This window comes from Mycoavidus cysteinexigens, from assembly GCF_003966915.1.
GTDB lineage: Bacteria > Pseudomonadota > Gammaproteobacteria > Burkholderiales > Burkholderiaceae > Mycoavidus > Mycoavidus cysteinexigens.
Genome location: NZ_AP018150.1, coordinates 2,364,531 through 2,422,201, shown reverse-complemented (window position 1 = coordinate 2,422,201; position 57,671 = coordinate 2,364,531). Strand labels below are relative to the sequence as shown.

At 49.6% G+C, this 57,671-nt stretch carries 42 protein-coding genes and 1 pseudogene (1 of these 43 only partly in view); 24 read left to right on the top strand and 19 right to left on the bottom strand.

Going from position 1 to position 57,671, the window contains the following annotated elements:
* On the bottom strand, positions 1–856 hold the 5' portion of the coding sequence (locus tag MCB1EB_RS10230) for an amino acid permease (RefSeq protein ID WP_045366254.1). 554 nt of this gene lie to the left of the window's left edge; only the first 856 of its 1,410 coding nucleotides appear in the window; the start codon lies at positions 854–856; the stop codon falls past the left edge of the window.
* Between the two features lie 241 nt (positions 857–1,097).
* Between MCB1EB_RS10230 and MCB1EB_RS10225 the strand changes: the two genes are divergently transcribed.
* Positions 1,098–2,378 (top strand): THUMP domain-containing class I SAM-dependent RNA methyltransferase, encoded by a 1,281-nt coding sequence (locus tag MCB1EB_RS10225; RefSeq protein WP_045364586.1) that lies wholly within the window; start codon positions 1,098–1,100, stop codon positions 2,376–2,378.
* Positions 2,379–2,388: 10 nt separating this feature from the next.
* Here MCB1EB_RS10225 and MCB1EB_RS10220 read toward each other — a convergent pair whose 3' ends face one another.
* The 4 genes from MCB1EB_RS10220 to MCB1EB_RS10205 form a co-directional block, all read right to left on the bottom strand.
* Positions 2,389–3,813, bottom strand: a complete 1,425-nt coding sequence (locus tag MCB1EB_RS10220) for an NAD(P)(+) transhydrogenase (Re/Si-specific) subunit beta (protein ID WP_045364589.1) — start codon at positions 3,811–3,813, stop codon at positions 2,389–2,391.
* Positions 3,810–4,154 carry an NAD(P) transhydrogenase subunit alpha part 2 gene (locus MCB1EB_RS10215; RefSeq protein WP_045364592.1) on the bottom strand — a complete coding sequence of 115 codons (345 nt, stop codon included), beginning with the start codon at positions 4,152–4,154 and terminating at the stop codon, positions 3,810–3,812. The genes MCB1EB_RS10220 and MCB1EB_RS10215 overlap by 4 nt, the downstream gene beginning before the upstream one ends.
* A 105-nt stretch (positions 4,155–4,259) precedes the next feature.
* Positions 4,260–5,408, bottom strand: a complete 1,149-nt coding sequence (locus MCB1EB_RS10210) for a Re/Si-specific NAD(P)(+) transhydrogenase subunit alpha (RefSeq protein WP_045364595.1) — start codon at positions 5,406–5,408, stop codon at positions 4,260–4,262.
* 48 nt (positions 5,409–5,456) lie between these two features.
* Positions 5,457–6,617, bottom strand: coding sequence for an ATP-binding protein (locus tag MCB1EB_RS10205; RefSeq protein ID WP_045364599.1), 1,161 nt, complete (start codon positions 6,615–6,617; stop codon positions 5,457–5,459).
* Positions 6,618–6,711: 94 nt separating this feature from the next.
* On the opposite strand from MCB1EB_RS10205, the gene mnmA reads away from it, so the two are divergent.
* The 3 genes from mnmA (at position 6,712) to MCB1EB_RS10190 (ending at position 10,044) form a co-directional block, all read left to right on the top strand.
* A complete protein-coding gene (gene mnmA / locus MCB1EB_RS10200) occupies positions 6,712–7,803 on the top strand; it encodes a tRNA 2-thiouridine(34) synthase MnmA (protein ID WP_045364602.1) in 1,092 nt (363 codons plus the stop codon).
* A gap of 148 nt (positions 7,804–7,951) precedes the next feature.
* Positions 7,952–9,349: an adenylosuccinate lyase gene (purB, locus tag MCB1EB_RS10195; protein ID WP_026921450.1), complete on the top strand. Its 1,398-nt coding sequence runs from the start codon at positions 7,952–7,954 to the stop codon at positions 9,347–9,349.
* Between the two features lie 83 nt (positions 9,350–9,432).
* A complete protein-coding gene (locus MCB1EB_RS10190; RefSeq protein WP_081953552.1) occupies positions 9,433–10,044 on the top strand; it encodes a coiled-coil domain-containing protein in 612 nt (203 codons plus the stop codon).
* Here MCB1EB_RS10190 and MCB1EB_RS10185 read toward each other — a convergent pair.
* From MCB1EB_RS10185 to MCB1EB_RS10170, 4 genes are read right to left on the bottom strand one after another with little or no spacing between them, the layout of a single operon-like run.
* Positions 10,013–10,699, bottom strand: a complete 687-nt coding sequence (locus MCB1EB_RS10185) for a PqiC family protein (RefSeq protein WP_052393957.1) — start codon at positions 10,697–10,699, stop codon at positions 10,013–10,015. The genes MCB1EB_RS10190 and MCB1EB_RS10185 overlap by 32 nt on opposite strands.
* Entirely contained in the window at positions 10,696–12,333 is a 1,638-nt protein-coding gene (locus MCB1EB_RS10180; protein WP_045364605.1) for a PqiB family protein, read from the bottom strand. The genes MCB1EB_RS10185 and MCB1EB_RS10180 overlap by 4 nt, the downstream gene beginning before the upstream one ends.
* 5 nt (positions 12,334–12,338) lie before the next feature.
* Entirely contained in the window at positions 12,339–12,971 is a 633-nt protein-coding gene (locus MCB1EB_RS10175) for a paraquat-inducible protein A (protein WP_026921448.1), read from the bottom strand.
* Positions 12,968–13,660, bottom strand: a complete 693-nt coding sequence (locus tag MCB1EB_RS10170; RefSeq protein WP_052393959.1) for a paraquat-inducible protein A — start codon at positions 13,658–13,660, stop codon at positions 12,968–12,970. Before MCB1EB_RS10170 ends, MCB1EB_RS10175 begins: the two co-directional genes overlap by 4 nt.
* A gap of 53 nt (positions 13,661–13,713) precedes the next feature.
* On the opposite strand from MCB1EB_RS10170, the gene MCB1EB_RS10165 reads away from it, so the two are divergent.
* The 8 genes from MCB1EB_RS10165 (at position 13,714) to MCB1EB_RS10130 (ending at position 21,683) form a co-directional block, all read left to right on the top strand.
* The gene (locus MCB1EB_RS10165; protein WP_045364609.1) at positions 13,714–14,280 is read left to right on the top strand and encodes a cytochrome b; all 567 of its coding nucleotides are present in this window, start codon (positions 13,714–13,716) and stop codon (positions 14,278–14,280) included.
* Between the two features lie 122 nt (positions 14,281–14,402).
* Positions 14,403–15,467 (top strand): recombinase RecA, encoded by a 1,065-nt coding sequence (recA, locus tag MCB1EB_RS10160; protein ID WP_026921446.1) that lies wholly within the window; start codon positions 14,403–14,405, stop codon positions 15,465–15,467.
* A gap of 85 nt (positions 15,468–15,552) precedes the next feature.
* A complete protein-coding gene (recX, locus tag MCB1EB_RS10155) occupies positions 15,553–15,999 on the top strand; it encodes a recombination regulator RecX (protein WP_045364613.1) in 447 nt (148 codons plus the stop codon).
* A 51-nt stretch (positions 16,000–16,050) separates the two neighbouring features.
* Positions 16,051–17,211, top strand: a complete 1,161-nt coding sequence (gene sucC, locus MCB1EB_RS10150; protein WP_045364616.1) for an ADP-forming succinate--CoA ligase subunit beta — start codon at positions 16,051–16,053, stop codon at positions 17,209–17,211.
* A 111-nt stretch (positions 17,212–17,322) separates the two neighbouring features.
* Positions 17,323–18,204, top strand: a complete 882-nt coding sequence (gene sucD, locus MCB1EB_RS10145; protein WP_026921444.1) for a succinate--CoA ligase subunit alpha — start codon at positions 17,323–17,325, stop codon at positions 18,202–18,204.
* Between the two features lie 41 nt (positions 18,205–18,245).
* Positions 18,246–18,950 carry a TerC family protein gene (locus MCB1EB_RS10140; RefSeq protein ID WP_045366266.1) on the top strand — a complete coding sequence of 235 codons (705 nt, stop codon included), beginning with the start codon at positions 18,246–18,248 and terminating at the stop codon, positions 18,948–18,950.
* A gap of 155 nt (positions 18,951–19,105) precedes the next feature.
* The gene (locus MCB1EB_RS10135; RefSeq protein ID WP_052393961.1) at positions 19,106–19,696 is read left to right on the top strand and encodes a pilin; all 591 of its coding nucleotides are present in this window, start codon (positions 19,106–19,108) and stop codon (positions 19,694–19,696) included.
* Positions 19,697–20,210: 514 nt separating this feature from the next.
* Positions 20,211–21,683 (top strand): hypothetical protein, encoded by a 1,473-nt coding sequence (locus MCB1EB_RS10130; RefSeq protein WP_126354022.1) that lies wholly within the window; start codon positions 20,211–20,213, stop codon positions 21,681–21,683.
* 5,928 nt (positions 21,684–27,611) lie between these two features.
* Here the strand turns inward: MCB1EB_RS10130 and MCB1EB_RS12135 are convergent.
* From MCB1EB_RS12135 to MCB1EB_RS10095, 6 genes are all read right to left on the bottom strand, one after another.
* Positions 27,612–27,776, bottom strand: a complete 165-nt coding sequence (locus MCB1EB_RS12135) for a hypothetical protein (protein WP_161566221.1) — start codon at positions 27,774–27,776, stop codon at positions 27,612–27,614.
* A gap of 809 nt (positions 27,777–28,585) precedes the next feature.
* Positions 28,586–28,786: a CsbD family protein gene (locus MCB1EB_RS10115; protein WP_045364628.1), complete on the bottom strand. Its 201-nt coding sequence runs from the start codon at positions 28,784–28,786 to the stop codon at positions 28,586–28,588.
* Positions 28,787–29,138: 352 nt separating this feature from the next.
* Positions 29,139–29,588, bottom strand: coding sequence for a YybH family protein (locus MCB1EB_RS10110; protein WP_026921437.1), 450 nt, complete (start codon positions 29,586–29,588; stop codon positions 29,139–29,141).
* 14 nt (positions 29,589–29,602) lie between these two features.
* Positions 29,603–30,631, bottom strand: coding sequence for a lipopolysaccharide heptosyltransferase II (waaF, locus tag MCB1EB_RS10105; protein ID WP_045364631.1), 1,029 nt, complete (start codon positions 30,629–30,631; stop codon positions 29,603–29,605).
* A 90-nt stretch (positions 30,632–30,721) separates the two neighbouring features.
* The gene (locus MCB1EB_RS10100) at positions 30,722–30,919 is read right to left on the bottom strand and encodes a zinc-finger domain-containing protein (RefSeq protein ID WP_126354020.1); all 198 of its coding nucleotides are present in this window, start codon (positions 30,917–30,919) and stop codon (positions 30,722–30,724) included.
* Between the two features lie 11 nt (positions 30,920–30,930).
* Positions 30,931–31,851, bottom strand: coding sequence for a branched-chain amino acid transaminase (locus MCB1EB_RS10095; RefSeq protein ID WP_026921435.1), 921 nt, complete (start codon positions 31,849–31,851; stop codon positions 30,931–30,933).
* Between the two features lie 352 nt (positions 31,852–32,203).
* Here MCB1EB_RS10095 and MCB1EB_RS10090 point away from each other — a divergent pair, with 352 nt between their 5' ends.
* The 5 genes from MCB1EB_RS10090 (at position 32,204) to MCB1EB_RS10070 (ending at position 37,256) form a co-directional block, all read left to right on the top strand.
* Positions 32,204–33,409 (top strand): phosphoglycerate kinase, encoded by a 1,206-nt coding sequence (locus MCB1EB_RS10090; RefSeq protein WP_045364634.1) that lies wholly within the window; start codon positions 32,204–32,206, stop codon positions 33,407–33,409.
* A 117-nt stretch (positions 33,410–33,526) separates the two neighbouring features.
* A complete protein-coding gene (fba, locus tag MCB1EB_RS10085) occupies positions 33,527–34,591 on the top strand; it encodes a class II fructose-bisphosphate aldolase (protein WP_026921433.1) in 1,065 nt (354 codons plus the stop codon).
* A gap of 36 nt (positions 34,592–34,627) precedes the next feature.
* Positions 34,628–35,518 carry a phosphoribosylaminoimidazolesuccinocarboxamide synthase gene (locus MCB1EB_RS10080; protein WP_045364637.1) on the top strand — a complete coding sequence of 297 codons (891 nt, stop codon included), beginning with the start codon at positions 34,628–34,630 and terminating at the stop codon, positions 35,516–35,518.
* 23 nt (positions 35,519–35,541) lie between these two features.
* A complete protein-coding gene (purE, locus tag MCB1EB_RS10075; protein ID WP_045364640.1) occupies positions 35,542–36,048 on the top strand; it encodes a 5-(carboxyamino)imidazole ribonucleotide mutase in 507 nt (168 codons plus the stop codon).
* Positions 36,048–37,256 carry a 5-(carboxyamino)imidazole ribonucleotide synthase gene (locus MCB1EB_RS10070; protein WP_045364643.1) on the top strand — a complete coding sequence of 403 codons (1,209 nt, stop codon included), beginning with the start codon at positions 36,048–36,050 and terminating at the stop codon, positions 37,254–37,256. Before purE ends, MCB1EB_RS10070 begins: the two co-directional genes overlap by 1 nt.
* On the opposite strand, the gene MCB1EB_RS10065 is transcribed toward MCB1EB_RS10070, so the two are convergent.
* The gene (locus tag MCB1EB_RS10065) at positions 37,253–38,158 is read right to left on the bottom strand and encodes an Rpn family recombination-promoting nuclease/putative transposase (protein ID WP_269471776.1); all 906 of its coding nucleotides are present in this window, start codon (positions 38,156–38,158) and stop codon (positions 37,253–37,255) included. The genes MCB1EB_RS10070 and MCB1EB_RS10065 overlap by 4 nt on opposite strands.
* Before the next feature lie 147 nt (positions 38,159–38,305).
* On the opposite strand from MCB1EB_RS10065, the pseudogene MCB1EB_RS10060 reads away from it, so the two are divergent.
* A pseudogene (locus MCB1EB_RS10060) lies at positions 38,306–38,461 on the top strand (IS481 family transposase); the annotation flags it as partial.
* Between the two features lie 139 nt (positions 38,462–38,600).
* Entirely contained in the window at positions 38,601–42,284 is a 3,684-nt protein-coding gene (locus MCB1EB_RS10055) for an ATP-binding protein (RefSeq protein WP_045364649.1), read from the top strand.
* A 6,451-nt stretch (positions 42,285–48,735) separates the two neighbouring features.
* Here MCB1EB_RS10055 and MCB1EB_RS12555 read toward each other — a convergent pair.
* Positions 48,736–49,239, bottom strand: coding sequence for a methylated-DNA--[protein]-cysteine S-methyltransferase (locus tag MCB1EB_RS12555; protein ID WP_052393966.1), 504 nt, complete (start codon positions 49,237–49,239; stop codon positions 48,736–48,738).
* 11 nt (positions 49,240–49,250) lie between these two features.
* A complete protein-coding gene (locus MCB1EB_RS10040; protein ID WP_045364653.1) occupies positions 49,251–50,699 on the bottom strand; it encodes a DNA-3-methyladenine glycosylase 2 family protein in 1,449 nt (482 codons plus the stop codon).
* A 321-nt stretch (positions 50,700–51,020) separates the two neighbouring features.
* On the opposite strand from MCB1EB_RS10040, the gene MCB1EB_RS10035 reads away from it, so the two are divergent.
* Complete coding sequence (locus MCB1EB_RS10035) at positions 51,021–52,139, top strand: L-threonylcarbamoyladenylate synthase (RefSeq protein WP_045366283.1); 1,119 nt, start codon at positions 51,021–51,023, stop codon at positions 52,137–52,139.
* A 41-nt stretch (positions 52,140–52,180) separates the two neighbouring features.
* Here MCB1EB_RS10035 and MCB1EB_RS10030 read toward each other — a convergent pair whose 3' ends face one another.
* Entirely contained in the window at positions 52,181–52,651 is a 471-nt protein-coding gene (locus MCB1EB_RS10030) for a hypothetical protein (RefSeq protein WP_081953603.1), read from the bottom strand.
* Positions 52,652–52,845: 194 nt separating this feature from the next.
* Here MCB1EB_RS10030 and dacB point away from each other — a divergent pair, with 194 nt between their 5' ends.
* The 4 genes from dacB (at position 52,846) to elbB (ending at position 57,586) form a co-directional block, all read left to right on the top strand.
* A complete protein-coding gene (dacB, locus tag MCB1EB_RS10025; RefSeq protein WP_052393972.1) occupies positions 52,846–54,357 on the top strand; it encodes a D-alanyl-D-alanine carboxypeptidase/D-alanyl-D-alanine endopeptidase in 1,512 nt (503 codons plus the stop codon).
* Between the two features lie 364 nt (positions 54,358–54,721).
* On the top strand, positions 54,722–55,840 hold the full coding sequence (locus MCB1EB_RS10020; RefSeq protein WP_126354019.1) for an SGNH/GDSL hydrolase family protein: 1,119 nt from the start codon (positions 54,722–54,724) through the stop codon (positions 55,838–55,840).
* 343 nt (positions 55,841–56,183) lie between these two features.
* Complete coding sequence (locus tag MCB1EB_RS10015) at positions 56,184–56,819, top strand: DUF924 family protein (protein WP_045364656.1); 636 nt, start codon at positions 56,184–56,186, stop codon at positions 56,817–56,819.
* A 101-nt stretch (positions 56,820–56,920) separates the two neighbouring features.
* Positions 56,921–57,586: an isoprenoid biosynthesis glyoxalase ElbB gene (gene elbB, locus MCB1EB_RS10010; protein WP_045364659.1), complete on the top strand. Its 666-nt coding sequence runs from the start codon at positions 56,921–56,923 to the stop codon at positions 57,584–57,586.
* The last annotated feature ends 85 nt before the right edge of the window (positions 57,587–57,671 follow it).

Below are 57,671 nucleotides of genomic sequence, written 5' to 3'. Positions count from 1 at the left end.
GCACCCGCTGATACGCGCCGATTTCTGGCAAGAGAGGATCGTCCCATGGCACTAACGCGATCACGACAAAAAGGGATGCCAAATAGAAGATACTGATGCGCCAGATAACGGAATTAGTGGCTCGGGTAATTTGCCGGACGGGATTTTTGGATTCTACCGCCGCAATGGTCGAGACTTCTGCGCCGAATAAGCTAAACATGGCAATTACCATTGCTCCAAGCACTGCCTCGAAGCCGTTTGGCGCAAAGCCACCCACGACACTGGTGAGCGCATCTATGCCGCTGACACTGCTTGCTGGAAAAAAGCCCAGGATAGCGCCTAAGCCAATGCCGATGAAGGAAATAATCGCGGTTACTTTGATTAGCGCAAACCAGAATTCAAGTTCGCCATAATAGGCGACTTTTAATAAATTGCTTAGAGTCAAAATAGCAGTGATGGCTAAAGCGAAGATCCAAGTTGCAACGTCCGGGAACCATGAATGTAAAATAATGGCAGCGGCCGTCGCTTCTAGCGGAATGACCAAAACTTTGCGCCACCAATAAAGCCAGCCGATCGTAAAACCCGCCCACCGGCCAATTGCGTGATCAGCATAGGTTGAAAAAGAACCTGTATCGGGCAAAGCCACCGCCATTTCGCCCAACATCCGCATAACCAATAAAACCAGTGCTCCTGAAATCAGATATGCAATGATTACCGCGGGCCCGGCTGCAGCAATCGCATGCCCAGAACCAACAAATAAACCTGCGCCAATTACGCCCCCAATCGAAAGCATTGCAACGTGGCGTTCCTTGAGCCCAGTATCGAGAGTACCGCGAGCTGCTGATGTGGCTGCTTGGCCGCTCAGTGGTTTGGTCATGCCTTTCTTCAATTTCCACTCCAATATTTTGAACATCCCGCTAGAATAACCAAGGGTTTTCTAGCGCTAAATTAACCAGAGCCTTCCAAACCAGATAGATTTAGTTCTGGAATATGCAATTCTGTCGATATATATATTCACCCGAAAAAGAGAAAAAAAACAGTAGATTTACCTCTATTTCGATTAATAACCTACTAAAATAAGAACTTCGCGCAAAGAAGCGCGCAGTCTAACAAAATTTATGCCCTCACTCGAATTTTTTGCACCCTGTCCGCGTGGCTTGGAGGCAGTATTTGCCGACGAGCTACGAGAGATCGCACTACAGACACCTCTTACAGTAGGCGCTGTTGCGCCTGGCGGGGTATATTTTACCGGCGAACCTGCAACTGCTATGGCGGTGAACTTGCATTCGCGTATCGCCAGCCGCGTTCTATTAAAAATTGCACGGCAATCTTATCACAATGAAAATGATGTCTTTGCGTTTACGTTTGAGCAGCCTTGGGAAGATTGGTTCACTGCGCAACAAACATTACGCGTAGACCTTACTGCGCTTAAAACCGCGAACTTGCGTAATTCAAATTTTGCGGCTTTGCGTGTAAAAGATGCGATCTGCGACCGCCTGCGTAAAATGACAGGAGCGCGGCCCAATATTGATACCCTAACGCCTGATGTGCGCGTGTTTGCTTTTTTGGATGCGACTCATTGCACGCTCTATCTGGATACAACTGGCGAGGCCTTATTTAAGCGCGGCTGGCGCTTGGCGAAGGGCGCGGCACCGTTACGCGAAAACCTAGCCGCAGGCATCCTGCGCCTCAGCGGCTGGACGCCCGCAGTGCCGCTCTATGATCCGATGTGCGGCAGCGGCACTTTTGTTATAGAAGCCGCCCAAATCGCACTTGGTTTAGCGCCTGGAGGCGAACGTCATTTTGCGTTTGAAAAACTTCAATCCTATGATCGTAGCGCCTGGCCCGCGCTCAAGGCGGCAGCGTTTGAAGCACGAGATGCAGCGCGTCGCACGCGCAGAGAATTAAACATCTTTGGCAGCGATATTTCGGGGGACATGCTGGTTAAAGCACAAGCTAACCTAGAACGGGCAGGCTTGCATGATCTATGGTTAAAGCAAGTGGATGCGCGCGTTATGGCAGCGCCTACGGAAACGCCTGGCGTGATTATCGCCAATCCACCCTATGGCGAGCGGGTTGACGTGCGTGGCTCGGCGGCGCGAGCGCGCAGCCAAGACCGCGAGACGCACACAATGCGCCAGCAGCGCGATGAATTGTTTCACCGTGAGCAGACGGATGAAGCTCAAGAGGATTTTTTTCGCGCTTTGGGCGATACTTTGAAGCAAAAATTTACCGGTTGGCAAGCCTTCGTCTTAACCTCCGACCGTGGTTTGCCTGGTCAAATGCGTTTGTGCGCAGCAAAACGGACTCCACTTTTCAATGGCCCGATCGAATGCCGGCTGTTCCGCTTTGATCTTGTCAAGGGTTCGCTGCGTGAGTCGCGTTCAAATCAGAAATGAATCGAGGCGGTTAATCTAACGCTTTAACCATTGCCTCAATCACTTGCTTTGCATCGCCAAACACCATCATGGTTTTATGCATATAAAAGAGTTCATTATCGAGCCCGGCGTAACCCGCTGCCATTGAGCGTTTATTGACAATCACTGTGCGCGCCCGATGTGCATCAAGGATAGGCATGCCTGAAATGGGCGATAGAGGATCGTTTCTAGCCGCTGGGTTCACAATATCATTTGCCCCCAGTACAAGCGCGACATCGGTTTGGCTAAATGCAAGATTAATATCATCCATTTCAAACACCTGTTCATAAGGTATTTCAGCCTCTGCCAACAGTACATTCATATGGCCGGGCATCCGGCCCGCGACAGGATGAATTGCATAACGCACCTGGATGCCTTGGCTGGCGAGCTTGCTAGCTAATTCTTTGAGCGCATGCTGCGCGCGCGCTACGGCGAGTCCGTAACCTGGCACAATAACAACTGATTCAGCGTTAGCCAGCGCAAAAGCTGCGTCATCGGCACTCGCTGTGCGGACTGGCCGATTAATGTGCTCGGGGTGAGTTGCCGAGGGCGCATTTTGACCAAAGCCACCCAGCAATACATTTAAAAATGACCGATTCATCGCGCGGCACATAAGGTAAGACAGGATCGTACCGGATGCGCCAACGAGCGCGCCGGCGATAATCAGCATGGGATTATTCAGGGAGAAGCCAATCCCCGCTGCGGCCCAACCCGAATAGCCGTTAAGCATAGATACAATGACAGGCATATCTGCGCCGCCAATCGGAATAATCAGCAGTACGCCTAGGGCAAAAGCGAGCACGGTCATTAAAATAAAGGGCAGCCAATTTTGCGAGAGCAAAAAAAGCACCCCAAAACCGATCATCGTAAGTGCCAACATTAAATTTAATCGATGCTGTCCGGCATAAATAATTGGACTTTTTTGCAACAGTCGGCAGCGGTACTTGCCAGCCAGTTTGCCAAAGGCAATCACCGAGCCAGAGCAAGTTATGGAGCCCACACAAGCGCCAATAAGAAGTTCAGCGCGATTGCTGTACGGCAGAAGCCCCGTGGTTGAAATCAGAAAAGCCGCCGGCTCAGCCACGACTGCATAGGCGATGCAAACGGCAGCGAGCCCAATCAATGAATGCATAGCAGCCACAAGTTCAGGCATTTTTGTCATTTCAATGCGGGCGGCTGCCAGCGTACCCAACCCGCCCCCGACTATCAGCGCGCCCAGCAACCAAGCCGATCCCGCGCCGAGTACAGGCGCTTGTTTGGCGATAAGCGCATATGTCGTGACAAGCGCAAGCGCCATGCCAGCCATGCCGAAGAGATTGCCGCGCTGCGCGCTTCTGGGGTGAGATAAACCCTTTAGCGCCTGAATAAAACACACCGATGCAAGCAAATACAGCAGCGTAACAAGGTTCATATTCATTGCGCATCCTTGTCTGTGAGTGCACGATTTGTTTCGGGCGCATGGTTTTTAGATTTTTTCTTTTTAAACATGGCTAACATGCGATGCGTGACCCAAAAGCCGCCAAAAACATTCACGGCGGCAAGCAACACTGCGGTTGCGCCGAAGAGCCGGCTGGTATGGTGGGTCGTGAGTGCCGTGGCGAGCATCGCGCCGACGATTACAATCGCTGAAATAGCATTCGTTAAAGCCATTAATGGGGTATGCAGCGCCGGCGTGACATGCCAGACGACTTGGTAGCCGACATAAATGGCGAGCACAAAAATAATCAAATTAAGGGTTGTGTGATTGATCATATCCATTGTTGATCTCCATGACAAAACTGAGTCCCCAGCTTAAGCGCAAAACACATAAGCTGTATTGGATCGCGCATCATCAGCGTGCGCCTTAAACTGAAAAACAGTTGCTTACGGTTTATGAGCAGGTTTTAATTGTTGCCCAGCGCGGCACAGGAGCGTAGCGGCCACAATCTCGTCCTGCAGATTAATTGCCAATGCGCCGCTTGAATCAATAATCAGTTTTAGAAAAGCCAGTATATTGCGCGCATAAAGCGTTGACGCATCAGTCGCGGCGAGTGCTGGCAAATTGGTATAACCGGCAATTTGTACGCCATAGCGAGTCACGACCTTATCTGTCTCGGTCAAAGCACAATTGCCTGCACTCGGATTCGATAGGGCGCCGTGTCCGGCGGCTAGATCAACAATCACGGAACCTGGTTGCATGGTTTTGACGGTTTCTTCGCTGATCAATATAGGGGCAGGATGGCCTGGAATCAGTGCGGTCGCAATAATAATATCGGATTGCCGTATCCGTTCGCGTACTTGCGTTGCTTGGCGTTGCAACCAGCTTGCTGGCATGGGCCGTGCATAACCGCCGCTGCCTTCGCCGGCGGCACGCTCGTCGTCAGTTGCATACGGCACGCTAATGAATTTCGCGCCCAGCGATTCTATTTGCTCTTGCACCGCCGGACGTGCATCGGATGCTTCTACCACTGCACCGAGTCGTTTTGCGGTTGCAATCGCTTGCAGACCTGCTACTCCCGCGCCAAGGACCAAGACCCGCGCCGCTTTCACGCTGCCGGCTGCGGTCATCAGCATCGGCAAGAACCGAGGATACAGTGAGGCCGCCAAAAGCGCGGCGCGATAACCTGCGATATTCGCCTGTGATGATAAAACATCAAGGCTTTGGGCGCGTGTTGTGCGGGGGGCGGCTTCTAGCGCGAAAGCGGTCAGGCCGGCTTGGGCAAAAAGCCTCGCCTGCTCGGTATCTAATGGATTCAGCATGCCTACTAAGACTGAGCCAGGTTTACTTAAAGCCAGTTCAGTCGGATTGGGGGCACGGACTTTAAGTACGAGATCCGCTGCAAATGCGGTATGCACATCCCCGATCTCAGCGCCAGCCATGAGAAACGCTTGATCACTGAACCAAGCGCGCGCGCCGGCATCCTTTTGTACTGTGACGCGATGCCCTTGCGCCACGAGTTTGCTCACGGTCTCAGGCGTCGCCGCGATGCGCGTCTCACCTGGATAGGTCTCCAGCGGGATACCAATATGCATTTTATTTTTCCTTGGTATTCGAATTAAGTCCGTTGCGTTTTGCGCATTCTAACTTGATTGAACCGAATCCGATATTGGCTTACGGTTATGCCGAAACCATTCGGCAAAACTATCGTCTTCAAGTGCATAAGCGCCGCGTCCAGATTGCCAAATAAAGCCGCGCTCACGTAGGCTTTGAATTGCAGTTTGGACTGAAGCAATCGTCAGTGCAGGTTGTTTGCTTAACTGTCGATAGCTTGCCATCGAGGACTCGGAATAGGGTAGCCAAGCGCGGCCTTTATGCACCATGATTTCTAGAATAGCCTGCTGCAATGAAGTCAGCACGTTAAAATCGCTCTCGAATTCTTCCCAAATGCGTTCATGCCAGATTTCAGCATTTTGAGAGAGCAAATCAGCAAAACCGGCAGCATTTCCACTCAGCGCGATTTTGCCTGCAAGCTGGCGCAGAATTTCTGGCCGGTATCCGGCTAATTTAAAGGCTGCCCACATACCCTCTTGGGTAAATTGGTTATTTTGCGATAAACTTTGATTCACCCAATTCGTGAAAGCATCTGTAAATCCCTTATCTAATAAAGGAAACTGAATCACATCGCTACCAAAAAAAGGCTGCTCTTTTTTGAGTACGAGGTGGGCGAGCTTATCTTGATTGGAACCAGTAAAGACAAGCATCAAGGTGGGTATGCCATCGCCGCTATTCAGTTGGTCGCGTGCGGATTTGAGCGCAAACATAGCGTTTAATCCGGCTTCAGTAGTGAGTGCACATTGCGCTTCATCCACGATTAAAACAATCGGTTGTTTAGTAATATGGTGCAAAATGCGCAATGCGTCCGCCAAGGTGGTGTTTGGCGGCAAGCCGGATTGTTTAAAATCTAGGATGAGCGTACCCATCACCGTGACTTTATCGAGTTTCGCGGCTTTTGCTAAACGGGCAATGATGCCGTCAAAGGAGGCGATCTTAGTTTTAATCGCTTCAGCAATAAGTGTGGCTGGATTGGTGTTTTTGTCTGACCATAGATCAACGTAAATGGGGATCCATTGGCGCGCTTGAGCTTGCGGGATAAGATCTTCGTTAAGAAACGTGCTTTTGCCAACGCGTCGTGGCCCAGCCAAGAACAGGCCAGAACGCGAATTGGCAATCCCTACGCCCATCAGACTATCGCACAAGCTATGAGCTAATGCGGGCCGTTTATAGGTGAACTGAATGAGCATAAAAATAACCTTTTATGTAAGAATATTTTTAGCGCCATAAATTATGGCTAGAAAAATAATTTACCATAAAAGGCCATGATTGAAGTAACAAGTTATGACTAAGCAACGTATCGTAGTAGGCATGTCAGGCGGAGTCGATTCATCGGTAGCGGCCTGGCTACTTAAACAACAAGGCTATGAAGTGATCGGTCTTTTCATGAAAAATTGGGAAGATGACGATGACGATGAATATTGTTCAACTCGTCAGGACTGGCTGGATGTCGTATCAGTCGCAGATCTGATTGGCATTGATCTTGAGGCCGTTAATTTTTCCGCGGAATATAAAGATCGCGTATTCGCTGAATTTTTGCGCGAATACGCCGCGGGGCGCACGCCTAATCCAGATGTACTCTGCAATGCTGAAATCAAATTCAAAGCTTTTTTGGATCATGCATTTGCCTTAGGTGCGCAAAAAATCGCCACAGGGCATTATGCGCGCGTGCAGCAGGCTGCGCATGGCAGCTTTCAGTTGCTAAAAGCTCATGACCTTTCGAAGGACCAAAGCTATTTTCTACACCGGCTGACACAACCTCAACTGGCGCGGACCTGTTTTCCTTTAGGCGAATTGCCCAAAACCAAAGTGCGCGAGCTCGCCGCCCAAATTAGCTTGCCTAACGCGCAGAAAAAAGACTCAACCGGGATTTGTTTCATTGGCGAGCGGCCATTTAGAGAGTTTCTGAATCGCTATTTGCCGCATCAGCCAGGTCCAATGAAAACGCCAGACGGGCGCGTAGTCGGCGAGCATATTGGGCTAGCGTTTTACACGCTCGGGCAGAGAAAAGGCATTGGGCTAGGCGGTAGCCGAGGAGGCAATGGCGAACCATGGTTTGTAGCTATGAAAGATCTTGCGCAGAACACCCTTTATGTTGTGCAAGGGCACGATCATCCATGGTTAACGAGCTTAACATTACAGGCGACTGATGCGAGCTGGGTTGCAGGTGAAGCACCGCCGGATGGGTTCATCTGCAGCGCGAAAACGCGTTATCGGCAGATGGATATGCAATGCGCAATAGAAGGTAGTGGGGGAGATCGTTTTGCATTGCGTTTTAATGAAGCGCAATGGGCGGTGACGCCCGGGCAATCAGCGGTGTTATATGACGGTGATATTTGCCTGGGCGGAGGGGTGATTGATCGGGTTAATGTTTAGAGCGTGAAGTTGCTGAAATGCGTTTTTTTACGTATTTTAGGCGCATTGTAATTTTGCCGTTGCCGAGGTTAGCTACTTGCGAGGAGCTGCCTGCCTAAGTGCCCCCGCCAATGCTAAAATCGCATCTCTATAAAAAAGCGATTCCCCCATGGCTGATACTACTTTTACCTCTTCTGACCCGATTCATACACTCACCGCGCTGTCCCCGCTTGACGGCCGCTACGCAGCAAAGACTGAGGCGCTGCGCACATGGCTCTCAGAAGCTGCCTTCATGCGCCATCGCGTTAAGGTTGAAATTCATTGGCTGCTTGCGTTATCTGCCGCAGGCTTATCTGAAATACCGCGTTTTTCCCCGCAATCTGAAGCTTTTTTACTCCGGCTTATTGAGACATTCAGCGCAGAAGATGCACTGCGCATCAAGCAAATTGAGCAGGTCACTAACCATGATGTCAAAGCGGTTGAATATTGGCTGAAGGAATCCGTTAAAGGGCAAGTTGAGCTAGAGCGCGCAAGTGAATTTATTCATTTTGCGTGCACCTCAGAAGATATTAATAACACGGCTCATGGAATGATGCTTAAGGGCGCTCGCGAGTCCGTATTACTGCCGGCGTTAAAGGCGTTGCACGCGCGGCTCGTCGAATTAGCGCACGCTCATGCTAGACAACCCATGCTGTCGCGTACGCATGGCCAACCGGCTAGTCCTACTACACTTGGCAAAGAAATCGCCAACGTTGCGGCCCGCCTATCAAGCGCAATTGAGCGCATAGCCGCTGTGCAGGTATTGGGTAAGATGAATGGAGCGGTGGGTAATTACAATGCTCACTTGAGCGCCTACCCAGAGCTGGATTGGCCTGAGTTTTCGCGCGCGGTGATTGAGCAGCGGCTTGGATTAACCTTCAATCCGTATACGATTCAGATTGAACCACATGATTACATGGCTGAATTGTTTGATGCGATTGCCCGCGCAAATACTATCTTGCTTGATTTGAATCGTGATCTGTGGGGCTATATTTCGCTGGGTTATTTCAAACAAAAAACCAAAGCAGGCGAAGTGGGTTCTTCCACGATGCCGCATAAAGTGAATCCCATTGATTTTGAAAATTCAGAAGGCAATTTGGGACTAGCCAATGCGCTGCTGCGGCACTTAGCGGATAAACTGCCCGTTTCGCGTTGGCAGCGCGATCTGACGGATTCGACGGTGCTACGCAATATAGGCGTTGCTTTGGGTCATGCCTTGCTGGCCTATGACGCTTGCCTGCGCGGACTCGCTAAACTTGAGGTGAATCCGCAGCGGCTTAACGCTGATCTTGATGGGTGTTGGGAGGTGCTGGGCGAAGCCGTGCAAACGGTGATGCGCCGTTATGGTGTGCCTAACCCATATGAACAGCTCAAGGACTTAACCCGTGGCAAGAGCATGACCCGCGAAGTATTGCATACATTTATTAGTACACTGCCTATTCCGGCAGATGCAAAAACGTATTTGTTGGCTTTGACTCCAGCCTCATATATTGGTAAGGCTATTGAATTAGCGGCACATGTGAAATAGTTGAAATAATTGATAAAAATCCCTTGCAAAAGATAAATATTTGGATGATAATTTAACCAAATAGGTTAATTTGTGAGGGGAAAATGTTACGTGTGCCAGATTTGAGAGAATTGGGGAGGTTGGTTATGGCTATGGCGATATTTGATACATTAAAATTTTCTAAACGTATGCAGGAGGCGGGCGTTCCAACTGCGCAAGCAGAAGCTGAAGCAGAGGTTCTGTCTGAGATTTTTGCAATTAACTTGCAAGAATTGCCAACTAAAGGGGACTTACTAGCCGTCAAAGAAGAGTTACAGCATGAAATAAAAGATGTACGTAACGAAATAAGAGCGGTGCGTAATGATTTGAGTAAAGAAATAAAAGAGGTACGTAGTGAGCTGAGCAATGAAATAAAAGATGTGCGTAATGAATTGAGCAATGAAATAAAGGATGTACGTAATGAGCTGAGTAATGGGATAAACGGTGTGCGTAATGAGCTGAGTAATGAGATAAACGGTGTACGTAATGAGTTGAATAATAAGATAGACGGGGTACGTAACGAGTTGAATAATAAGATAGACGGCGTACGCAATGAACTAAGCCATGAAATCAAGGATTTGCGATTTGGCCTTCTCAAATGGATCATCGGGCTGGCAATTGCGCAAAGCGGTTTACTCAGTTTGTTTAAATTTTGGCCGGTCGGTTTGACTGCGTAGCGTTATTGTTTATTGTTCGAATGGCGTTTGCAATCTCCTTTGCTATTCGTTCAATTGCATGCCGGTGGCCTTCGACGATTGCATCGTAGCTGGGCGTGATTGTCTCTTTTGTCATTGAGCTTTCTGCAAGCGTTGTGAAAGTAGGTTGCTGAGGCAATCCAACGGCTTGTACGCTCCAGGTTGCAGCAATTAATGTATGACTACCTTCTTGTGCGTTGAGTGCTGATTCAAAACGCCGTACATTCAACATGACTCGATAGACAGGCCGATTGTCTGCATGTGGCGTTCGATAGACATCGACTGTGGAGAGTTGAGCGGCTAGCGAGGTCGATAGAACATAACGAATTTCTTCATTCAATGGCGCTAGCCAGCGTTGTTGCTCTTTGATATCCGCTTGACCTGGGCTAGTGGTTATGACGAGCTGAGGGCGCGCGACTTGGGCCGGGATCTCAACCGGCAGCACTTCAATATAAAATGCCGAATCAACAGGCAGCGTGACTGACGTTGCGGGCGGCGTGACGGCATCGCTCAAAGTATAAAAATATGTGCGTGGCGAAGACGTGCAGCCACTGCTTATCATTGCCGCGCAGAGAGTTAGGGTAGCCATCAGCGCTGCTGAAGGTTTTTTGCATAGGGCTTGCAGATAATAAGTCATTGATTGTCTCTCGGTTTGCCGTGAATCAGTGCCTCTGGATGTCGCTCTATATAATCAGCCAGTGCATTGAGCGATTGCAGGGTGCGAGTTAGAGCCGTCAGCGCTTGATGAATATCGGCCTGCAATGGGGAACCCTGTTGTAGGGTCGCATTGGCGGCATCAAAGGTTTTCTGCGCGGACAGTAGCAGATCCCTGGCTTGTGGCGCAAGTTGGGTCTCAAGTTGTTGGAGTAGATGGTTTGTGCGTTTAAGGGTGCTATTCAGATGCAAACCAATTTCATCGAAGGGGATTTTATCCAGTTTGCGCACTAATTCGGTCACTTGCAACTGTAATTGGTCAAGCGTATTAGGTAGCGTCGGCAGCTCGAAAGGTTGGCGCGTTGGATCAAATTTGACCGGTGCGGCTTTGGGGAACATATCGAGCGCAACATACAATTGACCAGTTAGCAGATTGCCTGTGCGTAATTGTGCGCGTAAACCACGCTTGCTCAGATTCGTCAATAATTGCGCCTTTTGTTCCTGCCCTTTGGGGTTGAATGCCTGAGCAAAGCTTTGACTTAGCCGGTCGGGGTAGAGGATAGCCGTGACCGGCATACGTAGAGTTTGAGTTTTCGGGTTGTAATCCACGCCAATCGATTCGACTTGGCCAAGCGTGATGCCGCGGAAATCAACCGGAGCGCCAACCGAAAGGCCGCGCAAAGATTGTGCAAAATTAAAGACAATGCGAATTGGCTGAGCGCTAGTCCCCCGCATTGCATCCGCTTCATCAGCAGCGAGCTGAAAGTGACTGTTGTTTGGGGCAGCTTGATTCGGCGTTTGGCCTGGCGGCGTTTGGAAAGCGATGCCGCCGATGAGTACTGCGACCAGTGATTGCGTATTGAGATTAAAGCCATTCGCATTCAAGTTTAAATTGATCCCGCTCGCATGCCAGAAACGGGTATTGGTACGCACATACTGATCATACGGCGCATGAATAAATATACTGAGCGTTACGCCACTGCCATCTTTATCGAGCTGCGACGCAACCACTCGTCCGACTGGCACGCGCCGGTAATAAACCGGTGAGCCAATATCGAGCGAGCCAAGAGTGTCGCTATGTAAAGTAAATTGCTGTCCCTTTTGATCGCCGGTAATCGCCGGAGGCGTTTCAAGACCTGTAAACTCTTTGCATACTTGGTTTGTTTGACCTGCATCAACGCCAATATAAGAACCCGATAACAATGTATTGAGCCCCGATACGCCACTTGCCGCAATGCGGGGCCGTACCACCCAAAAACGCGTGTCGGTGACGGCAAAGCTAGCGGCATTCCGAGTTAATTCAACCGCAACCAGTACTTGCGATAAATCTTCGCTTAATTTGATATTTTTCACTTCGCCAATATCGACATCTTTATATTTGACTTTAGTGATATTTGGCTCAAGCCCCTCAGCGGTTTTAAAGCTAATGACGATGGTTGGGCCAGATGCCAAGATGGCTTGTCCGGCTAGCGCAATGCCAATCAGCGCAGCGAGCAGGGGAATTAACCAAACTAACGAAGGGACCCAGCGTCCACGCGGCTCAACCACAGGGGCGGGAAGAGGTGCTGTCAACGTTTGCTGGGCTGAATCTGACTGATGTGTTTCGGGTTGAGTCATGGTTGTTAATCGATAGAATCGAGGTTGTCCCACATCAATCGCGGATCGAATTGGCGCGACGCAAGTAACGAAAGTATCACCACCGCGCCAAACGCAAGCGCGCCGGGACCTGCGGTAATAACCGTGAATGAACTAAATTTGACCAGGCCTACGGTCAGCATGATGACAAAAATATCCAACATTGACCAGCGACCTACGCGTTCAACGAGTCGATATAACGCAGTGCGTTGTCGGAGTTGCCAAGTTGCTTTGCATTGAGTGCTTAAGACAAGTAAGCTTAATACTGCCAATTTGAGTAATGGGACCAAGATGCTCGCGATAAACACCAGCGTCGCTAGCGCCCAGGAGCCGTTGGCCCAGAAAAGGGCGATCCCGCTCATAATTGTGTCATCTCGGATGCCAAAGGGGGATTGGGTGCGCATTACGGGTAATAAATTAGCCGGCAGATAGAGGATCGCAGCGGCGCTTAAGAATGCCCAGGTACGCGTTAGGCTATTCGGTTTGCGTAGATAAAGCCGGTGACCGCAGCGCATGCAATGCAAATGGTGGTGGGTGGAGAGAGCAGGCTCATAACGATGGACGTGTTGGCAGATAGGGCAAGCCACTAAGCCAGCCTGCTTAGCGCTCAGACGTTTCATTGCGAAAAGGCCTTGGCGGATGCGTTGGCCAGTTTGTGTTTACTCTCCAGCTGGCTATCGGTTGTCTTTGCTGCGGCATGAGCGAGTCGCCAAAAATGCTGGGGATTAAATGTACTCAGTGAGGTAAGCAGTAAAGTCAGCACACCAAAGGCAAACAGCGCCGCACCAGGAATCACGTGCGCTAGACTCGATAATTTAACTAGAGTAATAAGAATACCAAGCATAAATACTTCGAGCATAGCCCATGGCCGCACGCATTGAATTATGCGCGCTACGAGATTAAAGCCAGGCGCTATGCGGCCCGCTTGCAATGGAGCTAGCAAATAGATCAACGCAGCGAGTTCTGCCAGGGGGCACAAGATGGTTGCGCTAAAAATAAGTATCGCCACAATCGGCGAGCTTTCGCGCCAGAGTTGTTCAATCCCGCTAAGCAAAGTGGTTTGACTAGAGCTTCCTTGTATTTCGAGTGTAGCAATCGGAAAGCTGTTAGCAATGACGAACATAATCATGCTCGCTAGTGCCAAGGCGAGCAGGGTGTGGGTATGATGCACCACAGGCTGATCAAGTATGGCCCTGCATTGTGCACAGCGCGCAACCGATCGTTTGTCCAGCAGGACTTTACGATGTAGGGTGTCGCACTTGCTGCAAGCGAGTAGTTCATTAGTTTGCGTATTGTGTTGTAGTACCATAATCGCTTAATGATTTAGAACGCTAAGACGGAATATAAAAAGGAGATTCTTTCATGACTCAGACACCAGCTCTTACCACTTCATCTAAATATACCTCACCTGCCATTGCGTTGCACTGGTTGATTGCGCTTTTGATAATCTGCACCTTTGGCTTAGGGTGGGTGATGACGGATCTTCCGGCGGGTACGCCAAATAAAATGCAGTATTACGCATGGCATAAATGGCTGGGCGTCACTGTATTTATGTTTGCGGTCTTGCGCGTGCTATGGCGGGCTACGCATCGGCCGCCGGCGTTACCTTCTCAGTTACCTATTTGGCAGCGTTGGGCCGCGCATTTAGTGCATTTTCTACTTTATCTGGTGATGTTTGCCGTGCCTTTGTCAGGCTATTTATTGAGCTCGTCAGCAGGTGCGCCGGTGGTTTATTTAGGCCTGGTGCAGTTACCCGCACTGATAGATCCTGCTCCTGCACTGAAACCCATTTTTAGAACCGCGCATGTTTATTTAAACTATGCGCTCGCAACCTTGGTGCTTCTACATTTCTTAGCGGCGCTTAAACATCGGTTCATTGACCGCAATGGTGTGCTTGCGCGCATGTTGCCATGGTGTAAGTGTAAGTAATAAGGTATGCTTTTTGGCAATCAGGCTTGCTAAGTAACCTGTTTTTTTATACAGTATATGGTATGCTAATTTGCTAGGCGGTATTTAGACGGAGCGCCGCTTGTCTCTACAAAGGATGATTCATGGAAGGAAGTAAAAAAGGTCAAGCTCAAGCGAGTTTAACCGCTGAAAAAGGCAAAGCGCTTAGCGCCGCACTTGCGCAAATTGAGAAGCAATTTGGCAAAGGCTCAATTATGCGTTTGGGCGACGGTGAAGTGGTTGAAGATATTCAAGTCGTTTCTACGGGCTCGCTAGGACTTGATATTGCGCTTGGGGTAGGCGGCTTGCCGCGGGGTCGTGTGGTGGAAATTTACGGACCGGAATCTTCGGGGAAAACCACGTTGACTCTACAGGTGATCGCCGAGATGCAAAAAATTGGCGGCACCTGTGCCTTTATTGATGCGGAGCACGCTCTTGATGTTCAATATGCGGCAAAGCTTGGCGTCAAAGCGTCTGATCTTCTGATTGCACAACCTGATACAGGTGAGCAGGCGCTTGAAATTGCAGATGCGTTGGTGCGCTCTAGCTCGGTCGATTTAATTGTCATTGACTCGGTTGCCGCGCTTGTGCCCAAAGCTGAAATTGAAGGCGAAATGGGCGACTCTTTGCCTGGGCTGCAAGCACGTTTAATGTCACAAGCATTGCGTAAGCTCACCGGAACGATCAAACGGACAAATTGCTTAGTTATTTTTATCAATCAGATCCGAATGAAAATCGGCGTGATGTTCGGTAACCCGGAAACCACAACGGGCGGCAACGCGCTGAAGTTTTATGCTTCGGTACGGCTCGATATTCGTCGGATTGGCTCAATCAAAAAATCGGATGAGGTGATTGGGTCTGAAACCCGCGTGAAAGTGGTCAAGAATAAAGTCGCTCCGCCATTTCGTGAGGCCATTTTTGATATTTTGTATGGCGAAGGCATTTCTCGTGAGGGTGAAATCATCGACCTTGGCGTACAAGCTAAAGTTGTTGAAAAGGCGGGCGCTTGGTATAGCTACAATGGTGAGCGGGCAGGGCAAGGAAAAGATAATGCACGAGAGTACTTACGTGAAAACCCGGACATTGCACGTGAGATTGAAAACAAAGTACGGGCTTCATTTGGCGTGAATGCAGTGACAATCGCTGATGAAATTCAAGAAAAAGTTTAAACAACCGCGCACAGCGGAGGCCAGCATGATTTCTCGGTCGTCTGTTGGCCTTACCCTCTCTCAAAAAGCCTAATATGTTGCGACAATGTACGCTAAACCTAGTTTAAGGGCGCGCGCGTTGGGTTATCTGTCGCGGCGAGAACACAGCCGTGCTGAATTACATCGCAAATTAGCCTCTTATGCAGAACATGAAACAGACCTGAATGTTCTACTGAATGTTTTGCAAGAAGAAGGTTATTTATCCGATGCTCGCTTTGCTGAAAGTGTGGCGCATCGTCGCGCGGCGCGTTGCGGCGTGCGTCGGATTATTAACGAACTCAAGCAGCATGAGCTGGACGCTACGTTAATCGAACAGATTGGCGCAGATTTACAGTCATCTGAATTAACCCGTGCTAAAGCTATTTGGCGTAAAAAATACGGAAACTTACCCACTACTTCTATCGAGCGCGCGCGCCAAACGCGTTTTTTGGCGATGCGCGGGTTTGCTCACGCAACCATCGTAAGTCTGCTAAGCGGCTGCGATGAAGAGTGAGAGCTATGTTAAAATCAAGGGTTTCAAAGGCCTGTTTAAAGGAATCAGCGAATGAATATTCACGAGCACCAGGGTAAAGAAATCCTGCGCAAATTTGGGGTTGCCGTACCACGCGGCAAACCGGTATTTACAGTTGATGATGCGGTGCAAGTTGCGCAAGAGCTCGGTGGTCCGGTATGGGTTGTGAAAGCACAAATTCACGCCGGTGGCCGTGGCAAAGGCGGCGGCGTAAAAGTTGCAAAGTCGATTGATCAAGTGCGCGAATATGCAGGCCAAATTTTGGGCATGCAATTAAAAACGCACCAAACCGGCCCAGCAGGGCAAAAAGTGCGGCGTCTGCTGGTCGAAGAAGGCGCAGATATTAAAAAAGAGCTTTACATTGGCCTGGTCGTAGATCGGGGGACGCAGCGCGTGACGGTTATGGCGTCCAGCGAAGGCGGCATGGAAATTGAAGAAGTGGCTGAAAAAACGCCTGAGTTGATTCATAAAGTAACGGTTGAGCCAACCCAAGGGTTAACCGATGCGCAAGCCGACCATTTGGCGACAAGCATTGGCATCCCACAAACTTCATTGGCGCAAGCACGCACCGTATTACAAGGGTTATATCGAGCATTTTGGGAAACGGACGCCTCGCTTGCTGAAATTAATCCATTGATTCTAACGGGCGAAGGTCAAGTCATTGCGCTCGATGCTAAATTCAATTTTGATTCAAACGCGTTGTTCCGCCATCCTGAACTCGTTGAGTATCGCGATCTAAATGAAGAGGATCCGGCTGAAGTAGAGGCTTCAAAATTTGATTTGGCGTATATTTCATTGGATGGCGATATTGGCTGCTTAGTGAATGGCGCGGGCCTGGCGATGGCGACGATGGATTCGATTAAGCTTTTTGGCGGCGAGCCAGCTAATTTTCTGGATGTAGGCGGCGGTGCCACCACTGAGAAAGTGACTGAAGCCTTTAAAATCATGCTTAAGAACCCTGAGCTAAAAGCCATTTTAGTGAATATCTTCGGCGGCATTATGCGTTGTGATGTGATTGCTGAAGGCGTGATTGCCGCATCAAAGGCGGTGCAATTAAAAGTGCCGTTAGTCGTGCGCATGAAAGGAACTAACGAAGATCTCGGCAAAAAAATGCTGGCCGAGTCTGGCTTACCCATTATTTCGGCCGACAGCATGGAAGAAGCTGCGCAGAAAGTCGTGGCAGCGGCTAAATAATTTAGGGTCATTCTGACTTAACTCCCCCGGATACGGATCATCATATTGAGCTGTAACGTGTATTTTGAACACGCGCCAGCTCAAACGAAAAAGCTGCAAAGAGGCTGATATATGTCGATTTTGATTAACAAAGATACAAAAGTTATCACCCAAGGGATCACTGGTAAAACCGGGCAGTTTCACACCCGTACTTGCCGTGATTATGCAAATGGCCGCGCCGCTTATGTCGCTGGCGTGAATCCCAAAAGAGCCGGCGAAGATTTTGAGGGTATTCCAATTTTTGGCAGTGTAAAAGAAGCCAAAGCGAATACAGGCGCTACCGTATCGGTGATTTATGTGCCGCCAGCGGGCGCTGCGGCAGCCATTTGGGAAGCGGTGGAAGCTGAGCTTGAGCTTGCGATTTGCATCACCGAAGGGATTCCAGTACGCGATATGATTGAGCTCAAAGATCGCATGCGTCGCGAAAATCGTAAAACCCTATTGTTGGGGCCAAATTGCCCTGGCGTGATTACCCCTGATGAGCTCAAAATCGGCATTATGCCAGGCCATATTCATAAAAAAGGCCGCATCGGCGTGGTTTCGCGTTCAGGCACGCTGACTTATGAAGCGGTAGGTCAATTGACGGCGCTAGGTCTAGGGCAGTCTTCGGCAGTAGGCATCGGCGGGGATCCCGTGAACGGTTTGAAGCATATCGATGTATTGCGCCTTTTCAATGATGACCCTGAGACTGACGCGGTTGTGATGATTGGTGAAATTGGTGGTTCGGATGAAGAAGAGGCTGCTGTATGGGTCAAAGAACATATGAAAAAACCAGTGGTTGGTTTTATCGCGGGCGTGACTGCGCCACCAGGCAAACGGATGGGCCATGCCGGTGCAATTATCTCTGGCGGTAAAGGCACGGCCGATGAAAAACTGCAAGTTATGCAGGCATCTGGCATTAAAGTTACAAAAAATCCATCTGAAATGGGCCGCTTGTTGAAATCAGTGTTGTAAGATCGACATAAATCGCACTGGGCTTTAAGGGAGAGATGCTCATGCTAGAACTGCTGACAGAACTTCATTGGGGCGCAGTTGCGCAAATCGTAGCGATTGATATTTTGCTGGGTGGCGATAATGCGGTGGTGATCGCGCTGGCTTGCCGCAATTTACCTGCCCAGCAGCGTATGCGCGGAGTGCTATGGGGCACGGCGGGCGCAATTCTGCTGCGTGTGCTGTTAGTTGGCTTCGCGGTCACCTTGCTGCATATCCCATTGCTCAAATTGCTCGGCGGTTTAATGCTGCTTTGGATTGGCGTCAAGCTGATGCTCCCTGAAGCTGATGAGCATGACATTCGACCTGCTGATCGGCTGCTGGGGGCCATCAAAACCATTATCATCGCGGATTTCGTCATGAGCCTTGATAATGTGATTGCGATTGCCGGCGCGGCGGAAGCAGCGCAGCCTGAACAGCGTATTTTCCTTGTCATATTTGGTTTGTTGCTCAGTATCCCAATCATTATTTGGGGGAGCCAGTTAGTGCTCAAGTTGTTGACTCGCTTTCCAGCGATCATTGCAGCGGGCGCTGCGTTACTGGGCTGGATTGCGGGTGGCCTTATCATTAGCGACCCATTTACACAGAAAATAAAAATACGTGCTACACCGCTGGCGGGCTATATTGCGAGCGTTATAGGCGCTGTGCTGGTGGTAGTGCTCGGTATGGCAATTAAAAGGCGGCACAGTGCGCGGCGAGGCAAATCCTAGCGCTATCTTTTTAGTCGAACGGACGACTATCCGCCTATTTCTCTATTCATTATTCTCCCGATTATAGGGCGTGCGGGCGTGATGGCCATTGAATCATTCAGTTGTGTTCACTAGCAACAAGGCGTCTCCACCTCTTATTTTCGGAGGTTTGTGCGATGGTGAAGTGGCTATATAACAGCATAGTTTATTTTTGGGGTTTTGCGCAGCGCGTGCATTTGCGTTCAAACCTCCGCTGGTTTGGTTTTACGCTAATCGAATTGATGATTGTGCTGGCGATTGTCGGCATTGTCGCCTCCTATGCAATTCCTGCATATCAAGATTATTTAGCCCGTAGTCGCGTGGGAGAGGGTTTGTCGCTCGCGGTGTCAGCGCGGCTTGCCGTGGCGGAAAACGCGGCAAGTGGAGCGCCGTTCGCAAGCGGGTTTAACCCGCCTGGCGCAACGCGCAATGTTGAGTCAATCCATATTCTTCCGCATAATGGGCAAATTGTTATTGCATATACGCCACGCGTAGCGCCTGCTGGCTCAAACGTACTTGTGTTGGTTCCTTCAACGCTGAACGATCCGGTTTCACCGAATGCTCGGATTAGTCTGGCGGTAGATACTGCGCAGCCAGGCTCGCTTAGTTGGGAATGTTTTACTGCGGGTAAGACGGCTTCATCTTTACCTGCGCCTGGTGCTGGGCCGTTACCTGCTGAGCCAGCTACGTTGCCGAGTCGGCTTGCTCCGACAGAATGTCGGACTTAAAATAGAGTGCATGCGCGTCAAAGTACGCAAAATGGTAGTTCCCGCACAAGTTAATAGAATCTACGAGCGCTTTCATAAAATCGTCCTGTGGAAATTTTCAGGCTGCACTCCTATAAAAAATTGGTGGCTCGATTGAGAGCTGCAAAATGATCTCGATGATTGCCTAACTTATTACGACAATTATCGCGCTCACCAACGAAAATCTGATGTGGTCGAATACCATTTCTACCCTCAAGATCTTTCTCTCAAATTTGAATAAATTTCTACTCTGAACGTCGATTTTTTCTGCTGATTGAGCTTCATCTTGATTCAAATCATGAAGCTACCTCCAAAACAATTTGAACAGCAGTCGAAATAGTTTTTTGAACTATCAAATGCTTCGTTTTGCAGGCAAAGTTTGCGCCAATCAAGTCTCCTACCCGCTCTAGATATTTTGTAATAGCAGGTTAGAAAAAACTCCTCAAAAAGTAGGAGTTTTATTTAAATAATAAAATAAATTTTGGAGTTCAGTATTATGAGTCCCCCAAAGACTTTTCGGCAATCAGCACAAAGCGCTTACGTACCTTACTCTAATTCAATGCAAGAAACCGCTTCGCCTTCTATATCTGCTCGAAGTAACATAAATTCAAGCCATCTGTCGAGTCATTTAATCACTGACTTCCCCCCTACGTCACTCCCACTTTCCCAGCCCCGCCAGAGTAATATTCGCGCTGACAATTATGCTAGGCTCAATTTTGCTCCTGATGGTGCGGGGAATAATGTCTCAAGCAGCGCATATATTTCGCATAATCACCTCGCACCGTACTCTAGTTCCTTTCCTGTCTCTAGCGAACCAGTCCCCCCTCTTATCCCTCAATCTTATATGGACCAATATTCTGCGCATAGCGCAATTCCTATGGATTTAGGACAAAGCAATGTTGCACCGCAGGATCCAGAAAAAGAATTGGAGTTTTTATTATCCTCTGAGCCACCGAAATGGGATGTGGCGCCTAAAGATGTTGAATCACTCATCACAACCCCTACGGATGTTGAGTCACTCTATTCTAAAACACTGCTACAGGCTCAATTTTCCTTTGATGGCCTTAATGATGATTCGATAAGACATGCTCTTGGTGAGTTATTAAGTAGCATCAAAGACTTTACGTCTCTATTGCCGACAAAAAATAATGAATCCGCGCCAGTTTCGTTTGAAAAATGGAATTTGACTGGCAAGAAATTGAAAAAAAGAACTGAAAGTTATAATAGAATGATAAAAATTAAAAATCAACAAAATTTATTAATATCTTTGTATCAAAATAAATTGATTAATTTAAATTATATTCCATGTGATAAAAAATCTCTTAATTCGTTTGTTGAGAAATGTGAAAATAATGAGGAAAAAATGCATATAATAACATTGACTTATATAAAAACATTTGTAAGTGAGCGTACATTTCATGCAAAATTTCTAGATCAATTTAATAATAATAAATCTGTGGCTAGATATGCAGTGGGTTTATTTTTAAAAGGCATGTTCTCTAAAATGAAAGAAAAATTAAATTTAGTAGAAAAAACAAAAAAACGTAAATTGAGTGAGGGCGTAAAATTAATAAATAATAAACGTTTAAAAGAATTTAGGGCTGGTATTAATGAATTGCAAAAGTCATTAATAGATTTATATATTAATATGAAAAATATTTCGCAAGAAGAAATGAATGAGGTAACAGAAGAAGAAAGAGAATTTTTGATTTTAAAGAAACAAGTGGGTAATTTAAAAGGCGTGCCCGCATTGAAGGATTATTTAAGTAAATTGCAGGGCGGGAGTTTGGTTAAATCGAAAATAGCAATTTTATATTTTATTGCTAATTGGAATGGAGATAAAAGTGTTTACGTAAATTTTCTAAATCAATTTGATTCAACTGATTTGGTTGCTAGGAACTCTATAGATTCATATTTATGTGGAATTGTTGGAAAATTAGAGGGTCGTCGGTCTGAGTTATTGGATTAAATAGCAACCCAGATGACTAATTTTTTATCTATTTAATATTTTTTAAAAAATTGGCGCATAAGTGTAGCGGCCCGATAACATCCGAGCTTGGGCCCGATAGCATAGATCGTTTTGGGACCAGATTAATTGAGGCTATCCGCTTGCGCCGAATCACATTAAATGAGAACTGGCCCACATTATTTGCAAACAGCCCGATTACCTCGTCCAGGAATCACATTTACTGAGAATGACTTATATGGGAGGCGCCCGGTTTGCAAGGTGATTGTGCAATTCTTGGACTTGGTTAACCACCTTCGCCCTTACTGACACACGCGTAGCCGATGTTCATATCCATCCACCGTTGCTTGTTTCGTTCACTATAGTCAATGGTACGAAATAAATCGAACGCAGATTTGCAAAACGAGTATTTTGCACAGGAAGTAGCCCGCGGCGTGGCGCACCGTGGCTATGTACCGATTCTCCAGATGGCGTTCGCCAAAGCGAACGTTTTATCGAACCGATTTTTCGTGATACAAATGCAAGCCCCACAATACGAAATATCAGAATTTTCTTACCCAAATTAGACCTTCCCCCCTACAATTCAGCCTATGTATTCCCGAGGACGGCGCTGTTTTTTAGCGCCCTTCATCGCCTTCTAAATAGTCCCAGAATGGGTAGGGGGAAAAATTGTTTAATTTCAGCACCGGAGTGCGTTCGTCATCGCCAGCTATACCCTCACAGCATCTAGCTATATCTTCACAGCATTTGTTAGGCCAGGCGCGCGCGTATCAAGCGATGGGAAATCTAGAAGAAGCCAAAAAATCGTATTCAGAGGCGGTGAATAAGGCTAAAACTGAACATGAAAAAAAGCCTAGTGATCGGCAAGCAAAAATAGCTTTTGATGCGATACGCAACGAGTTTTTCACTTTTCTAAGTGGGCTTCAAGAGCCCGCTGCAGCGACTAACGTTAGGGAACATAATCCTACTTCTCCTACCCCAAATCAATTGCTTCCGATCAACCGGAATGATGCAGACACACATAGGCCGCTATCGGCACAAAGAGCGCAGGATGCCTCTATCGCTTTATCTAAAGGGATCAAGCCTAATTTTGTTGAGGGGCGGTCCTCACTGAGTGAATTAGTTTTAGTTCAGACGATCACGCCTACTGAGGAAAAAAGCGGGCTGGTGGATTATCTGTTTGAAAAGGCGCTCTCCACGTTGAGCTCCTTAAAAGTATCGAATAAACCCAGCCTATTTCTGGTGTACGCTCACGACAATCCCGCTTACGGACAGGCCGAGGCCAGTACGTCTAAATATTTAATCGGGAAATTATCTAACATTCGAGGCGTCAACCTCTATTCGGATCAAACCCCGATGGGGCAAACGTATTCAAGCTCCGCGGAAGAATCGAAAGAGGACGGTAAGTTAGAAGACATCTTAACCAATCAGCTCTGTTTGTTGCCCGCTCGCTTAAGAAATGATGTGAAACCGGTTAATAAGGTCGTGGTGTGTTGTTCAGAGGTATTAGGACGCTACCTAGAGTGGTCGCACTATGAAGATTTTTATCAGGAACTTCGAGCAGCCTACCTCAAAGACTGTGAACAACAGGGCAGTTCGGCCCTTCGTGAGGTGGTCAAGAAATTTTCACAAGAGAAGCCATATAAAGCAGGGTTCCATCATGTATTGACGGAAATGGCTTTTTTGCAAATCCGGGCCGAGCACTGGCAAGACCAGCACGGCATTATCCCGGTTTCGTTAACACCCAATAGCTATGAGCCCTGCTTGGCGCATTTTATTCCAGCGACGACAGTTCGGATGGAAGATATGCCCAGATTGGATGCGCAAACCAAAGCCGGGGAAGTGTATCCGAATCAAAGTCGGCACGGGGTATTGTTTAAGCTGATCGAGCGGCTGTTAGTGAGCAGCGATGAAGCCCAAACGTTTCTGAACAAGTTTTGGCACGGATACAGCGAGTGTATTTCTCGTTTAAAAGATCAGTCTTCAACGCTAGGCGGGCTTGAGTTTGTCAAGCTCGTCGATCGCATCTTTGGCGAGATAGAGAAAGCGCTGCACAGCGAGCTCGCCCTTACTGTACAGCAACAACACCAACAGCTTAAACATCAGCAAGAAATAGAACTCAGAACAAAGAAAGAGCCGTTAGCGATCTTAGGCGAAAATATCGAAGAAGAATATTTTGCGGCTTGGGAAGAGTCGGGAGAAATTCAAGATGGCCTGGCGATGTATGTTGCCCTGCAGGCGACGACTCCCGCGGATAAAAAGACCGCTTTTAATTTAGACGAAGCCGTGACGGCTTTTTTGACCCAAAAGAATGATGCTGGGCAAAAAAATCAGGTCCTGCTGCTGCGAGGCGAAGCGGGTTCAGGCAAATCGACTTTTAACCGACAGTTGGCCCGTCGCTTGTGGCGAGAATACGGTGCCGCGACGGCTTCGGATGAGACACCGATCGCTCTTTATATCTCGTTGCCGACCATAGATCAGCCGAACAAAAATCTACTTGGCCAGTATTTGTCGGATAAATGTGGTTTTTCGCCGGAGCAGATCGAAGCGTTGCGCCAAAGCCAGCGCTTTATATTGATTTTAGATGGCTATGATGAAATTCCCGCTGAACACCGCAACTTATATGCGGATGGAAAACTAGGCAAATGGCAAGCCAAGATCATTATCAGCAGCCGACCTGAGTATTTAACGCAAGGCTATCAAAACAATTTTCAGCCGCGAGGCTATTCACGCTCTTTGCTGGAATATGAGATTGCGCCGTTTTCAGAACAGGCGATTGAGACCTATATTGATCAGTATGTTAAGCATGCTTGCCCCCCATGGACGGTGCCAGACTATCAAGACGCGTTAAGCCATGTTCCGAATGTCAAAGAGTTATTAGGCACCCCCTTCTTGCTCAAAATGGCTTTGATCGTTCTGCCTACCCTGAGGGATGCAACGCTGGGCCTGACTCGAATTAAGTTATATGAGCAGTTTTTGCAGACTTGGTTTGAGCGTTCCCTCGCTCGTCTAGATGGGATTAGCTTGACGGAGGCACAGAAAATAGCGTTTTACCGCTTAAAAGAAGAAGGCTTTATAGAACATAGCCAAACATTTAACACCGACTTTGCGTTAGCCATGTCAAAGGCTAAAACCACGGTAGCAGCCTATTCCCCGATCGCTAGCCGTGGAATACTGCAGGATAAACGATATGAAGCCTTTCTGAGCAACCAGGATGAAGGAAAAAAGCTCCTGCGTTTTAGCGCTTTGTTGACTCGCCAGCAACAGCAATATCGGTTTATTCATAAATCAATCCAGGATTATTTAGTGGCGCGTGCGGTGTGGGAAGAACTGGAAAACTTTCCAGAATTAGGGCCATCGAATCGTTCCGTGCCGTTAAGCTGGATAGAACAGGTGCGGGTGTTATGGGAAGCGCTCAGCCCTTCAGTTCAAATGGATGCTGTCACCTTATTGAATACCTTTAATGTTGTGGAGGATTTAGCGATCCAGCAGTTTTTGGTCGAGCGAGTTCAGCAAAATGGAGGGCTGCTGAAACCGCTGTTGGCGTGGATCAAAGCGTCAACGAGCCAGGATAGCGTGAGCATTGCTGCGGCGAACGCAATCACGATCCTGATTAAAGCTGGGGTGCAGTTCAATGAAGCGGATTTAAAAGGAGTCCAGATACCCGGGGCAGATCTGAGCTTTGGGGTATTCGATTCAGCGCAGTTGCAAGGGGCGGATTTAAGCCAGGTCAATTTTCGTAATAGTTGGCTTCGCCATGCGGATTTAAGCGCAGCCAAGATGGCTGGGGTGCGGTTTGGCGAATGGGCATATCTCCAAGAAGGTAGCTCAGTGTATTCCTGCGCGTATTCACCGAATGGGAAAAATTGTGCGGTAGGCCTTGATAACGGTAAGATCCGTGTGTATACGACCTCGAATTGGGAAAAAACCTACACCTTAGAAGGACATACCTCCTCTGTTTTGAGCGTGGTGTATTCACCGAGCGGGTCGCAGATCGCCTCAGGGAGTTCTGACAATACGGTGCGGCTGTGGGACGCGCAAAGCGGAGCGGCTGGGCACACCTTAGAAGGACATACCTCCTCTGTTATTAGCGTGGTGTATTCGCCGAGCGGGTCGCAGATCGCCTCGGGCAGTCATGACCGTACGGTTCGGCTGTGGGACGCGCACAGCGGAGCGGCTGGGCACACCTTAGAAGGACATACCTCCTCTGTTAATAGCGTGGTGTATTCGCCGAACGGGTCGCAGATCGCCTCGGGCAGTCATGACCGTACGGTTCGGCTGTGGGACGCGCACAGCGGAGCGGCTGGGCACACCTTAGAAGGACATACCTCCTCTGTTAATAGCGTGGTGTATTCGCCGAACGGGTCGCAGATCGCCTCGGGCAGTCATGACCGTACGGTTCGGCTGTGGGACGCGCACAGCGGAGCGGCTGGGCACACCTTAGAAGGACATACCTTGTCTGTTATTAGCGTAGTGTATTCGCCGAGCGGGTCGCAGATCGCATCGGGGAGTTCTGACGAGACGGTTCGGCTGTGGGACGCGCAAAGCGGAGCGGCTGGGCACACCTTAAAAGGACATACCGGCGATGTTAGGAGCGTAGTGTATTCGCCGAGCGGGTCGCAGATCGCATCGGGAAGTGATGACAAGACGGTGCGTCTGTGGGACGCGCACAGCGGAGCGGCTGGGCACACCTCAGAAGGACATACCGGCGATGTTAATAGCGTGGTGTATTCGCCGAGCGGGTCGCAGATCGCATCGGGGAGTTCTGACACTACGGTGCGTCTGTGGGACGCGCACAGCGGCGCGGCTGGGCACACCTTAGAAGGACATATCCCCTCTGTTAATAGGGTGGTGTATTCGCCGAGCGGTTCGCAGATCGCATCGGGGAGTTCTGACAATACGGTGCGGCTGTGGGACGCGCACAGCGGCGCGGCTGGGCGCACCTTAGAAGGGCATACCGGCACTGTTTGGAGCGTGGTGTATTCGCCGAGCGGTTCGCAGATCGCATCGGGCAGTAGGGATAAGACGGTGCGGCTGTGGGACGCGCACAGCGGCGCGGCTGGGCACACCTTAGAAGGGCATACCGGCACTGTTTGGAGCGTGGTGTATTCGCCGAGCGGTTCGCAGATCGCATCGGGGAGTTCTGACAATACGGTGCGGCTGTGGGACGCGCACAGCGGCGCGGCTGGGCACACCTTAGAAGGACATACCTCCTCTGTTAATAGCGTGGTGTATTCGCCGAGCGGTTCGCAGATCGCATCGGGAAGTGATGACAAGACGGCGCGTCTGTGGGACGCGCACAGCGGAGCGGCTGGGCACACCTTAGAAGGACATACCTCCTCTGTTAATAGCGTGGTGTATTCGCCGAGCGGTTCGCAGATCGCATCGGGCAGTTGGGACAAGACGGTACGTCTGTGGGAGGTTGCTTCGGGTGAGTGTCTAAGAGTGATTCAAGATTTTACCGGGACGGTCTATAGCATAGCCTGGAAAGCGATGCCGGAGGGTTCCTATCTGTTGACTGGCGGTAGCGATAAGTTGGTTCGGCAGTGGGAGGTGATAGAAGAGGTGGATGGAGTTCATGCGCACCTGCGTTGGATGTCACCACCGGATAATAAGCTGATGGTGAAGGATACGTTATTGGAAGGGGTGGTTGGGTTAAGCGATATGAATCGGGCACTGTTGAAACAACGGGGCGCAAATGATGGGTTTGTCTTATCGGATTTAGCGTGAGCTGAAAGTAAGGTATTGACCGTGCGTAGCGCAAGGCCCTTGGAGCGTCTTGCGCTACGGAATGAGTGTTCGATTTAACATAAGGCTTCACTCTAGACAGTTTGTCTAAAATAAGTGATATTTATCTCATTGAGTGTTGCAAATGGCTCCACAGGAGTCACGAAAAACTCGGTGGAATATGACTCATTGACGTCATCATCCTTAAGGTCCCCCAAAGAAGTCTGCGCTTTTCTGGGCGGACAATTGCCGCCCGAGCGTACCCAAGAATTGCACAGCCGCCTGCGTGCCATTGTAGTCATTCTCAACGAATGTGATTTCTGCCCGATGTAATGGGGCTGTTTGCAAACAATGCGGACCCGTTGTCATTTAATACGGGCCGGCGCAAGCGGATAGTCTCAATTAATTCGATCCAAAACGACCTATGTTATCGGGCCAGAGCACGAATGTAATCGGGTTGCTATACATAAGCAATTTATTTTATCACATAAAACGCATAGATTATATTTTAATTTTTTCACTCAATCTTTACACGAGAGTTGTTTTGTTTTAATTTATCCTAGTTTTGATTCGCTGCAATAATCATAATCTCTAATAGATATGGGTAATTGATTGCGGCGGGTCAGGAGCTTCAATTCAATGCAACGGCCCTTGATTTTGCTGTAACCCGTAAGCGGTACGCTCAAGAATTGCGCTAGCATGAGTATGCGCGATTCTCCATTTGCCACATTTTTGCACTAGCACATAGGTTGCTAATATCAATTTAGGCTGTTCGTCCTGATTAATCGGGTATGCGCCTCAGTCACGATATAGATTGCTGTACTCGGGCTTTCATAACAGAAATAGCTATTGGGCTAAAAATTTCTGTATTAACGCAAAGATTTATTTTGAAATGTCTCGATGATCTGAGCATTGTGGAAAGGAACCATTTGGCAGAGGTGTAACGGGGAGAGTTTACTGGAAGGGCTTTTTCTGCAATCCTTAGATATAAATTGATTCAAGATAATTTAATCGTAAATGAGGATAATTACCCCATTCTAGATGGATCTGCTGGATCGCAAAAAAAAGCCCTGTTCGCCTATCTTACCTCTGGCGCAGGGCTATTGGTGGCTACTTACTGATGGGAAGCCGTGCTTAATAACAACAAATTAAGCACGGCCATTCCCACCACTCTAAATCTAGCGATTGTCGTCGAGGAAATGCTTCACTTCTTTTTGGGCTTGTTCACGTGTCTTGCCATATTTTTCTTGAATCAACCCAGCTAGCTTTTCAGCGTTGCCTTCGACTTTTTCTAAATCATTATCTGTCAGGTCGCCCCAAAGTACTTTTGCTTTACCGACGATTTGCTTCCATTTACCTAAGGCTATGTCTTGGTTCATGATGTAGTCTCCTTTAGAAATTGTATTGCGATTTAAATCTGAAACAATTGCTTAAGGCCGGCACATTCGCTTTCGTTAAACCAATAGTGCAGCATGTTTGCCATTTTGTCAATGAAGCCAGATTCCCATATTAGTGATCAGTAATTTCCCCTATGCGCATGAAAAAGCGCATAGATTATATCTAGATTGTCTTAAAGATTTCGTTAGAGAGCATCTGCATTGCTGCCATTTTGGCATTCGATTTTTACACGAGATTTATTTTATTTCAATTTATCCCGGCTCTGACCGATTGCAATATTCATATCGTTCAATAGGCACGTGTAATTGAGTCCAGCTGATCAGAGGTTTGAAATTAATGCAAAGGTCCTTGATTTTGCTGTAACCCGCCATTCGCAAAAGATTCAGCGGTACGCTCAGGAATTGCGCTAGCATGAATATGCGCAATTCTCCATTTGCCGCATTCTTGCACCAGCACATAGGTTGCTAATACCAATTTAGGCTGTTCGTCCTGGCTAAGCGGGTTATGCGCCTCAGTCACGATATAGATTGCGGTGCTCGGACTTTCATAAGAGCGCGTATCAAGCACTTGGATCTTGGGCGCGCCATATTCAAATTGCTGGGCTAAATTAGAGCGGATCGTATCTAATCCATTAAAAAGAATCCCGTTAGCGGTAATCAGACTGGTAGCGTCCTCGTCGACCCAAAGAGCCATAATGTCTTCAAGTCTGCTTTCAGCGAGTGCATGGTAGTACGCGCGTAATGTGTCAATAGCCGTATCGAATGGGCGAGTGAAGGAAGGCATGGCGTATTCTCGTTTTAACTTTCTGTCAGCAGCATCTCACGTAATTGCTCGAATACATGTTCTGGTTTGAGTTGACGCAAGCAATTCAAATGGCCTAATGGACATTCGCGCGCGAAACACGGACTGCATTCAAGTTGTAACCATTGTACTCGGGCGCGGTCAGTTAGGGGAGGGGTATGGCGTGGGTCGCTTGAACCATAAAGCGCCAGCAGTGGCCGGCGTAATGCAGCCGCAATGTGCATCAGCCCGGAATCATTGCTCACGACAACGCTGGCGCTGGCAATTAAGGCGCACGCTTCATTGAGGGTGGTTTGTCCGCACAAATTACGCACTTGGGGCGCTTGTTCAGTGATGCGCGCGCCAAGTAGAGCATCTTGCGCTGCGCCAAGCGTAATAATTTGTGCGTAAGGGAAAGCAGGGGCAATCAGTTGGGCCAGCGTTGCAAAATGTTCAACTGGCCAGCGCTTGGCCGCACCATATTCTGCGCCTGGGCAGAATGCGATGAGGGGTGCTTGCACAGTAAGCCTAAAGCGTTGCAAAGCCTGTGCGGCTTTAGGCTGATCGAGCGTAATGCGCGGCACAGGCAGCTCAGCGGGCAATCCCGCGTGCGGTGCGTAGGCCAGTGCTGCGTAATGGCGTACCATTGGCGGCCGCTGTGCGTTTTTACGCGGATTGGGGTGGCGCACATTGATGAGTCCATACCGGTGCTCGCCATGATAGCCAATGCGTAGCCGAATTTGCGCCAGCCATGGGATTAACGCGGATTTTGCTGAATTTGGCAGGATAAAAGCGGCATCGTAATCGGCTGCGCGTAGTGTTTGTGCAAGCTGCCAGCGCTGCCGTAATTGAAGCTTTTTGTGCGCGAGCTGGGTCGGGTAGACGTGGTTGATTTCCGGCATCTGCTCCAGTATCGGTGCTACCCAGTTTGGTGCGATTGCATCAAGGATAATCCGCGGATGTAGCTTTTTGAGCAGAATGAAAAGGGGCTGCGCCATAAGCGCATCGCCAATCCAGTTGGGAGCGATGATAAGTGCGCGTTGCATGAGGAAGACTGGCTAAAAGATGAGCGGCTAAGCCAGAGGCTAGGGCTGCGCCACTCAAACAAACTTAAAAAAACAAAAACGTTGTTAGCGTTAAACGGAAGTTGTATCGCTTGTCACGGTTGCGTGATGGTCCAGCGCATAGCGCGTGCCGCAATACGGGCAACTTGCTTCGCCGTGACTCACATCAATAAAAACACGTGGATGTGAACTCCAGTGGGGCATTTGAGGATTTGGGCAGAAGACGGGTAGAGCGTCCATGCCAACTTTGAGCAGTGGGGTTTGCATCATCTATCTTCTCTTTAAATGGAGGTGAGCCAGTGGGTATATTCAGGGTTTTTACCGGCCACAATTTCGAAGAACGCACGTTGCAGTTTTTCTGTTAGCGGACCACGCTGCCCGGTGCCGATGCAACGGTTATCGAGCTCTCGAATCGGCGTAATTTCGGCGGCGGTGCCAGTAAAAAAAGCCTCATCGGCGCAATACATCTCATCGCGGGTGATGCGTTTTTCAATCACTTCAATTTGATGGGCGCGCGCTATCGTCATCACCGCATCGCGCGTAATGCCATCTAGGCAAGAGGCAAGGTCAGGAGTGTAAAGTCGGCCTTTGCTAACTATAAATACATTCTCGCCTGAGCCTTCTGAGACGTAACCATCGGTATCAAGCAAAAGTGCTTCATCGTAGCCGTCGACGCTGACTTCTTGGTGAGCGAGAATTGAATTCGCATACCAGCCGCTGGCTTTTGCGCGAACTAGTGAAACGTTGACATGGTGCCGTTGCAGAGATGAAGTTTTAACCCGAATGCCGCTGCTTAACGCTTGTTCGCCGAGATAAGGTCCCCAGGGCCAGGCAGCAATTGCCACGTGAATGGTGTTGCCCTTGGCTGAGAGCCCGAGTTTTTCGGAGCCAAGCCAAGCAATCGGTCGGATGTAGCATGATTCAAGCTGGTTAGCGCGGACGACTTCGCACTGAGCATTGAAGATGGTTTGTTGATCAAACGGCAAAGTCATTTGGAAGATTTTTGCCGAATTAAAGAGGCGCTGTGTGTGTTCGTGGAGACGGAAGATCGCGGTGCCAGTCGTCGTTTGATAAGCACGAACCCCTTCAAACACAGCCATGCCATAGTGCAACGAATGGGTGAGGACATGGATATTGGCTGCGCGCCAATCAATCAACTGACCATCCATCCAGATTTTGCCGTCGCGGTCTGCCATTGACATAATGAGGTTCCTAAGTGCAGCGGTTGAAGATTGAGGCCTGTTATTATAAATCAGACGTTATTGCATTCATCTAGCGTAGCGCGAAAAATGGTTAAAAGTTTTCCTTCGCTTGCCGATCGACTCTTCGCGAACGCTGACTACTTTTCGTCGTTTATCGAAAATCACCCCATCCTTTGCATGCGGGGTGATATATCAGTTTTCTGCAAAGTAGATGTTCTTACATAATACAGGTAAAATATCGTCTTTTTTCAGTGAAACAATGATGTTTTGCCAAGCGCATTTGGCAAACATTGGGTTTAACGTTTAATGATTTTTTCAATCTTTTGCAGCTTTGATCTGCACTACGCTTCTAATGCCTGAAATTCTGCGCCTTACTGATTTGATTGCTGCTGGCAAACTGGCCGGCAAGCGAGTGTTTATCCGTGCCGATCTAAATGTGCCACGTGATGAAACTGGCCGCATTACTGACGATACACGCATCCGTGCTTCTTTACCTGCGATCACTACAGCTCTTGCTGCTGGGGCCGCGGTAATGGTGACCTCTCACCTGGGCCGGCCCGTTGAAGGCCAGCTTAAACCAGAAGATTCTTTAACTGCCGTTGCTCAGCGCTTAAGCGAGTTACTCGGTCGTACTGTGCCATTGATAAGGGATTGGGTTGAAACAGGCGTTAAGCTTGCGCCTGGGCAACTCGTGCTGCTTGAGAACTGCCGGGCCAATCCAGGAGAAAAAGCTAATGCGGATGCTCTCGCCCAGAAAATGGCGGCGCTATGCGATATATATATTAATGATGCATTTGGCACCGCGCATCGCGCCGAAGCATCTACCCATGGTATCGCAAAATATGCGCCAATCGCGGCGGCAGGGCCTTTGCTTGCGGGTGAATTAAGCGCATTGAAACGCGCGCTGGAGCAACCTAAGCGGCCGCTTGTGGCCATTGTTGGTGGTTCAAAAGTATCGACCAAACTCACCATTTTGAAGTCGCTGGCGCATAAAGTCGATCAGTTGATTGTGGGGGGTGGGATTGCGAATACATTTATGTTAGCAGCGGGTTTGCCAATTGGTAAATCACTGGCTGAAGCAAGTTTAGTCAGCGAAGCTAAGGCAATCATTGAATTGATGCAACAACGTGGCGCAGCGGTACCTATTCCACTTGATGTGGTGACGGCAAAAACGCTGAACGCCACAGCCCAACCTGAAATCAAGTCGGCCCATACAGTAGCGGAAGATGACTTAATCCTCGATCTGGGTCCCGCTAGCATGGGCCAGTTGACAGCGCTACTGGCTAAGGCTGGCACGATCATCTGGAATGGCCCGGTGGGGGTGTTTGAGTTAGATGCCTTTGGTCATGGGACTCAAGCGCTGGCGCAAGCCATTGCTGACTCTGCTGGATTTTCCATCGCAGGGGGCGGCGATACATTGGCGGCTATTGCAAAATATGGCGTGTCTGAACAAATAGGTTATATTTCAACCGGTGGCGGCGCTTTTCTTGAATTCCTTGAGGGCAAAACGCTGCCTGCCGTAGAGGCGCTTAAGACTTGCTTAGAATCGGTAGATTGATTTTTACCGATGGGTTGCGCCACTCAGGATTGCCATGGCGATTGGGCACGCTTGGTTGCGCGCCGGTGAGTGGATGCATAAACGTAATTTTATAGATTTGAATTAAGGAGAAAGCACGTGCCTCTCGTATCCATGCGCCAATTGCTTGACCATGCGGCTGAAGAAGGTTATGGGCTGCCAGCCTATAACGTAAATAACTTAGAGCAAGTACAAGCGATTATGGCAGCGGCTGATGAAGTCAATGCACCCGTGATTATGCAAGCGTCAGCCGGTGCTCGCAAATATGCTGGCGAAGCCTTTTTGCGTCACTTAATTGAAGCCGCGGTTGAGGCTTACCCCCATCTACCGGTGGTTATGCATCAAGATCATGGTCAATCGCCAGCAGTTTGTTTAAGCGCGATTCGCAGTGGTTTTACGAGCGTGATGATGGACGGCTCGCTGCAGGAAGATGGCAAAACGATTGCTTCTTATGAATACAATGTAGCGGTTTCAAGAAAAGTGGTGGATTTTGCGCATGCCATTGGGGTGACAGTCGAGGCTGAATTAGGTTGTTTAGGTTCGCTCGAGACGATGCGTGGCGATAAAGAAGATGGTCATGGCGCTGAAGGCGCAATGAGCCGTGAGCAACTCTTAACCAATCCAGAGCAAGCGGCTGATTTTGTCCGGCAGACCCAATGTGATGCACTGGCGATTGCGATCGGTACATCGCATGGCGCTTATAAATTCACTAAAAAGCCAACCGGCGATATTCTGGCGATTGAGCTCATCAAAGAAATTCACCAGCGTTTGCCAAACACGCATTTAGTGATGCATGGCTCGTCTTCGGTGCCCCAAGAATTATTGGCTGAAATCCGAGAGTTTGGCGGTGACATGCAACAAACTTATGGCGTACCGGTTGAAGAAATTCAAGAAGGCATTCGCCACGGTGTGCGTAAAATCAATATTGATACTGATTTGCGGCTGGCTATGACAGGGGCGGTGCGCCGCTTCTTAGCTGAGAACCCCAGCAAATTTGATCCGCGCGAATATTTAAAACCTGCTCGCGCTGCTGCGCAAGCGATCTGCAAAGCCCGCTATTTGGCTTTTGGCTGTGAAGGGCAGGCGAGCAAAATTAAATCCATGCCGCTTGAAAAAATGGCGCAACGTTATCAAAAAGGCGAGCTTGCGCAACAGGTGCGGTAAGACTTAGCGCACTTGCACATAGGCAAAATATTTTTTATGTCGTCCTCTACGCTTTATCAGTCAGCACTGTCTTCGCTCAGTTTATTAGGCAGCGGCAAAGTCCGCGACAATTACGCGCTAGGCAAAGATAAACTACTGATTATTACGACCGATCGCATCTCAGCGTTTGATGTGATACTGAGTGAACCCATTCCTGGTAAAGGCTGGGTTCTTAATCAGATGTCAAATTTCTGGTTTGCGCGGTTTGCGCATCATGTCCCCAACCATTTAACCGGGATTGCGCCTGAAACAGTTGTCGCTCCTGACGAACTTGAACAAGTTAAAGGTCGCGCGGTGGTGGTTAAGCGGCTAACGCCCATTTTGGTTGAAGCGGTGGTGCGTGGTTACCTAGCAGGTAGTGGTTGGAAAGACTACCAAGCAACCGGGGCGGTATGTGGAATTGCTCTACCCGCTGGCCTGAAAAATGCCCAACAATTGCCGCAGCCGATTTTTACGCCAGCGGCCAAAGCCAATCTCGGTGAGCATGACGAAAATATTTCTTTTGCTGCGGTTGAAGCATTAATTGGACCGGCATTGGCGGCGCAAATCCGCGATCTTAGCTTACTGCTTTACCGTGAAGCTGCGGAATATGCGGCAACCCGCGGGATTATTATTGCGGATACTAAATTTGAATTTGGCCTAGATGAAAACGGGGTTTTGCACCTGATGGACGAGGTTCTAACGGCGGATTCATCGCGCTTCTGGCCGGCTGACCAATACCAGATTGGTGGAAATCCCCCTTCGTTTGATAAGCAGTTCGTGCGCGATTGGCTCGAGACGCAGTCTTGGTCAAAAACTCCACCGGCTCCTACATTGCCGGCTGCTGTGATCGAAAAAACAGCCGCAAAATATCACGAAGCGCTTGAGCGCTTAACGGGCGCAATTTAACCAGCTAATGCAAGGCTAAGCAGATGGAAAATGACCGGCGACAGCAGCCGTTGATAGGCGTGGTAATGGGTTCAGTCTCGGACTGGGAAGTCATGCGGCATGCGGTGCAAATTCTAAAAGAGTTTGATGTGCAGTATGAGGCCCAAGTTCTTTCCGCCCACCGTATGCCGGACGAGATGCTGGCTTATGCACAGAATGCGCGTGCGCGCTCAATGGTGGCGATTATTGCCGGAGCTGGAGGCGCTGCGCATTTGCCAGGTATGCTCGCCGCAAAAACCACAGTACCGGTACTGGGTGTGCCTGTGCCCAGTCAATATCTAAGAGGCGTTGATTCGCTCCATTCAATTGTGCAAATGCCAAAGGGCGTGCCGGTGGCGACTTTCTCGATTGGCGAAGCAGGTGCTGCCAATGCAGCTTTATTCGCCATCGCGCTATTGGCTAATGTTTCTGCTGAATACGCCCATAAACTCGAGCTGTTCCGCCAGCAACAACACGATGCTGCGTGCGCTGCAACCCTGCCTAATCTCTAATGTTTACTCCTAGCTTTCCAATTTTGCCTGGTGCGTGGCTTGGCATACTGGGCGGCGGCCAGCTTGGCCGTATGTTTTGTTTTGCGGCCCAAACCATGGGTTACCGAGTAGCCGTGCTGGACCCTAATCCAGCCAGTCCAGCAGGCGTAGTAGCGGATCGTCATTTCTGTGCTGCCTACGAGGACGAGGCTGTGTTAGCTGAATTTGCTCAGCTATGCACGGCGATTTCAACTGAGTTTGAAAACGTGCCAGCGGCAAGTCTTGAGTACCTAGCGCGCACAACCTATGTTAGCCCGGCGAGTCACTGCGTGGCGATTGCGCAAGATCGGATTGCAGAAAAGCGTTTTATGGAGAGCTGCGGAATCGCGGTTGCGCCTCATCTCATCATAGAATCGACAGAGAGGCTAGCGCAGTTTAATCATGAACAGCTCAATTCAGTTCTGCCGGGTATTTTAAAAACCGCCCGCCTTGGCTATGATGGCAAAGGCCAAATTAAGGTGGCAAGCGCAGTTGAACTACAGCATGCTTATGCTGAGCTTGGCGGTGTGGCCTGCGTGCTTGAAAAACAAGTGCCGATTGCGTATGAAGTCTCGACGTTGATTGCGCGCAGCGTAAAGGGTGGAACCGCTATTTACCCCCTGGTGCGCAATGCGCATCGGCATGGCATTTTAATGCAAACGGTTGCACCGGCGCCAAATGTGCCGCCAGCGCAAGTTGACGTTGCAACACACACGGCTTTGGCGCTGGCTGAGCAGTTGCGCTATGTGGGGGTTCTATGTGTTGAATTCTTTGTGCTGGAAGATGGCTCGTTATTAGCCAATGAAATGGCTCCGCGCCCACACAACTCTGGGCATTACACGGTGGATGCTTGCGCTACCAGCCAATTTGAGCAGCAAGTACGCGCAATGACGGGGCTGCCATTGGGCGACACACGGCAACATTCGGCTGCGGTTATGCTGAATTTGTTGGGAGACCTTTGGTTTGCTGGAGAGGCGCATCAACAAACGCCACTCTGGCATGAGGTGCTTGGATTGCCAGCGGCGCGGCTCCATCTCTATGCAAAAGAAGAAGCCCGCCCAGCCCGTAAAATGGGGCATTTAACGCTTGCTGCGGCAACCTTGGACGAGGCCTCTGTCGCTGCGTGCGAAAGCGCGCGGCTGCTACAGATGATGCCTGCTAAAGCGAGCGGGCAATATCCGTTTGATTAGCATCTGCGGCATGTTTCATTTTCTGGCCTAAGCGCGGTGATTGTATCGTCAGAAAGTTTTGTGACTTGTTTGATAAAATCAAATGCGATACCTCCGGCTAACATATTTTTAGCTGTTTCGAGCATAGCGTCTTGCCAGCCTTCCTGTAGGCCTTTTTGCCGGCCTTCTTCAATTAAATATTGCGCAGCAGACATAATGTCCTCTCGATAATGTGGTGCGACGTTAAGCATGAATTGGACAAACTGCTGATCCATTCCATACCCTTCTTTTGCTAGATAATATAGTAATCCTTTTCTCTTTTCAATGGCTAGCGGATAGCGATCAAAAAGCTCAAAAATCTTAGGTGCAAGTTGTTTTAAATCTAAGCTATAAATGTGTTTTTGTGCCAGTTCTAATGCTGCGCAACGTTTATGTGTTGTTAAGATATCGTCTGGTATTGTGGATAAAGAAATTAATTGAATAGGCTTTGTTATTGCAAATATTTCTTGCGCTAAAACCTTGTCCCTAAAACACTCTAGCAGGCTGAGCGGACCTCGATAAGGCCCCGCACCTCGATAAAAAATGATCGGCAGCACGACAGGCAATAACGTATCACCTTGATTAAGGTGTTGTTTCATGAGCGCGCTTTGGTAGCGCCATAGTTTAAAGGGGGTGAGCTTACCCACGGCGCTTTCATGTTCAAGCAAAATATATGCTGAGCTTTGCTTTTTTCTTAGGCGGATTGAATAAACGATATCGCAGTAGTGCTGACTTAAATCATCTTCAACAAATGCGCCTGGAGCAAGCTTTAGCGTATCAAAATCAAATTGTTGTTGCACATCATGAGATAAATAAATTTGCAAAAACTCTTTGGCGATGTCTACATCCATCAAGAAGAGCTTAAACAATCCATCATGTGGCATCGATAAGTGACTCATCTAACGATTGTCTGGTTGGTTGGCTTGCCGCCAAGGGGTGGAGAATGCTAAGCATTCTGTCATCGTCAGACAATGATGCCTACTAGACCGGATGGCTAATATTTAAGGTCAATGTGGGATCAGCGGATTTGAATAGAACTGCTGCAAAATGATCTCGATGATTGGCTGGCGTATTACAACAACAATCGCAACCATCAAGGCAAAATGTGCTGTGGTCGAACACCGATTCAAACATTAATTGACGGAAAGGCGGCTTGGCAAGATAAAATCTCAATAATGAACAACTGAATTTGACCTGACAACTGCTCTCGTCAAACCGGATAGCTGCCAGATCAAGTTCTGGCTAGGACACTCGGACATTATTTATACATTTCCTTGCAGTTGATCAATACAAACCATTAACTACAAGCGCAATAAGGTTAACCCCATGTTAAACATTTCCACGCATTATCCGAAGACCCCGTTATTTCCTTTTGCCTTAGATAGGCTTGCGCCGGATTTGGAGCAAGCGCGCGCGCACAATGAAGCGCGGCCCGAGCAGGCCAATCTTTTATATGAGCAGGTGGCCGTGTCCCTGCTCGAGTTGGCCAAGCAGCAGGGCTTGACGCCGTCAGACCCAGACGCCCAAATAACCGAGCGCGATCAATCTGAGACGCCGGAGCAAACAGCCTTAAGGCAGTGCATTGCTGTTACCTATTTTGAGCATGCGGAAGTATTCGAAAAGCTCAAACAGGTTGACCAAGCGCAAGCATATTACCAAAAAGCAATAGGCTGGGGCCATGCTAACGCGTTGGAGCAGTTGACCCGCTTGCTGGCGTCATCCGGTCCCCGATTTTCCCTTGGTAAGCTACCGATTCGTCCAGAACCTTACGCTCTTCGAGAAGAATCAGCCCAATTACTCGAGCTGCTAAAGGATCAGCCCAAAGCCCTAATTGAAGTTATCGGCCTGCCTGGTGTGGGTAAAACCACGCTGCTTCAGCGCTTGATTCAGCCGCGCCCTGATGCGTTTTTTGCGTCTTACGATTTGCTGGCCTGGATTGACTGCAGCAGTGTGAACCGTGCTCATGCAGATATCCAAGCCATTGGTTACGCGCTCGGTTACGGCAATCTACGGCCGCAAACAGCCCTACGGCAAGTGGCAAACTATGTGCAGCAACATCCTCGTTCATTATTGATTTTGGACGGACTTACGCCGAGTAATGTCGATCTTGCCTTGACTTGGCTGAAGCCGTCTTTTTGGTCCGGTCAATTGATTTATACAACAGCCGAACCATTGACCGATAAGCTCAAACAACGCTTAGAGCGAGACGTTGACTCTCTGCCCCTAAGCCTTTTTACCTCGGAGCAAGCGAAGGATTTAGTGCAACAGTGCCTGCCGCAAGAGCCGCTCGACACGTGTGATTTTGCTCAGGTGATTCGGATGACAGAGGGATTTCCAGCGGTCATTCAGGCGTTGTGCCGACATTACCAAGCTACGATATTGGGTTTTAAGAATTTTGCCGACTTTTTGGCGCAATCTGAGCAACACCAAGCGGTGCGAGATATCTTATTGCGTGAGATCGCGCAGACGACTCTAGGGCCACTAGAAGCCGAAGCGGTAACGAATCCGATTACAGCGCGGGCGCTGACTATTATTAAACAGGCGGCCTGGCTGGGAGAACCCCGCATCCCCTTTGCCTTTTTTAGCCATGAACAGGTTGCTCAAGACGCCATTCAGATGTTGTCTCAGAAGCAGCTCGAGATGATGGATATCGATCAGGCGACTAACAGTCTCAAGCTTAATCCGGCCTTCCTAAACGTGGTGCAAAAACGATATCTGTCAGAACAACTTCCGCTGATTGGAAAAAACATCCAGCGACTGTTTAAGGTTTTCAATTATTTGACGGACAACGAAAGCTCAGATGGTCGTCATAACAAGCCAGAGGACTTAAAGCCCTATACTGATCTGGTCCATACGCTGGTTTTTGAGACCTGTGCTAAATTTTCCTTTGCTAAGGATTCGCCCTTACTGCACCAAGTGCTGACGTTGGGTAGCAGCCTAGCCAGACTCTATTACCTACATCACGGTGAGCTACAGCTAGCCTATGATTGTCTGCAAGCGGCCCAGCGCCTCTTTAAGCAGGGTTTGCCCAAGGAACAACTCGCGCACTTTGAACAGCGGCCAGAGGACTTTGCCTTGTCTATCGCTCAGCAAGAGACCAGTCAGGAAGAGGCCTTATTACTCAAACTGTATGCGGAAGAATATCTGTATCAAGAGGGGACCCTTGCTTCGCAGCTGGTTCCACGCGGCCAGGTTGCCGTGGAAGTGATTCAGAATTTTGAGAAGAGTTACGCCATTCAAGTCAATTTGGGTCCAGTGGGTAATCCAGAGGCGGTTGCATATACGCTACGCAATCTGACGCGAGCGTTGCGCAAGCAGGGACGTTTAGTTGATGCGCTTGAAAGGTTTGATGAATTAACGAGATGGTTTGATCGATATCCAGCGGTATTCAACGAACGTGTGCGCGCGGAGATTTTGATTGATCAGGGGATTATCCAGAAAGAATTAGAAGATGCTCGGCCGGAGGCTGAGCGGAATTATCAACCTGCGATCGATGCGCTGTATGAGACTCACCGTATTTTCTTAAGACACGAGACGGCAAACCAGCACCAAGCATTGGGAATGCTGTCTATTTACCTTGGCGAGGCTTATCTGGCGGGAGGGAATTTTGAAGCCGGTATGACCCATACCTGCCAGATTCTCCTTTACGACGGCAAGCGTCGAGAAAGACAAGGCCGTGCTTACTTCAATCTAGCGCGAGCGTTTTACGAAGCGGAGTATTGGGCTTTGGCTAAACTCTTCGTTGACCAAGCCTTACCCATACAGATAGGAGCCTTTCAGCCGGTGACAAAAGTCTTGGGCCTCAAAATAGAACAAAAACTGCTACAACACCAGCAGACGGTCACACAGGACCCAATTGATGTCCAAACGGCCAGCTGGGAGACCCAGGCAAGCCTGACAGCGTATTGTGAGGCCCAGTTGATCGCCTGCAGTGTGCCGCCGAAACTCATTTCCCGCGATCAGATTAAGGTCGTCGAGGCGACGGCCTATGCCTGGTTATGGCAGCAGCATGCAAAAGCAGTCCTCGAAACAGAGCAAGCCGTCCTAGAAGCACAGCAAGCCGAACTCACACAGAAAATTGCGGCGCTCGAAGTTCAGGAAAAAACTCAGGAAGAAAAACGGACGCTGCAGCTTCAGCAAGAGGCGCTGTGGTACCACACCTTGGCGCAGCGGATTAATTTGGACGCGCCAGAGAACAAGCATGCTCTCCTCTTTGCCAAACAATTCCAAGAAGAGCAGCTGTATCAAATGATTCAGCTGCTGCAACGAGCAAATGGAGAAAAGCTGCTCAAAAATAAAGTCGCGTTGGCAGAAAGGCTGATCGAGGCAGTATCACGTGCATTACCCAGAATCGAATTCAATGCCACGCTCGGAGCCTCCGACACGGTTGATCTGCCAGCTATCGTGCAGGCGGTGACGAAACTGCTCAGCGAACCGCACAGTGATCAAAAGGCGAGTGCCCAACGCATTGCAGATCCTGAGCAGAAGTCAAGAAGTCTGCGCGTGTGTGCCGGCATCCAGCAGCAGGTAGAAGAAATGGCCTACTATGCGGCCCGTTGCTGGCAGCCTGTATTCTCAGGACAAGCCTGGCACACCCAAGATATTCAGACGCTAGCGGAGTATGGTGCGCGCCGCGTGATGGATTACCTGAAAACAGGGGGTGTCGATATGCTATCCTCTCAAGAAAGGGTGATATTGGCCCTGATGATGGGGGAGGCGAATGCACGCTTGAGTCAGCCGAAAGCGGACGAGTCGGGGCGGACTTCACCGGGCGGCCGGAGTGTTCAAGGATTTTTCTCCGAACCAGGCGTCAAGGTGGAGGCGGAGGAACCGGGTGCAGGATTGTATCTCCCGTCTCAGCAGGTGCGTCCTAGTGTTTACGGCTATCGATTCGGCTCACCGCTGGAGGCACGTACCCGCCCGTATCAGGGAGTATTTAAGAGCGAAGCTGAAGCGCAACAAGTTGTAGAAGAGGCACGAAATCAACAAAAGAGTTGTTTAGTCATGTAGCCTTAGGGGAGGGTGTAGTCATCGTGATCAGATCGTGATGACTACACCATGCCAGACTAGCTAGCTGTCATTTTTCGAAGTACAACAAGCAATCGCGTCATCCCCGGCGATGTCGATCACAACAATGAATGGATGACAGCATCGGAAAAGTGTTGATATACTCCTTTGCGCTCCGGACTGGTGACTAAAGAGTCCATGCATTATGCGCTAGCCATTATGCTTCTGACTTACTTGGCTCTAGCGAAAACTGCCAAAAATCATCAGTGCGGCTTGGCTCAAATAAGCCCTGCTTTACAGTACTTAATAGCAAAAAATAAAAAGGAAATTCTATGTTGTCCAGACTCACACACGCAGCGTCTGCCCCCGTCAATCTAGAGCTCGCTCAAAGCTATTTGAAGGAAGGTCGATATCATAAGGAGGTGGGACATCCGGAAACCGCTTTTATCTTGTATGAGCATGCAAAGGCCTCATTGGTTAAAGTCGCTGACGAGCGCCATGTGAAGCCTTTATCTCAAGTGAAAGATGCGCTCAGAAAAGCACAAGCCCCACAGACGCCAGAAGACCAAGCCCTGCGGGATGACCTTGCGGCCATCTACTTAGAGCGCGGCGAGGTACTCGAGGCAATGGGCAAGCTCGATAAGGCGAAGGCCAGTTATGAGAAAGCCCAAACCTGGGGCCATGTCGACGCGCCAAGCAAATTGGCTCCTGCCACACGCCCCAGCAGCACGTTTGGCTCGATCAAAGGCGCCTTCCTTTCTCCCGCTGCTTCCTTCGCTATTCCTTCTCTTTCTCCTTCTTTGCTGAGCCAAGAAAACCCGGGCCTTGACGCGGCACAGATTGCCCTCAAGCTTTTTGCTAAGGACGTGTCTCAGCCTGTCGCCAACTATGAGCTTCCCGAAGTGGACGACCGTTTCACGAGCACAGCTCAGCTCGCGTATTGCCTAAACCTTTTAGAAGCTGCACCCTCTAGCGAAACAGAACGTCTTTGGTCACAGGCCACCGCCAGCAATGCTGAAGAACGAGAGCGACTGCACACGCTCACCACCGATTTGATCCGCGCCTTCATCAATGACGAACTCAAAGATGAAGAGACTGTCGCTGAAATTTTGTGTATCGCCCCAGCGCTGAAACCAGACAACTTTCAAAAGTTGTTGGCAGCGTTTGTGGAAGGTGTTAATCAGCCCCTCTTGCTGGATTTCCATTTGCTAGAAGGGCTGGCTCGACTGATTCAAAGTGCCGCTCGCAGCGCCTTAAAGCCGGATGATTTAGTCAAAATATTAAACCTTTTAAACACCCGCTTACAAGAAACGCATGGGCAGTCCACGGACAATCTTTATCAACTAACGCGCACGGTATCGAACGTATTGGATGCGATGGCCGATAGCCAGGTCACAGGCTTAGATCGCGAAACACTTCATGCGCCGCTTGCTGGTTCTCTGGGCGGATTACAAGCGAGCGACGACCCCTATCTGCTCTATAAAGCAGCCTACGCCTCCCAGGCATTGCTGTATGTACCCGATAATGAAACGCCGTGGGAAGCCGCATGGCGGCGTACCAGCACGGTAATAGGGGGGGTCGCCGGGGCTGTGAGTGCCGTCAAAGCCTTTGATCTGAAGGGTTTTGTCGAAGGGCTGCAGAATATTCAACAGGGCGTTGCGGACGTGGTAGAAGCCTTGAAGATTATGAAGGACGGGTATGATAGTTTGGTTCCGCTGGTTGAGAGTGGTTTGAGTTTGCGCGAAAGCTTACAAGCAGGATTCAGTTTTACCCGCAAAGAAGCCTGGTATAGAGAACTGCGCGGTAGTGATATATTGCTTCAAAATGGTCTATTCACAGAATTTGAAGCCTTAGTGCGCACCATACCCTGCCGACGTCATCCTGCCTTTCAATGGGGGGTATGCGAACGCTTAGGCCAAATAGCGGCGAATCCGCTATGGGACCCTGACACGCGTCAAAGTGCTTTAGACTTTCTCAGCGAGATCTATATCAACGATACAGAGTGGGGCCAGCAGACTGAAGTAAAGCAATGGATCATTAAGATCCTGCTCCACTTATCCGATAAGTCGGTGAGGTCTGTGAGTGCTGCGGCAGCCAAAACCATGCTTATTAAGTTAGAAAAGACTGAGGATGCCGAGAAACAAGCACTCTACACACAGTGCCAGGAGGAAGCTCACAGCCAGTATCCGCTGAACGTGGTGCTGCCTCTATCGGCTTCTTCCTCTCTACTAGACCGCGTTCAGAATAAGCCCGATGTCGAAGTCGATTTACGTAAGCTCAGACGTCAGCGCTTGCAAGAACGGGGCGACACCGTGTATATCTCCCCACAGGCCAAACCCAGCCTGAAAGCATCAGATAAGACGCTGTTCGATCTAAAGGCTAAGGTCAACGAATTTCTCGATAGTACGCAAAAGGTAATGCTGCTCTTAGGGGACTCCGGCTCAGGTAAATCGACCTTTAACCGGATGCTCGAAAAGGACCTATGGCGCGCCTATACGCCCAAGAAAAAACAAAGCATTCCGCTTTTTATTAACTTGCCCGCGATCGATAAGCCGGAGCAGGATCTGATTCCCAAACACTTACGCAAAGTGGGTTTTACTGAGTCCCAGATTAGGGAATTAAAGGAGCGTCATCAATTCGTCTTAATTTGCGATGGCTATGACGAGAGTCAGCAAACTCATAATCTATATATGAGTAATCAGCTGAATGAGCTAGGAGAATGGCAGGCGCAGATGGTCATCAGCTGCCGCAGCGAATATATTGGCCTTGATTATCGGAGCCGCTTTCAGCCGACGGAGCGCAATCACCAGGCCAAGTCAGCGCTATTTCAGGAAGCGGTAATGGCACCGTTTTCAAAGGAAAAGATTAACGAGTACATCAAGCAATATGTGGCAGTGAGTAGGCCACTCTGGCAGGCGAAAGATTACAAACAAGCACTTGAGCAGATTCCTCACTTACAAGACTTAGTGAAGAATCCCTTTCTTTTAACCTTATCCTTAGAGGTGCTGCCTCGCATGGTGGATGTAGGCCAAACGTTTTCTACGGTCCGGGTAACCCGGGTGGCGCTGTACGACCAGTTTGTGGAGCAATGGCTAGAGCGTGGTAAAAAACGCTTGGAAGTTAAAACATTAACCGAATTAGAAAAGAAAGCCTTTGAAAGCTTGACCGATGAAGGCTTTACGCAAAATGGTATTATCTTTTTAAAAAACTTGTCGGCTGAAATCTATCAAGAGCAAGCAGGGAACCCAGTCGTTGAGTATTCGCACTTTAGAGATCAAGGGACCTGGAAAGAAAAATTTTTTGGTCGGGAAGACGACAAGCACCTGCTGCGTGAAGCCAATCCACTAACGCGCAGTGGCAATCAGTTCCGTTTTATCCATCGGTCGCTATTGGAATACGGCGTGGCCCGTGCGATCTTTGAGCCCCAAGATGGGGAGCGCGCGCGCAAAGTAGCCCTGACGCAAGCCTCGAGCCGTCGCGGCAGTGTCAGTTCTGATTGGAGCTTTGATAGCCAAGCTGCTGTGGAAGCCGCCGCAGCGGCCATTGATCAGCCCTTGCTTGATTCACCTTTGTGGAAGAAGAGTTTTGTCAACGAACCCTCCATTTTGCAATTTCTCGCCGAGCGTGTACAACAGGAGCCCCTGTTCAACGAACAGCTGCACGCGGTCATTGAGCGCTCTAAAAACGACAAAGAAGCTCGCAAGGCCGCGGCTAATGCAATCACTATATTGGTTAGGGCGGGCGTGCAGTTTAATGGAGCAGATTTACAGGGTATCCAGATTCCAGGCGCTGATCTGAATCAGGGTGTATTCGATTCGGCGCAATTGCAAGGGGCGGATTTAAGGAAGGTTAAACTGCGTAATAGTTGGCTGCGCCAGGCCAATTTGACCGGCGCAAAAATGGCGGGCACACAGTTTGGTGAATTGCCTTTTCTGCAAGAAGAGAGCCTGGTCCGGGTCTGCACGTATTCCCCGGATGGGAAAACCTGTGCGGTGGGCCTGGGCAACGGCACAATCAGTGTGTATGAAACGTTGACCTGGAAAAAAATCCGTACCTTAAGCGAACATACTCATGAGGTTTATAGCGTGGTGTATTCGCCGGATGGTCAGCAGATCGCATCGTGTAGTTTCGACAAAACGGTGCGATTGTGGAACGCGCAGACCGGTCAACTCAGTCACACCTTACGCAAACATACCGAGCCAGTGGGTAGCGTGATGTATTCGCCCAACGGCAAGCAGATCGCCTCTACCGGCATTAAAAGCCAGGTAGTACATCTATGGGATGCGCACACGGGCCAACATCACCAAACCCTAAGCGGACATACTCACTACGTTCTGACTATCGGGTATTCACCCGATAGTCAGCAAATTGCCTCCGGCGGTTATGACCGTACGATACGTCTGTGGGATGTGCAAACCGGTCAACTCAGCCGCACCTTAAGCGAACATACCGGCACGGTTTATAGCGTGGTGTATTCGCCCGACGGCCAGCAGATCGCCGCGGGCGGCTCTGACAAGACGGTACGGCTGTGGAATGCGCAAACGGGTGAGCATCGCCACACCTTATCCGGACATGCTCGCGAGGTTTATAGCGTGGTGTATGCGCCCAATGGGCAGCAGATCGCCTCCGGCAGTCGTGACAATACGGTGCGGCTGTGGGACGCGCAAACCGGTCAGCCTACCTACACCTTGAGTGGACACACCAGCGCGATTAAGAGCCTAGTGTATGCGTCTAACAGCCAGCAGATTGCCTCCAAAGATGATTTCGATAAGGTGTTTCTGTGGGACACGCAAACCGGTCAGCTCAGCCAGGCTTTAAGCGGGCATACCAACGAAATTTGTAGCGTGGCATATGCGCCCAATGGGCAGCAAATCGCCTCCGGCAGTCGTGACCAGACAGTACGACTGTGGGATGGACAGCAGGGCCAGCTTAGCCACAGCTTAAACGGACACACCAGCGGGGTCTCGAGCGTGGCGTATGCGCTGCAAGGCCAGCAGATTGTCTCCGGCAGTTGGGATCAGACGGTGCGGCTGTGGGACGTGGACACTGGCCGGCTCACCCACACCTTAATTGGGCATACCAGCGGGGTCTCGAGCGTGGTGCCTTCACCCAACGGCCAGCAGATCGCCTCGACAGATGAGGACAATAGAGTGCTGCTTTGGGACGCGCAAACGGGTGCACTAAGCCACACCTTAAGCGGACATACCGGTCCGGTTAATAGTGTGGTGTATGCGCCGAGCGGCAAGCGCATTGCCTCCGCCAGTTCTGACCGGACAGTGCGTCTGTGGGACACGGAAACCGGTACGCTCCGCCAGACTTTAAGCGGGCATCACAATATGATTTGGAGCGTAGCGTATTCACCCGACGGCCAGCAGATCGTCTCTGGCGATTGGAGTGCCGGTGTGCGTCTGTGGTCTGCGCAAACCGGTCAGCTCAGCCATACTTTAAGTGGACATACCGGCAAGGTTTATAGCCTCGTGTATTCGCCCGATAGCAAGCAAATTGCATCCGGTGATGAGGACAATAAAGTCCATCTGTGGGACGCGCAAACCGGTCATCTCAGCCACACCTTAAACGGGCACGCGTTAAACCGTAATATGGGCGTGCATGGAAGTATGGTGTATTCGCTCAGTGGTCAGCAGCTCGCCACCTACGCGGATGACAAACAGGTATTACTGTGGAATACGCAAACCGGTCAGCTTAGTCATACCTTAAGTGGCCATACCGGCGATGTGTTAAGCGTGAAGTATTCGTCCAACGGCCAGCAGCTTGCCTCTGGCAGTCGTGACAGTACGGTGCGTCTATGGGATGTGTCCTCGGGGCAATGTCGGATGGTGATTCGAGCGTTTGGTGGGGCAGTTTATAGCGTCGCCTGGAAAGAGGCCAGTGACGAAGAGGTCGGCAACAGCAATTATTTGGTGACCGGCTGTGCTGATAAATCCGTTCGCTTGTGGCAGATTATAGAAGAGGGCGATCAGTGCAACGTGCGTTTGAGCTGGAGTTCAACCCATGATGTGCTGACTGTGACGAATACTTCTATTCAAGATGTACATGGCTTAAGCCATGCAAACCAGCAGCTTTTAGCGCAGCGCGGGGCTGTGGGTAAGCCGATTCCGTCTTTAAGTTTTAAGGGGGCAGCTAAGACGCTCATCAGCATGGGATCCGTGGCCTCTAAACTCAAGCTGGCGGCAAACCGCACGACGGTCGATACCCGGGCAGCACAGCCGGCTCTACTTAATTGACAATCGGTAAAGGCCAGTGCCGTCAGCGTATGAGCCTTCCCCTCTGGGTGTGCTGACTTGAGAAATCGAGCGCGGCTTCGCAAGCCTCTAAAGTTAGCCGGTCGGCTCTCCGACCGGACCCACCGGGTGACTGGAGGCAGTCACCCGCCCCCGGTTTCCACAGATCGTAGAGGGCCGTTTGATGATGTGCGTCTGGTATTGGCTGATACGGGTTATCGCGGCATTTTTTCTAGCGTAAGTAAGGCCTGCTTGATATTCAACCCCCCGGCGTAGCCCGTCAAACTGCCATTTTCACCAATCACTCGATGGCAAGGAACCACCAAAGCAATTTGGTTAGCACCATTGGCCGCGCCTACTGCGCGTGCTGCTGTTGGGCAATCTAGGATGCGGGCTAGCGCGCCATAACTCAGGGTTGTACCGTACGGAATAGCGGTGAGCTGCCGCCAAACGCGAAGCTGAAAAAACGTACCTAATGGCGCAAGCGGCAAGTCGAATTCTGTTCGGTGGCCCAAAAAATATTCTTCAATTTGCTGTTGGACAAAGGCTGTCTTGGCGTTTTGCCATTCGACCTCAACCCCTTGCAGTAAACGGCGCGCGGCTCGGGTTTCTCCGGCGAATGCCAGCCGCGCTAAAGCGCCTTCGGCTGTAACGATAGCCGTCATTTGTCCTAATGGCGTGGAAAATGTTCCGCCAAAATAATACGTTTGAGGTTGCATGGTATTTCTCCTTATGCTTGAGTCGCTAAGCTGGCCCAAACATGGCAGGTAGCGAGGCTGCGATGCGGGGCGAAGGGGGCCATGAGGGCTGCCATCTGTTCTGCGCTTGGCCTCTGGGGTAATTGATGCAGGCGTTGTAATCCTGTCGCCAAACCGCTGTCGCCGGCCGGCATGCAATCGGCTAATCCTAAACCGCGCATTAAAGTGTAGTGCGTGGTCCACGGCCCTAGACCGCGAACCTTGCGTAAAGTTCGGTCCGCGACTTGAGCTGAGCCTTGCGCTAAGCGATCTAATGGTAATTGCCCGGAGCAAATGGCTTGCGCAGCATGAATCAAGTACTCTGCTTTAGAGCGTGAATAACGTAACACGGTTAATTCAGAGGGATCCATCGCAGCAATGCGTTCGGGTGATGGATGCGTATATTGTCCGCCTGCGCCCACTGGGTCACCTGCGTGTTTGATCAGGGCGCGCCGCAGTTGTACCGCGAAAGCTAGATTAATTTGCTGTCCGATGATGGCCCATACAAGCGCCTCGAAAGCGCCTGGCGCTAGAGGAATGCGTAGGCCGCGGTGATTTGCAACGAGCGTGCGCACATATTCTTGTTTATTGGCCCTTGCCTCAAAACTGGCACTGTCACTATATAAACCTAACATGCGCATAGCGATAACATGTGCTTTAACCATGGTTTGCGGCGCAGGGGCGCCATCATATTCAACCTCGCACCAAGCGCCTGGTGTTTGCAGAGTGAACTTGAGCTTCACTAATAGGTTGTTGAGTCTGAGTGGAATAGAGATTTGTTGACCGCAGACTTGTTCAAATGCGCCCTCGCTATCTCGTCCATGGTATCGGAGCACATCAAGCGCCCGAAAATCTGCCGGTAGTTGCAATAAAAAACTTTTTGTTTCGCGTAAAGCCCGATAGGCGCCTGGCGTCATTGCGGTCGTAGCCAGAAACTGCCGATGGAAGGTGGCTTCGCTCTCAAAACCGGCTTCATGGGCTAGATCGATCACCCGCTCATTTGAATCAATTAAACGTTGGCACGCGAAAGTGACTTGTTCTTGGCGCAATAACGCCGCCGGCGTTAGATGGGCATGCGTGCGAATAAGATCCGCTAAATTTGTGATGCCAATGCCAGCTGTTGCGGCGAGACTATGCATATCCTTAAATGCGCTAGGCTCAGCGCGCACCCGTTCGATTAAGCCTTCATATAGAGCTTCATCCCAACGCTTGCCGCGCGCGAAAAGGTCCGGGCGGCATCGTTTGCAGGCGCGTAAACCCGTAGCAATTGCTTCCGCTTCAGTAGCAAAAAAGCGTACATTGTCAAATTTAGGTTTGCGCGCAGGGCATGATGGCAAACAGTAAATGCCGGTAGTAAGCACGCCAGTGAAAAACTGTCCGTCATAAGTTTGGTCTTTGGCAATACTACGCTCGTACATGATTTGTTTACTTAATTTCATCATTTCGTTCTACTGTATGTGCTGAATGTCTATGGTTCAACTGCCACTACTGATCAGCACATCTATCAGACTGTTAATTTCAGTGCTAATGAGCTTGCATTTAGAGTAATCGTCATTTTGTAGTAAATTGATAGCTAACAGCTTACTTTGGTTAAATTTCGCCCACCTCTCACAGACACCGCTGGAAGTAGAATTCATGTTATTGTGGACTAACCATGGCTTTTTCTATTTGTAATACTGTGTTAACTGTTTTTTTCAATTTTGTTTTCCGACTTAAGTTAGGAGGTTTCGTCCGTGCACGATAACTTTCTGCCCAAACTCACTCTGCCTGATTCGGGTTGTTGCCCGCCTACCGCTTTGCCCGTTGACGAAAGTGGCATTGCGCATGCGGCTCACTTGCTTGAAAGAGGGGAGTTGCTTGCGTTTCCAACTGAAACCGTCTACGGTCTTGGCGCTGATGCGGAGAACCCGGCGGCAATTGCGCGAATTTATGCGGCTAAAGGCCGACCTCTGAATCATCCGGTGATTGTGCATCTGGCTCCCGATGCAGATCTTGCTTACTGGGTAAGCGGAGCGCTTCCGTTGAGCGCGCGTGCATTGATTGATGCATTTTGGCCGGGGCCGCTGACTCTGATTCTCTCACGCGCTGCCCATATTCCAGATGCGGTAAGCGGTGGTCAGTCTTCAATTGGACTGCGCTGCCCTGCGCATCCGGTGGCGCAGGCGTTGTTAAGCGCTTTTCGTGGGCCGGGCGGCAAACGTAAGCGTGGGCAAGGGGGCGTGGCAGCACCGTCCGCTAATCGTTTTGGCCGCGTCAGTCCAACGCGCGCCCAACATGTATACGATGAATTCGGAGTTACCGTACCCGTCCTGGATGGTGGGGCATGCGCAGTCGGGATTGAATCGACAATTTTAGATTTATCGCGGGGGTTTCCAGCGCTGTTGCGCCCCGGAGGCATCAGTGCGGAGCAGCTCGCTGAGGTGTTGGGGGAAATGCCGCAATTGCCTATGCAGCTCAACGCAGTACACGCAAAAGAAGGAAAAGAAGCTTTGCATGCAAAGAGTGGCGAGAGCGCGCCACGTGTTTCAGGTACGCTACGCGCGCATTATGCGCCGCGTATCCCACTCGCTTTATTCACTGCAGATGAGATTATGCACGCGCTGAGAATGCGCACTCAAGATCAACCGGTTGTGGTGATTGCGCGGGCGCGTTTAGCTGAACGGTGTGCAATGCAGTGGGCGCAGTGCGCCAAAGTGCGTATTATTGCGGCCGCTGAAGAGCCACATGCTTATGCGCATGAGTTATATAGCCTGCTGCGCACGTTGGAAAATACGGATGCAGAGCGTATTTTGATCGAACAACTACCGGCCGAACCGGAGTGGGCGGCGCTCAATGACCGCCTGGGTCGGGCTGCCGCAGCCTTTAACTTGTCGGAATCGTGAGCGTTATTATTATTGCGCAACACCTGCTCTCAAGAAAATCTTTAATCCCAAGTGCTCCATAAAAAAGCCATGCGCTTTGCGCCTTTGCCACTTACTTCAATCGGCTGGGTTTGTTCATTTTCTTGATAACGCGCATGGACAATATAGCGTCCCGGACGTAGGCGCACCAACATATAGGGGCCGCGTGAATCAGCTTGTAGTATTTCACCACCATGGGTATCTGTAATATAAACACGCACCCCAGTTAGATAGTCGCTATTTGGACTGCTAAAACGCAGCCCAAGTGGCCAGTGCTCGACTTCTCTGCGGATGGCTTCTGATTCATTAAGCCCAACCCCGCCTGAAATAAATTTGACGTCGCCTTGGCGCTGTTCTTGCGGCAGACCAGTGAAATCCGCTTGCTTAATCTGAGCCAGCACGTTATGGCTTCCTAAACAAATGCCGAGAGCGGCGATCAAGGTAATGGCAGTGCCCCAGTTGGCTTTTGAGCGGTAAGTAGGCTTGATTGGCATGAGAAATATAATATGAATAATAAACAAATATTAAGAATAATCGCCTTTAAACTGTATTTTACTAGGAGATGCTTGCATCTGCCCAGTGCTTAAATTTTTGCACGAAGTCTTTTAATTGCGCCTAAAGGTTTTTTGCATTAGGCTGCTGCTAGTCTTTATAGCTTTCGCTGAAGCGAAGCTTTGTCATTTTGATTATGCTATTTTCTATTCTACATCGATTGCCGCTGGCGGCCCGAGATATGTGTCGCGTGGCTCTTATGTTTGCGTCAATTTGCTTAGGCGCAATTATAAATATAGCTGATGTGCATGCGCGCTCCACTCCCAAAAAAGCCTCTGTAATTACTGCTGGCGTCTTGCCCCCTACTGTGCGCGCCGCTTTGCGGCAGGCGGGCGTGAAGCCATCCTCCATGAGCGTGGTGGTCGAACGCATTGATGCAGCGCGGCCGATTCTCTCGGTGAACGCCAGGCGGGCCATGATTCCCGCATCGACAATAAAGCTGGTGACGACTTTCGCAGGGCTTTCTATACTCGGTCCAGATTTTCGTTGGCAGACAAAAGCCTATGTTGATGGCGAACTCAAAAATGGCGTATTACAAGGCAATTTATATATCAAAGGCAGTGGCGATCCTAAACTGATTCCCGAAGAGTTAATTGATCTAGTTGAACAAATCCGTCAGGCTGGGGTGGTGAGGATTGAGGGCGACCTGGTGCTAGATAAAAGTTATTTCGCCGACTCGACACGCTACGTTAAGTGGTTTGATGAAAATGCGAATGCGCCGTATAAAGTGAATCCGGACCCCTTGTTATATGCGTTTAAATCGCTAACCTTCACGCTCACGCCACAAGCCGATGGGAAAATGCTAATTAGTGCTACGCCCCCGTTTGAGCAATTATATATTACCGATACTTTGCGCATCACGCCGGGCTTATGTGCTGGTTGGCCTGCTGCGGTTGTTCCGGCCGTGCAGTTTGCAGCGGACGGCAGCACGCGCGTAGCGTTTTCTGGCGAATACCCATTGGCTTGTGGGACGCGTGTGAAAAGTGTGTCAGTGTTAGATCATACCCAGTTTTTCGCGAGAGGCTTTCTGGCTTTATGGCGGCAATCAGGTGGGACCTTCAGCGGACATGTGCGCGAAGGGCCGTATTTGAGCGAAGCAAGGCTTGTTGGATTGCATAAAGGGCCGGTGTTGGCTGAGATTGTGCGGGATATAAATAAATTTTCAAATAACTCGATGGCGAATAATCTTTTTTTGACGATTGGCGCACAAAGCGTTAAGCCGCCAGCGGATCTCGCCAAATCAGTCGGGGCGATTAAACAATGGCTGCGCCGCACGGGCCTTGTAATGCCTGAGTTCTTTATTTCTAATGGTTCCGGTCTGTCAAATGAGGCGCGCATCAGCGCTCGCTCATTAGCCGCATTGTTACGGGCGGCTAATCAAAGTCCAGTGGCTCAAGCTTTTGTAGAGTCATTTCCGATTGTGGGAGTGGATGGGACCATGCGCCATCGCTTGCTGAATACGCCGCTGGTGGGACGAGCGCGTATCAAAACCGGTACGCTTAATGAGGTGCGCGCTATAGCGGGTTATGTAAGCGCAGCAAACGGCGCTAGCTATATTGTTGTCAGTATGATTAATGATCCACGCGCACCCGCTGCGCAGGCAGCTCATGATGCCCTCCTTGAATGGGTCTACCAAAGACCGCATTAACGAGATAGCGTATTTTTTCGCTTATCTGTCACCTGAATCAATTGCCTAATCGCAACCCATATTCGACTTAAACAATCTATTGCCGCAAAAACCTGCAAGCTACGTTCTGCTTAGCAGGGCAAATGCTGTTATTCATCTTGGCTCGTTACGTTTTGCAACAGCCGCTCACTTTTCCTTGCTACGCCTTTCGCCACAATTCTTCGGGCGCTATCTGTAAAGCCAACTTACAAATCCAATAATTGGGCCATATAGCTGCCCTATTCACCGTGACATGGCACGTGATGAGCACTATGCATCACCGTCCTCCGGGAAGGCCTCTGTTGGCTAACCGGTTCATCAATTTGTTGAGTGTGGCTTTGCAAATATGAATCACGATCTTTACCAGCATGGTGCTTTTGATAACTCAACGGCGTGTCCGCAGGTGGCGCGGACGCATAAAAAAATCAGCAACGGAAAAAGCTTGCGGCGTGCATTAGGTGCCCTGGCGCTTGCTGTGCCAATGGTGCTTGCGGCGTGTGGCGGAGGAGATGGAAAAATGCCTGATGACATTATCAATCCGCCTGCTACCCGTTATCAAATCATATCATTTGGCGATAGCTTGTCAGATGTCGGGACATATGCGCCGATGGCCTCAAAATTTGGAGGTGGGCGTTTTACCACCAACCCGGGGCAAGTATGGACGCAGGTGGTGGCGAATTACTACGGCGCTACGCTCAATCCAGCGTTTACCGGCGGTTTTGGTGTGCCGATTAAAGCCAATCCTGATGGCTACGGTTATGCGCAAGGAGGTTCTCGGGTAGCCGATCCTGCGGGTGAAGGCAATCTGCCCAATAACGCGGGTGCGATCACCTTGCCGGTGGCGGCTCAAGTTCAAAGTTTTCTAGCGACCCATGGCAACTTTAAACCCAATCAAATTATTCTGCTGAATGGTGGTGGTAACGACATCAAGATAAATGAAAGAGCGGTAGCTGAAAATAAAATTACCCCGGCTATGGCGGCTGATAACGTGAGGACGGCAGCAAGTGAGCTTGCTGGATTGGCTGGGTCTATTGTTCAAGCAGGGGGGCGCCGAGTGGTTGTGGTTAATGTATCCGATGTCGGTAAAACGCCACTGGGTTTAACTAGACCGGATAGTGGCGTAGCATTGACGCAATTGACGGTGTTATTTAATGATACGCTGGCGCAGGTGCTGCGAGCACATCAGCCAGAAGTAACTAATGCCATCATTACGGTTGATGCGTTTAGCTTCTTTAATCGGATACTCGCTTCTTATCAAGCAGAGGGTTTCGTGGTAAGTAATACGGCCGTCGCCTGTAATTTGTCCCCTCCTTATAATAGCTCGCTCTTTTGCTCGCCCCAAGTGTATGCAGTGCCAAATGCCGATCAAACTTATATGTTTGCAGACGAAGTGCACCCTACAACACGCTTGCACGCACGTTTTGCAGCTTACGTTCAAGAACGACTTGCTACAGTCACGCACTGACATCAACTGACGTGCTTGATGGAGGGGGATTTTTTCCCCTCTATTTTATTTTGCTTTAGCTATTAATCACTTTGGCCGCATCTAGCTTGCGCATTTTTGCTAGCGGCAGGTTGCGTCAGCGTTAAAGCTTGAGCATTACAAGTGCCCTATTTCTTCACCGTGCTTTGCACGACCTCTTCACGCGTGAACTCAAGCGTCTCAGATAAATGGATTAGCCTAAGTGGGGCCTTGCGTCCGGCTATACAGGTGCAAGTCTATGGAGTAGAGTATGCTCCGACTTATATGAATAATAATCTGGTCGTAATAACATTCAATCTAACTTCACTGGCTAATTTTAAATACGATGAATGCTAAATCGGAGCAATTCCTTCAAGAAACCATACAAGAGCGGGCAATACTTGCGCCCGATGCGCGTGAGATACTTGATTTTTGGTTTGGCGCGCCAGGCTCGGCAGAATATGGCGGTGACCGTACCTTATGGTTTAGCCAATCTGATGAAATAGATGCGGCGATCCGCAGCCGATTTTTGGCCGTGCATGAAAGAGCTATGGCTGGGCAATGCGATAGCTGGGCCATCACGCCATTGGGCGCATGTGCTTTGATCGTCTTGCTGGATCAATTTTCGCGTAATCTATTTCGCGGCACGCCACGCGCGTTTGCCTCTGATGCGCATGCGCTTGAGGTTGCGCTGACGCTGGTGGGTGGCGCCGAAGATCGTTGTTTGCCAACGCCGTATCACCGTTGGTTTGTGTATCTGCCGTTTGAGCACGATGAGTCTGTGCATGGCCAGCGTGAATCGGTGCGCTTGTTCGAGGCGCTTAAGTCTGAAACCGGTCTAAGTGCTCCTTTAACTTGGGCTCTCAAGCATGCAGAAGTGATTATGCGATTTGGCCGCTATCCGCATCGAAATGCTATTTTGGGGCGAGTATCCAGTGCCGAAGAAGAGGCATTCCTACGCGAACCAGGCTCGTCTTTTTGATGGGTGCCGGCATAGGGAGTATTGAATACCTGGTTTTATAAATAAAATTCACTTATAGAAATAACCTTCTATACTGAACAGGGTATCAAAAGGGAGACGCGATGAAACGAATTGGCGTGGTTTTAAGTGGTTGTGGGGTTTTCGATGGCGCCGAAATACATGAGTCCGTATTAACTTTACTCGCCATAGAACGTGCTGGCGCGCAGGCTATTTGTTTTGCGCCAGATAAGCAGCAACTTCATGTGATTAACCACTTATCTGGTGAAACGACTACAGAAAAGCGTAATGTTTTAGTAGAGTCGGCGCGCATCGCTCGCGGTAAAGTCAGCGCCCTTGCTGACGCTGATCCTACAGCGTTAGATGCTCTAGTTTTACCCGGTGGCTTTGGGGTGGCGAAAAATTTGAGCGACTTTGCTACGCAGGGAAGCGATTGTTTGATTGAGCCAGAGCTTAGTCAACTAATACAGAAAATGTATAAAGCTGGCAAACCAACTGGATTCATCTGCATTGCTCCGGCACTCCTCCCTAAATTATTCAAAAATCTGACCGATCAACCTGTGCGCCTGACTATTGGCAATGACAGTCATTTGGCAGCAATGATTGAGAAGGCGGGAGGGCAGCATGTGATTTGCGCGACGGATGCGATGGTGGTAGACAGTCAGCACAAAGTAGTGACGACGCCCGGGTATATGCGCGAAGACGCATCAATAGCAGGGGTTGCCCAAGGAATTGATGCACTAGTTAAGAAGGTGTTGGAATTAACTTAAACTGACATGAAGTCCGCCACCATTAAACATTTTGCATGTGTTACGAGTGGGTTTTGCAAAAGGATTTTGTGACCACCATTTATGA

Excerpts from the sequence above, each read along its gene's own strand:
- MCB1EB_RS10220 (WP_045364589.1), bottom strand. The coding sequence starts at position 3,813 with ATGAATATGAACCTTGTTACGCTGCTGTATTTGCTTGCATCGGTGTGT.
- MCB1EB_RS10135 (WP_052393961.1), top strand. The coding sequence starts at position 19,106 with ATGGTGAAGTGGCTATATAACAGCATAGTTTATTTTTGGGGTTTTGCG.
- MCB1EB_RS10130 (WP_126354022.1), top strand. The coding sequence starts at position 20,211 with ATGAGTCCCCCAAAGACTTTTCGGCAATCAGCACAAAGCGCTTACGTA.
- MCB1EB_RS10140 (WP_045366266.1), top strand. The coding sequence starts at position 18,246 with ATGCTAGAACTGCTGACAGAACTTCATTGGGGCGCAGTTGCGCAAATC.
- waaF (WP_045364631.1), bottom strand. The coding sequence starts at position 30,631 with ATGCAACGCGCACTTATCATCGCTCCCAACTGGATTGGCGATGCGCTT.
- MCB1EB_RS10190 (WP_081953552.1), top strand. The coding sequence starts at position 9,433 with ATGTTACGTGTGCCAGATTTGAGAGAATTGGGGAGGTTGGTTATGGCT.
- MCB1EB_RS10065 (WP_269471776.1), bottom strand. The coding sequence starts at position 38,158 with ATGCCACATGATGGATTGTTTAAGCTCTTCTTGATGGATGTAGACATC.
- recA (WP_026921446.1), top strand. The coding sequence starts at position 14,403 with ATGGAAGGAAGTAAAAAAGGTCAAGCTCAAGCGAGTTTAACCGCTGAA.
- mnmA (WP_045364602.1), top strand. The coding sequence starts at position 6,712 with ATGACTAAGCAACGTATCGTAGTAGGCATGTCAGGCGGAGTCGATTCA.
- MCB1EB_RS10015 (WP_045364656.1), top strand. The coding sequence starts at position 56,184 with ATGAATGCTAAATCGGAGCAATTCCTTCAAGAAACCATACAAGAGCGG.
- MCB1EB_RS12555 (WP_052393966.1), bottom strand. The coding sequence starts at position 49,239 with ATGCAACCTCAAACGTATTATTTTGGCGGAACATTTTCCACGCCATTA.
- MCB1EB_RS10095 (WP_026921435.1), bottom strand. The coding sequence starts at position 31,851 with ATGTCAATGGCAGACCGCGACGGCAAAATCTGGATGGATGGTCAGTTG.
- sucC (WP_045364616.1), top strand. The coding sequence starts at position 16,051 with ATGAATATTCACGAGCACCAGGGTAAAGAAATCCTGCGCAAATTTGGG.
- MCB1EB_RS12135 (WP_161566221.1), bottom strand. The coding sequence starts at position 27,776 with ATGACAACGGGTCCGCATTGTTTGCAAACAGCCCCATTACATCGGGCA.
- purE (WP_045364640.1), top strand. The coding sequence starts at position 35,542 with ATGGAAAATGACCGGCGACAGCAGCCGTTGATAGGCGTGGTAATGGGT.
- MCB1EB_RS10210 (WP_045364595.1), bottom strand. The coding sequence starts at position 5,408 with ATGCATATTGGTATCCCGCTGGAGACCTATCCAGGTGAGACGCGCATC.
- MCB1EB_RS10110 (WP_026921437.1), bottom strand. The coding sequence starts at position 29,588 with ATGCCTTCCTTCACTCGCCCATTCGATACGGCTATTGACACATTACGC.
- recX (WP_045364613.1), top strand. The coding sequence starts at position 15,553 with ATGTACGCTAAACCTAGTTTAAGGGCGCGCGCGTTGGGTTATCTGTCG.
- MCB1EB_RS10115 (WP_045364628.1), bottom strand. The coding sequence starts at position 28,786 with ATGAACCAAGACATAGCCTTAGGTAAATGGAAGCAAATCGTCGGTAAA.
- MCB1EB_RS10215 (WP_045364592.1), bottom strand. The coding sequence starts at position 4,154 with ATGGATATGATCAATCACACAACCCTTAATTTGATTATTTTTGTGCTC.
- MCB1EB_RS10055 (WP_045364649.1), top strand. The coding sequence starts at position 38,601 with ATGTTAAACATTTCCACGCATTATCCGAAGACCCCGTTATTTCCTTTT.
- MCB1EB_RS10080 (WP_045364637.1), top strand. The coding sequence starts at position 34,628 with ATGTCGTCCTCTACGCTTTATCAGTCAGCACTGTCTTCGCTCAGTTTA.
- MCB1EB_RS10030 (WP_081953603.1), bottom strand. The coding sequence starts at position 52,651 with ATGCCAATCAAGCCTACTTACCGCTCAAAAGCCAACTGGGGCACTGCC.
- MCB1EB_RS10205 (WP_045364599.1), bottom strand. The coding sequence starts at position 6,617 with ATGCTCATTCAGTTCACCTATAAACGGCCCGCATTAGCTCATAGCTTG.
- MCB1EB_RS10100 (WP_126354020.1), bottom strand. The coding sequence starts at position 30,919 with ATGATGCAAACCCCACTGCTCAAAGTTGGCATGGACGCTCTACCCGTC.
- dacB (WP_052393972.1), top strand. The coding sequence starts at position 52,846 with ATGCTATTTTCTATTCTACATCGATTGCCGCTGGCGGCCCGAGATATG.
- MCB1EB_RS10070 (WP_045364643.1), top strand. The coding sequence starts at position 36,048 with ATGTTTACTCCTAGCTTTCCAATTTTGCCTGGTGCGTGGCTTGGCATA.
- MCB1EB_RS10040 (WP_045364653.1), bottom strand. The coding sequence starts at position 50,699 with ATGATGAAATTAAGTAAACAAATCATGTACGAGCGTAGTATTGCCAAA.
- MCB1EB_RS10225 (WP_045364586.1), top strand. The coding sequence starts at position 1,098 with ATGCCCTCACTCGAATTTTTTGCACCCTGTCCGCGTGGCTTGGAGGCA.
- purB (WP_026921450.1), top strand. The coding sequence starts at position 7,952 with ATGGCTGATACTACTTTTACCTCTTCTGACCCGATTCATACACTCACC.
- elbB (WP_045364659.1), top strand. The coding sequence starts at position 56,921 with ATGAAACGAATTGGCGTGGTTTTAAGTGGTTGTGGGGTTTTCGATGGC.
- MCB1EB_RS10020 (WP_126354019.1), top strand. The coding sequence starts at position 54,722 with ATGAATCACGATCTTTACCAGCATGGTGCTTTTGATAACTCAACGGCG.
- MCB1EB_RS10090 (WP_045364634.1), top strand. The coding sequence starts at position 32,204 with ATGCCTGAAATTCTGCGCCTTACTGATTTGATTGCTGCTGGCAAACTG.
- MCB1EB_RS10170 (WP_052393959.1), bottom strand. The coding sequence starts at position 13,660 with ATGGTACTACAACACAATACGCAAACTAATGAACTACTCGCTTGCAGC.
- sucD (WP_026921444.1), top strand. The coding sequence starts at position 17,323 with ATGTCGATTTTGATTAACAAAGATACAAAAGTTATCACCCAAGGGATC.
- MCB1EB_RS10185 (WP_052393957.1), bottom strand. The coding sequence starts at position 10,699 with ATGACTTATTATCTGCAAGCCCTATGCAAAAAACCTTCAGCAGCGCTG.
- MCB1EB_RS10175 (WP_026921448.1), bottom strand. The coding sequence starts at position 12,971 with ATGAAACGTCTGAGCGCTAAGCAGGCTGGCTTAGTGGCTTGCCCTATC.
- MCB1EB_RS10165 (WP_045364609.1), top strand. The coding sequence starts at position 13,714 with ATGACTCAGACACCAGCTCTTACCACTTCATCTAAATATACCTCACCT.
- MCB1EB_RS10180 (WP_045364605.1), bottom strand. The coding sequence starts at position 12,333 with ATGACTCAACCCGAAACACATCAGTCAGATTCAGCCCAGCAAACGTTG.